53 protein-coding genes (2 of these 53 cut by a window edge) are annotated in these 55830 nt (G+C 63.9%); 28 read left to right on the top strand and 25 right to left on the bottom strand.

Annotated elements, in window-relative coordinates; all coding sequences use genetic code 11:
• The 3 genes from BSG08_RS07690 to BSG08_RS07680 all read right to left on the bottom strand — a co-directional run.
• A protein-coding gene (locus BSG08_RS07690) for an aminotransferase class V-fold PLP-dependent enzyme (protein WP_093034632.1) crosses the window boundary here: on the bottom strand, positions 1–899 show its 5' portion. 229 nt of this gene lie to the left of the window's left edge; the window shows 899 of its 1128 coding nt (coding positions 1–899); its start codon is at positions 897–899; the stop codon falls past the left edge of the window.
• A 65-nt stretch (positions 900–964) separates the two neighbouring features.
• Positions 965–1423, bottom strand: coding sequence for an Lrp/AsnC family transcriptional regulator (locus BSG08_RS07685; RefSeq protein ID WP_093034629.1), 459 nt, complete (start codon positions 1421–1423; stop codon positions 965–967).
• Positions 1420–1875 (bottom strand): Lrp/AsnC family transcriptional regulator, encoded by a 456-nt coding sequence (locus tag BSG08_RS07680; protein WP_093034628.1) that lies wholly within the window; start codon positions 1873–1875, stop codon positions 1420–1422. The genes BSG08_RS07685 and BSG08_RS07680 overlap by 4 nt, the downstream gene beginning before the upstream one ends.
• A gap of 127 nt (positions 1876–2002) precedes the next feature.
• Here BSG08_RS07680 and ilvC point away from each other — a divergent pair, with 127 nt between their 5' ends.
• Positions 2003–3025 carry a ketol-acid reductoisomerase gene (gene ilvC, locus BSG08_RS07675; RefSeq protein ID WP_093034625.1) on the top strand — a complete coding sequence of 341 codons (1023 nt, stop codon included), beginning with the start codon at positions 2003–2005 and terminating at the stop codon, positions 3023–3025.
• Positions 3026–3342: 317 nt separating this feature from the next.
• Here ilvC and folP read toward each other — a convergent pair whose 3' ends face one another.
• From folP to BSG08_RS07660, 3 genes are all read right to left on the bottom strand, one after another.
• Complete coding sequence (folP, locus tag BSG08_RS07670; protein WP_093034622.1) at positions 3343–4353, bottom strand: dihydropteroate synthase; 1011 nt, start codon at positions 4351–4353, stop codon at positions 3343–3345.
• Positions 4354–4710: 357 nt separating this feature from the next.
• Positions 4711–5640, bottom strand: coding sequence for a dihydroneopterin aldolase (locus tag BSG08_RS07665; protein WP_093034619.1), 930 nt, complete (start codon positions 5638–5640; stop codon positions 4711–4713).
• Between the two features lie 120 nt (positions 5641–5760).
• Complete coding sequence (locus BSG08_RS07660; RefSeq protein ID WP_093034616.1) at positions 5761–8235, bottom strand: GcvT family protein; 2475 nt, start codon at positions 8233–8235, stop codon at positions 5761–5763.
• Positions 8236–8422: 187 nt separating this feature from the next.
• Between BSG08_RS07660 and BSG08_RS07655 the strand changes: the two genes are divergently transcribed.
• Positions 8423–9202, top strand: a complete 780-nt coding sequence (locus tag BSG08_RS07655; protein WP_093034614.1) for a methyltransferase domain-containing protein — start codon at positions 8423–8425, stop codon at positions 9200–9202.
• A complete protein-coding gene (locus tag BSG08_RS07650; RefSeq protein WP_175544723.1) occupies positions 9199–9813 on the top strand; it encodes a GNAT family N-acetyltransferase in 615 nt (204 codons plus the stop codon). Before BSG08_RS07655 ends, BSG08_RS07650 begins: the two co-directional genes overlap by 4 nt.
• Here BSG08_RS07650 and BSG08_RS07645 read toward each other — a convergent pair.
• On the bottom strand, positions 9782–11161 hold the full coding sequence (locus BSG08_RS07645) for an aminotransferase (RefSeq protein ID WP_093034608.1): 1380 nt from the start codon (positions 11159–11161) through the stop codon (positions 9782–9784). The two genes, BSG08_RS07650 and BSG08_RS07645, sit on opposite strands and share 32 nt — an antisense overlap.
• 147 nt (positions 11162–11308) lie before the next feature.
• Here BSG08_RS07645 and BSG08_RS07640 point away from each other — a divergent pair, with 147 nt between their 5' ends.
• The 10 genes from BSG08_RS07640 (at position 11309) to BSG08_RS07595 (ending at position 21439) form a co-directional block, all read left to right on the top strand.
• The gene (locus tag BSG08_RS07640; RefSeq protein ID WP_093034605.1) at positions 11309–11965 is read left to right on the top strand and encodes a TetR family transcriptional regulator C-terminal domain-containing protein; all 657 of its coding nucleotides are present in this window, start codon (positions 11309–11311) and stop codon (positions 11963–11965) included.
• Positions 11966–12136: 171 nt separating this feature from the next.
• On the top strand, positions 12137–13261 hold the full coding sequence (locus BSG08_RS07635) for an ABC transporter substrate-binding protein (protein WP_093034602.1): 1125 nt from the start codon (positions 12137–12139) through the stop codon (positions 13259–13261).
• Between the two features lie 66 nt (positions 13262–13327).
• Positions 13328–14263 (top strand): ABC transporter permease, encoded by a 936-nt coding sequence (locus BSG08_RS07630; RefSeq protein WP_093034599.1) that lies wholly within the window; start codon positions 13328–13330, stop codon positions 14261–14263.
• Positions 14260–15084: an ABC transporter permease gene (locus tag BSG08_RS07625; RefSeq protein ID WP_093034596.1), complete on the top strand. Its 825-nt coding sequence runs from the start codon at positions 14260–14262 to the stop codon at positions 15082–15084. Before BSG08_RS07630 ends, BSG08_RS07625 begins: the two co-directional genes overlap by 4 nt.
• Positions 15081–16184, top strand: a complete 1104-nt coding sequence (locus tag BSG08_RS07620) for an ABC transporter ATP-binding protein (RefSeq protein ID WP_093034593.1) — start codon at positions 15081–15083, stop codon at positions 16182–16184. Before BSG08_RS07625 ends, BSG08_RS07620 begins: the two co-directional genes overlap by 4 nt.
• A 49-nt stretch (positions 16185–16233) precedes the next feature.
• On the top strand, positions 16234–16893 hold the full coding sequence (locus BSG08_RS07615) for a TetR/AcrR family transcriptional regulator (RefSeq protein ID WP_093034590.1): 660 nt from the start codon (positions 16234–16236) through the stop codon (positions 16891–16893).
• Between the two features lie 42 nt (positions 16894–16935).
• Positions 16936–19035, top strand: coding sequence for an oxidoreductase (locus BSG08_RS07610; RefSeq protein WP_093034587.1), 2100 nt, complete (start codon positions 16936–16938; stop codon positions 19033–19035).
• Positions 19032–19517, top strand: a complete 486-nt coding sequence (locus tag BSG08_RS07605) for a hypothetical protein (protein ID WP_093034584.1) — start codon at positions 19032–19034, stop codon at positions 19515–19517. Before BSG08_RS07610 ends, BSG08_RS07605 begins: the two co-directional genes overlap by 4 nt.
• The gene (locus tag BSG08_RS07600; RefSeq protein ID WP_093034581.1) at positions 19514–19777 is read left to right on the top strand and encodes a hypothetical protein; all 264 of its coding nucleotides are present in this window, start codon (positions 19514–19516) and stop codon (positions 19775–19777) included. Before BSG08_RS07605 ends, BSG08_RS07600 begins: the two co-directional genes overlap by 4 nt.
• 105 nt (positions 19778–19882) lie before the next feature.
• On the top strand, positions 19883–21439 hold the full coding sequence (locus BSG08_RS07595) for a trimethylamine methyltransferase family protein (protein ID WP_093034578.1): 1557 nt from the start codon (positions 19883–19885) through the stop codon (positions 21437–21439).
• Between the two features lie 471 nt (positions 21440–21910).
• Here BSG08_RS07595 and BSG08_RS07590 read toward each other — a convergent pair whose 3' ends face one another.
• From BSG08_RS07590 to BSG08_RS07575, 4 genes are read right to left on the bottom strand one after another with little or no spacing between them, the layout of a single operon-like run.
• Positions 21911–23251 (bottom strand): NAD(P)/FAD-dependent oxidoreductase, encoded by a 1341-nt coding sequence (locus tag BSG08_RS07590; protein ID WP_093034575.1) that lies wholly within the window; start codon positions 23249–23251, stop codon positions 21911–21913.
• Entirely contained in the window at positions 23248–24744 is a 1497-nt protein-coding gene (locus BSG08_RS07585) for an aldehyde dehydrogenase (RefSeq protein ID WP_093034572.1), read from the bottom strand. Before BSG08_RS07585 ends, BSG08_RS07590 begins: the two co-directional genes overlap by 4 nt.
• 2 nt (positions 24745–24746) lie before the next feature.
• The gene (locus BSG08_RS07580; protein ID WP_093034569.1) at positions 24747–25664 is read right to left on the bottom strand and encodes a dihydrodipicolinate synthase family protein; all 918 of its coding nucleotides are present in this window, start codon (positions 25662–25664) and stop codon (positions 24747–24749) included.
• An 8-nt stretch (positions 25665–25672) separates the two neighbouring features.
• On the bottom strand, positions 25673–26377 hold the full coding sequence (locus BSG08_RS07575; RefSeq protein WP_093034566.1) for a GntR family transcriptional regulator: 705 nt from the start codon (positions 26375–26377) through the stop codon (positions 25673–25675).
• A gap of 130 nt (positions 26378–26507) precedes the next feature.
• On the opposite strand from BSG08_RS07575, the gene BSG08_RS07570 reads away from it, so the two are divergent.
• The 5 genes from BSG08_RS07570 (at position 26508) to BSG08_RS07550 (ending at position 31009) form a co-directional block, all read left to right on the top strand.
• Positions 26508–27458, top strand: a complete 951-nt coding sequence (locus BSG08_RS07570) for a GlxA family transcriptional regulator (protein WP_093034563.1) — start codon at positions 26508–26510, stop codon at positions 27456–27458.
• 97 nt (positions 27459–27555) lie between these two features.
• Positions 27556–28338 (top strand): molybdate ABC transporter substrate-binding protein, encoded by a 783-nt coding sequence (modA, locus tag BSG08_RS07565; protein WP_093035154.1) that lies wholly within the window; start codon positions 27556–27558, stop codon positions 28336–28338.
• Between the two features lie 9 nt (positions 28339–28347).
• A complete protein-coding gene (modB, locus tag BSG08_RS07560; RefSeq protein ID WP_093035151.1) occupies positions 28348–29040 on the top strand; it encodes a molybdate ABC transporter permease subunit in 693 nt (230 codons plus the stop codon).
• Positions 29040–30149: a molybdenum ABC transporter ATP-binding protein gene (modC, locus tag BSG08_RS07555; protein ID WP_093034560.1), complete on the top strand. Its 1110-nt coding sequence runs from the start codon at positions 29040–29042 to the stop codon at positions 30147–30149. Before modB ends, modC begins: the two co-directional genes overlap by 1 nt.
• Positions 30146–31009 (top strand): sulfite exporter TauE/SafE family protein, encoded by an 864-nt coding sequence (locus tag BSG08_RS07550; RefSeq protein WP_093034558.1) that lies wholly within the window; start codon positions 30146–30148, stop codon positions 31007–31009. Before modC ends, BSG08_RS07550 begins: the two co-directional genes overlap by 4 nt.
• Here BSG08_RS07550 and BSG08_RS07545 read toward each other — a convergent pair.
• A complete protein-coding gene (locus BSG08_RS07545; RefSeq protein ID WP_093034555.1) occupies positions 30997–32631 on the bottom strand; it encodes a GMC family oxidoreductase in 1635 nt (544 codons plus the stop codon). The genes BSG08_RS07550 and BSG08_RS07545 overlap by 13 nt on opposite strands.
• A 116-nt stretch (positions 32632–32747) precedes the next feature.
• Here BSG08_RS07545 and BSG08_RS07540 point away from each other — a divergent pair, with 116 nt between their 5' ends.
• The 4 genes from BSG08_RS07540 (at position 32748) to BSG08_RS07525 (ending at position 36903) form a co-directional block, all read left to right on the top strand.
• Positions 32748–33983: a TRAP transporter substrate-binding protein gene (locus tag BSG08_RS07540; RefSeq protein WP_093034552.1), complete on the top strand. Its 1236-nt coding sequence runs from the start codon at positions 32748–32750 to the stop codon at positions 33981–33983.
• Between the two features lie 98 nt (positions 33984–34081).
• The gene (locus tag BSG08_RS07535) at positions 34082–34750 is read left to right on the top strand and encodes a TRAP transporter small permease (protein ID WP_093034549.1); all 669 of its coding nucleotides are present in this window, start codon (positions 34082–34084) and stop codon (positions 34748–34750) included.
• 1 nt (position 34751) lies between these two features.
• Positions 34752–36110, top strand: a complete 1359-nt coding sequence (locus BSG08_RS07530; protein ID WP_093034546.1) for a TRAP transporter large permease — start codon at positions 34752–34754, stop codon at positions 36108–36110.
• Positions 36111–36123: 13 nt separating this feature from the next.
• On the top strand, positions 36124–36903 hold the full coding sequence (locus BSG08_RS07525) for an IclR family transcriptional regulator (protein WP_093034542.1): 780 nt from the start codon (positions 36124–36126) through the stop codon (positions 36901–36903).
• Positions 36904–36905: 2 nt separating this feature from the next.
• On the opposite strand, the gene BSG08_RS07520 is transcribed toward BSG08_RS07525, so the two are convergent.
• From BSG08_RS07520 to pcaH, 5 genes are read right to left on the bottom strand one after another with little or no spacing between them, the layout of a single operon-like run.
• Positions 36906–37967 (bottom strand): 3-carboxy-cis,cis-muconate cycloisomerase, encoded by a 1062-nt coding sequence (locus tag BSG08_RS07520; protein WP_093034525.1) that lies wholly within the window; start codon positions 37965–37967, stop codon positions 36906–36908.
• On the bottom strand, positions 37964–38749 hold the full coding sequence (pcaD, locus tag BSG08_RS07515; protein ID WP_093034522.1) for a 3-oxoadipate enol-lactonase: 786 nt from the start codon (positions 38747–38749) through the stop codon (positions 37964–37966). Before pcaD ends, BSG08_RS07520 begins: the two co-directional genes overlap by 4 nt.
• 22 nt (positions 38750–38771) lie before the next feature.
• Complete coding sequence (locus BSG08_RS07510) at positions 38772–39620, bottom strand: 3-oxoadipate:acetyl-CoA acetyltransferase (protein WP_093034519.1); 849 nt, start codon at positions 39618–39620, stop codon at positions 38772–38774.
• Positions 39613–40227 carry a protocatechuate 3,4-dioxygenase subunit alpha gene (gene pcaG / locus BSG08_RS07505; protein ID WP_093034516.1) on the bottom strand — a complete coding sequence of 205 codons (615 nt, stop codon included), beginning with the start codon at positions 40225–40227 and terminating at the stop codon, positions 39613–39615. The genes BSG08_RS07510 and pcaG overlap by 8 nt, the downstream gene beginning before the upstream one ends.
• 2 nt (positions 40228–40229) lie before the next feature.
• A complete protein-coding gene (gene pcaH, locus BSG08_RS07500; protein WP_175544722.1) occupies positions 40230–40967 on the bottom strand; it encodes a protocatechuate 3,4-dioxygenase subunit beta in 738 nt (245 codons plus the stop codon).
• Positions 40968–41087: 120 nt separating this feature from the next.
• On the opposite strand from pcaH, the gene pcaQ reads away from it, so the two are divergent.
• The 6 genes from pcaQ (at position 41088) to BSG08_RS07470 (ending at position 46773) form a co-directional block, all read left to right on the top strand.
• Positions 41088–42035: a pca operon transcription factor PcaQ gene (gene pcaQ, locus BSG08_RS07495; protein WP_093034510.1), complete on the top strand. Its 948-nt coding sequence runs from the start codon at positions 41088–41090 to the stop codon at positions 42033–42035.
• Between the two features lie 230 nt (positions 42036–42265).
• On the top strand, positions 42266–42646 hold the full coding sequence (gene pcaC / locus BSG08_RS07490) for a 4-carboxymuconolactone decarboxylase (RefSeq protein WP_093034507.1): 381 nt from the start codon (positions 42266–42268) through the stop codon (positions 42644–42646).
• A gap of 37 nt (positions 42647–42683) precedes the next feature.
• A complete protein-coding gene (gene pobA / locus BSG08_RS07485; RefSeq protein WP_093034504.1) occupies positions 42684–43856 on the top strand; it encodes a 4-hydroxybenzoate 3-monooxygenase in 1173 nt (390 codons plus the stop codon).
• A 35-nt stretch (positions 43857–43891) separates the two neighbouring features.
• Positions 43892–44920 (top strand): TRAP transporter substrate-binding protein, encoded by a 1029-nt coding sequence (locus BSG08_RS07480; protein WP_093034500.1) that lies wholly within the window; start codon positions 43892–43894, stop codon positions 44918–44920.
• A 30-nt stretch (positions 44921–44950) separates the two neighbouring features.
• The gene (locus BSG08_RS07475) at positions 44951–45418 is read left to right on the top strand and encodes a TRAP transporter small permease (protein ID WP_093034497.1); all 468 of its coding nucleotides are present in this window, start codon (positions 44951–44953) and stop codon (positions 45416–45418) included.
• A complete protein-coding gene (locus BSG08_RS07470; protein WP_217649881.1) occupies positions 45418–46773 on the top strand; it encodes a TRAP transporter large permease in 1356 nt (451 codons plus the stop codon). The genes BSG08_RS07475 and BSG08_RS07470 overlap by 1 nt, the downstream gene beginning before the upstream one ends.
• A gap of 17 nt (positions 46774–46790) precedes the next feature.
• Here the strand turns inward: BSG08_RS07470 and BSG08_RS07465 are convergent, their stop codons facing one another.
• The 8 genes from BSG08_RS07465 to BSG08_RS07430 form a co-directional block, all read right to left on the bottom strand.
• Complete coding sequence (locus tag BSG08_RS07465) at positions 46791–47756, bottom strand: ABC transporter ATP-binding protein (RefSeq protein ID WP_093034494.1); 966 nt, start codon at positions 47754–47756, stop codon at positions 46791–46793.
• Positions 47753–48748, bottom strand: coding sequence for an ABC transporter ATP-binding protein (locus BSG08_RS07460; protein ID WP_093034491.1), 996 nt, complete (start codon positions 48746–48748; stop codon positions 47753–47755). The genes BSG08_RS07465 and BSG08_RS07460 overlap by 4 nt, the downstream gene beginning before the upstream one ends.
• Positions 48745–49686 (bottom strand): ABC transporter permease, encoded by a 942-nt coding sequence (locus BSG08_RS07455; protein WP_093034488.1) that lies wholly within the window; start codon positions 49684–49686, stop codon positions 48745–48747. The genes BSG08_RS07460 and BSG08_RS07455 overlap by 4 nt, the downstream gene beginning before the upstream one ends.
• A gap of 1 nt (position 49687) precedes the next feature.
• A complete protein-coding gene (locus tag BSG08_RS07450) occupies positions 49688–50671 on the bottom strand; it encodes an ABC transporter permease (RefSeq protein WP_093034485.1) in 984 nt (327 codons plus the stop codon).
• 62 nt (positions 50672–50733) lie between these two features.
• Complete coding sequence (locus tag BSG08_RS07445) at positions 50734–52308, bottom strand: ABC transporter substrate-binding protein (RefSeq protein WP_093034482.1); 1575 nt, start codon at positions 52306–52308, stop codon at positions 50734–50736.
• A gap of 159 nt (positions 52309–52467) precedes the next feature.
• Positions 52468–52986, bottom strand: coding sequence for a DUF2478 domain-containing protein (locus tag BSG08_RS07440; RefSeq protein WP_093034479.1), 519 nt, complete (start codon positions 52984–52986; stop codon positions 52468–52470).
• Positions 52987–53045: 59 nt separating this feature from the next.
• Positions 53046–55712, bottom strand: coding sequence for an arsenate reductase (azurin) large subunit (locus BSG08_RS07435; protein ID WP_093034476.1), 2667 nt, complete (start codon positions 55710–55712; stop codon positions 53046–53048).
• Positions 55713–55728: 16 nt separating this feature from the next.
• A protein-coding gene (locus BSG08_RS07430; protein WP_175544721.1) for a Rieske 2Fe-2S domain-containing protein crosses the window boundary here: on the bottom strand, positions 55729–55830 show its 3' end. 378 nt of this gene lie beyond the right edge of the window; 102 of the gene's 480 nt are visible here — the last part of the coding sequence; the start codon falls outside the window, past its right edge; its stop codon occupies positions 55729–55731.

Here is a 55830-nt window from a genome sequence, read left to right as displayed (position 1 = left end):
TCTGCGGCAACCGAGGTGACGCCGCTCGCGGCCAGCATCGCACGTACACCGTTGCCCAGTTCCCATTGCGCCTGTCGCAACTTCTCGAACCCGTAATCGCGCGTCTCGATCATCGTATCGCGAAACGCCCGCAGTGCATCGGTGGGCATGGTGGCATGATAGGCATGTCCGCCATCCTCATAGGTCTGCATGATCGCGCGCCACTTTCTGAGATCGAGTGCAAAGCTGTCCGACGTCGTTTCGTCAAGGCGCGTCATGGCTCGCTCTGACAGCATTACCAGCCCGGCAGAGGGTGAGGCTGACCAGCCCTTCTGCGGGGCGGAAATCAGCACATCGACCCCGGTGGCCTTCATGTCCACCCAGACGCAGCCTGACGCGATGCAATCGAGCACCATCAGTGCGCCGACCTCATGGGCTGCGTTGGCCAGCGCTGTCACATAGTCGTCGGGCAGGATGAGGCCTGCCGAGGTTTCGACATGCGGGGCAAAGACCACATCGGGCCTTGTCTCGCGGATTCTGGCAGTGACCTCTTCGATAGGGGCGGGGGCGAAAGGGGCCACCGCAGCGTTGCCGGTCTGACGGGCGATGCAGACGGTGGTGTCAGAAGAGAACTGTCCTGCTTCGAAAATCTGCGTCCAGCGAAAGGAGAACCAGCCGTTGCGCACGATCAGCGCATGAGCCCCGCGTCCGAACTGTCGCGCCACGGACTCCATCGCGTAAGAGCCACCACCGGGGACGAGCGCCACGGCGTCGGCGTTGTAAACCTCTTTCAGCATGGATGAGATATCCCGCATAACATGTTGAAAGGATAATGACATGTGATTTAGTGAGCGATCCGTGAAGACGACCGAGTATTCCAAGAGGCCGTCGGGGTCGATATTGTCGAGAAGGGCGGTCATGGTGCAACTCCTGCTGGTTGGCGGCAAGATGCCAAGCCTCCGGGCATAAGTCCATAGCCCGCCGTCTAGCCAATCGGGCCGGGACGGCGTTCCTCGCTCAACAGCACGTTTGCCTCCACATCCCCCACTCCAGGCAGCGTCATGATGCGCCGCCGCAATACCCGTTCGAAGTCGGAAATGTCACGAGCCACGACCCGCAGGCGATAGTCATAGAGGCCCAGGATATGCTCGACCGTCTGCACCTCGGGGATGGCCGAGACGGCGCGTTCGAAATCGTCCAGGCTGACGCGCCCCTTGGTGGCCAGCTTGACGCCAAGGAACACCGTCACGCCGAACCCAAGTCTTTCATGGTCGAGGTCGAGCCTCTGGCCCTTGATGGCCCCGCTGTCATAGAGCCTGCGAATTCGTCGCCATGCGGCGGGCTGCGACAGGCCCAGTTTGCGCCCGATTGTGCTGGCGGGCTGGGTTGCGTCGCGGACGAGTTCCCGCAGGATCAGCCGGTCGGTGGTATCGAGCGCGATCATACCGGCAGCACCTCGTCGGATTTGATCCGCGCCACATGCATCAACGCCTCGATATCGGCAATGTGGGGCAGGTCCAGGATAGCGCTGCGGTAGAGCTGCTGATAATGCGCCATGTCGCGGGCAATGACCGAAAGACGCAAGTCTACACGGCCAAGAAATGTCTGTATCTCAATGACTTCTGGAACGTTTCTTGCGGTGGCTATGAATTCGTCAAAGGCACGCGGCTGAGTTTTGTCGAGGGTGATGCGCAGGCTCACTTCAACCTCATAGCCGAGCGCGCGCCAGTCAATCACGGCGCGGTTGGCGCGAATGATCCCTGCCGCCTGCATCCGGTCGAGCCTGCGGGCGCAGGTGGCAGGGGTAATTCCGGCCCGGTCGGCCAGATCGGCGGGCCCCAGCATCGGATCGTGCTGATAGTGGCGCAGGATGCGACGATCAGTATCGGTCAGCATGAAATTTTACCAAATCATTTTTAAATGAATGATTATCACCAAATTTTCAGATATTAAATCAGTATTGTTCAGAAAGTAGATTTGGAATCCCTATCCTGCAGTCAGTCAAAGCAAAGAGGAGAACACCATGCGCGTCTATTATGATCGTGACTGCGACATCAACCTGATCAAGGACAAGAAAGTCGCCATTCTGGGCTACGGCAGCCAGGGCCATGCCCATGCGCTGAACCTGCGAGATTCGGGCGCGAAAAACCTGGTCGTTGCACTGCGCGAGGGGTCGAAGTCGGCCCGCAAGGCCGCGGCCGAGGGGCTCAAGGTCATGGGCATCGCAGAGGCGGCGGCCTGGTGTGATCTGATGATGTTCACCATGCCCGACGAATTGCAGGGCGAAACCTATCGCAAATATGTACATGACAACATCCGTCCCGGCGCGGCGATTGCCTTTGCACATGGTCTGAACATCCATTTCGGTCTGATCGAGCCGAAAGAGGGCGTTGATGTCATCATGATGGCCCCCAAGGGCCCCGGCCACACCGTGCGCGGCGAGTATGTCAAGGGCGGCGGCGTGCCCTGCCTGGTGGCGGTGAACAATGACGCATCCGGTAAGGCATTGGAAATTGGCCTCTCTTACTGTTCGGCTATCGGTGGTGGGCGCTCGGGGATCATCGAGACCAACTTCCGCGAGGAATGCGAAACCGACTTGTTCGGCGAGCAGGCCGTGCTCTGCGGTGGTCTGGTGGAACTTATCCGCATGGGGTTCGAGACGCTGGTGGAGGCGGGGTATGCCCCTGAAATGGCTTACTTTGAATGCCTGCACGAAGTGAAGCTGATCGTCGACCTGATCTACGAGGGTGGCATTGCCAATATGAACTATTCGATCTCGAACACGGCCGAATATGGCGAGTATGTCAGCGGTCCGCGGGTGCTGCCCTATGAGCAGACCAAGAAGGAGATGAAGGCCATTCTGCGCGACATTCAGACCGGCAGGTTTGTTCGTGATTTCATGCAGGAGAACGCCGTCGGGCAGCCGTTCTTCAAGGGCACCCGCCGGATGAATGATGCGCATCAGATCGAAGAGGTGGGCAAGAAGTTGCGCGCCATGATGCCGTGGATCAGCGCCGGCAAGCTGGTGGATCAGGAAAAGAACTGAACCAATTGAAATATAAATGTAAAGGGCACCCGTCGTGGGTGCCCTTCTGCTTTGGATGAGCGCGATATACAGGATATCCCTCCGATCAGTCGACCACGGTGCTGCCGCCGCGTTGGCCGCGCGCCGTGGCGTTCGTGCTGACCGGCGTGAGGACGAGCCGATGGGGCGCGTCGCGTCGCGTTTTCGGACGCGGATGGCGAATACGAACCGTGCGGTTCAGGGCTAAAACAGTAGGTGTGTGCGGCTTGGTAAGATTATAAAAATCAATTTCACACAATCCTTGGATAAACCTGTGCCAGAGATCGCAATCCGGCAAGTCAAGGGGTAGAGGCAAAGGTGACGGCGCGCCAGAGGTCAAGTGCCGCGCGGGTTTCGGGCACGTCATGCACGCGCAGTATATGCGCGCCCTGTGCGACTGCGCACAGCGCCACGGCGAGCGAGCCGGGAATCCGGTCTGCAGCCACCGGCGTGTTGCTGATGTCGCCGATAAAACGCTTGCGCGAGGCGCCGAGCAGGACCGGGCAGCCGAGGCCATGAAAGAGTGACAGGTTCTGCAGGAGGGCGAGGTTGTGTGCCTGCGTCTTGCCAAAGCCGATGCCGGGATCGGTCACGATGCACGCGCGGGGGATGCCCAGGGCAATGAGGGCCTCGATTCGCCGGGCGAGCCAGTCGTAGATGTCGAGCAGGACGTTATCGTAGAGCGGATCCTGCTGCATCGTCTCGGGCGTGCCCTGGGCGTGCATCACGCAGACCGGCAGGGCGTGACGCGAGGCGAAGGGCGCGAGATCGGGGTCATGGGTGAAACCGGCCACGTCATTGATCAGATTGGCCCCGGCGTGATGCGCGGCGCGGGCAACGGCGGTTTTGCGGGTGTCGATCGAGATCGGTGTGGCCGTCTGGGCGCGGATTGCGGCGATGACAGGCGCGGTGCGGGCAATCTCTTCGTCGATGGCGACGGGGGCAGAGCCGGGGCGGGTGGATTCGCCGCCGATATCGAGGATCGCGGCGCCTGCTGTTGCCATGGCGCGGGCATGGGCGATTGCGACCCCGGGATCGAAATGCTGGCCTCCGTCGGAAAAGCTGTCGGGTGTGACGTTGAGAATGCCCATGATCTGTGGCTGCCCCATGTCGAGCGTCGCGATGGGCGCACGGGGGGCGGTCAGGCGATCCGCCATGTCGGTGGGCAAGTCGGCGGCGGACATGAGATGCGCAGGGGTGGCGCGGTCGAGCACCTCGACGGTGTCGAACCAGCACCAGCCGCCGGCGAGCGGCAGGGCGCCTGCGGGGCGGGCGCGGTCGGTGCGGGGGATCGGGCGATAATAGGGCATGGAGTGTCCGTTCGGTCTGGCACGTGCCGCGATGCGGGGGTGGGTAAGGGCGTGTGGGGCCAGGGTCAAGGCCGGAGTTCGAGGGGCAAGGATGGCGGTTGAAACATTTCATATATGACATGTCTTCAGGTGTGTATGATATCGACAGGGGAGTGACGCGGAGCGGGTTCTTGTTCGGATTTGCCGCCCAGGTGGTCGGGTAGAGCGCGCGCGCTATTGACGGGCGGTTCGATCACGGCTTTCGCACGGCGGGGTTCCGCCTCGCCTCGCCATGCCATGCGGGCCAGGCTGAAGCCCGGCCTATATATGCCTCTGCGTTCAGGCGCCTCACCCCGTCGGGTCACCCCGGCGCGGCGCTTACAATCCCGATTGCGCGATGTCCTGGATCAGGACCGGCACCCGGCAGGATTTCGGCGGGGCCTCGCCGATCAGCAGCAGGTCGGAAGCCTCGATATGGCCGGCGAACCATGCCGCAAGTGCGACGGGATCGTCCGTGGCCCGGCCCGGCCCGTCCACCGCGTCGAGCACGATCTTGGAGGGTGCCCAGACACTGATCTGGCCGTTCTTCATCGCCCAGTCAAGCTCGGTGCGGGTGGCGACGACGACGCAGCGGTCGTCGCGCCCCGCGAGCACCCAGGCGTTCTGTTCCATCGCCAGCAGATCGACGCGCCGCTGGGTCATGCGCCGTCCGGTCTGTGGTGCATCGACATCGGCGCGACCGACGCAGAGGATCACCGGTTCGGCCCGTGCCTCGAGCTGGTCGAGCCATTGGCCAAGATTGGGAGAGCGGATTGCGGCATTGGTCAGGAACACCACATGCGGATGCGGGGTGGTGTCATGGTGGGGAGCGACCGGCTTGGTCTTGAGGTCATCGACCGAGCGGACGATCTCGACACCCAGGGCGCCGGGACCGCGGTCGAGTTTCTCGATCCGCACGAAGGTGCGCACCGCCTGCGGTTCGAACAGGATCCGCTCGGCGATGCGTTCCGCCAGCGTTTCCAGCAGGTTGAGGCGCTCTGCAGCCAGTTCCGTGGCGATTGCCTCGGTCACCTTGTCGTAGCTCAGGATGCGGTCCACGTCATCGTCGAGCGGATTGGTAGCGGGGCGCACCTCGACCACCACGTTGAAGGAGACGCGCTGTGTCGTGCCGCGTTCGGACTGGAATGCGCCGATCTCGACCTCGACCACGTGGTCGCGCACCGAGATGCGATCCAGCGGGCCATCGGGCGATGTGGCGCGCGCGCGGGCGGCGGGATGCTCGAAGGCGAGGCGGATTTCATGGCTCATGGCGCGGTCTTTCGGTAATCTGACCATGACTGGCTTAGCATGGTGGGGGTCCGCCGTGAATGGGGGAATGCGACGCCGGGGGCCGCGGTTGCGTCAGGCTGTTGGGGGCAACGCGACCGCTCAGGCCCTGATCTTTGCCATTTGCGGGTCGTAGAGCGGTCTGAGCGAGGCCGTGGCGGCAAAGCGTTTGCCCGCGATCTCGAGCGTCCAGTCACCGTTTTCGACGATCTCTTCGGTCAGGGGGCGATCCAGCCCGGCAAAGCCGAGGCCGACCGCGCCGCCCAGAGTGTGACCATAGCCGCCAACCTGAATATAGCCGACCTGCGCCTCGCCCAGATAGATCAGTTCGTTGCCGTGCAGCAGTGGTTCGGGGTCGTGCAGCAGGAATTGCAGCATCCGGTTGTGTGGCGTACCGCGTGCCTTGATCGCGGTCAGGGCGTCGCGGCCGATGAAACCGCCGGGCTTGTCGAGTTTGACGGCAAAGCCGAGGCCTGCCTCGATCGGGTTGTCGGTATTGTCCACGTCGATACCGAAATCGCGATAGGCCTTTTCGAGCCGCAGGGAATTGAGCGTCTGCATGCCCGCATTGCGCAGGCCGAGATCCTGACCGGCCTGCATCAGCAGGTCATAGGTCTGCACCGCTTGCGTGGCGGGAACGTGCAGTTCCCAGCCCAATTCGCCGATGAAGGTGACGCGCATCGCCAGCACCACGGCATAGCCCACGTCGATCTCGCGCGCGGTCATGAAGGGGAAGGCGTCGTTCGAGAGGTCCGAGCCGGACACACGCGACAGCAGGTCGCGCGCTCTGGGCCCGTGAATGTTGATCTGCGTGCGACCCGCGGTGACATCGGTGACGGTGACGAATTCGTCTGCGCCGATATGGCGGCGCAGGCGCATTTCGGTGTGGCCGTGGGAATTTTCGCCGACCACGACCATGAATTTGTCGCGTTCCAGCCGGGTGACGGTCAGGTCCGCCTCGAACCCGCCGCGTTCGTTGGTCCAGGCGGTGTAGACGACGCGACCGGGCGCGACATCCACGTCGTTGCACGACAGGCGCGACAGCAGCGCGCAGGCATCGCGGCCCTGCACCAGAAAGCAGGACATCGAGGACATGTCCATCAGCATCACATCCTTGCGCGCGGCGCGGTGTTCGGCGGCGTGCCAGTCAAACCAGTTCTGGCGGAACCAGCTGTAGGTGTCGATCCGGGCCTCTTCGGGCGAGGGGGCGAACCAGTCGGGCTGTTCCCAGCCATTGCCTTCGGTGAAATAGGCACCTGCCGACTTCAGCCGGTCATAGAGGACCGAGCGTTTCACATCCCGCGCGGTTTTCGGGCTTTCGTTGTGGAAATGCTGACCAAAGAGTTTGCCCAGCAATTCCGGTGTGCGGTCACGGCGAAAGGCCGGGGTGCTGTGGGATTTCGAGAAGCGGCCGACGTTGATTGCGGTGACATCGACGGGCGGCAACCCGTCCACGATCCAGTGGGCCAGCACCATGCCGGTGCCCGCGCCGTTGAGGATGCCGAGCGAGTTCATGCCGCAGGCGACCCAGCAATTGCGCAATTCGGGGGTGGGGCCGACCAGCGGGGCAAGGTCCGGGGTAAAGCTTTCGGGGCCGCAGAAGAGTTTTTTCACGCCGTAGTTCAGGGTTTTGGGCACGCGGGAATAGGCGAGTTCCAGAAAGGGGCCGACGCGGTCCCAGTCCGGGTCGATCTCGCCGAACTGGAAGGTGTCGGGGATGCCACCGAGGTTCCACGCTGCGCCCTGAGGCTCGAAAAGGCCCAGCATCATGCCGCCCACCTCTTCGCGGTAGTAGGTATAGGTCGAGGGATCCTCGAGCACCGGCAGGTCGCGGGGCAGGTCGGGGATTGTTTCGGTGATGAGGTAATAGTGTTCGGCGGCCTGAAGCGGCAGGTTGAGACCCGCGCGCGCGCCCAGTTGCCGGGACCACATGCCGCCGCAGATGACCACGTTTTCGGCGGTGATCGTCTGTCCGTCGGCGGTGCGCACCCCGGTGGCGGTGCCGTTGCGGGTCAGGATATCGGTCACGCGCACGCCTTCGACGATGTGCGCGCCGCCGTTGCGCGCGCCGCCGTTGCGCGCGCCGCGGGCCAGCGACATGGTGACGTCGACCGGATTGGCGCGGCCGTCCTCGGGGATGTAGAAGGCGGCCTTGACGTCGCTCAGGTCGCCGATGGGAAACAACTTCTGCGCCTCGCGGGGTGAAATCTCGTGGCAGTTGATGCCGAAGCGGCGCATGAAGGGGGCGACGCGGCGCATTTCGTGCACGCGCTCGTCATTGCCGGCGATCTGCAGGTAACCCACATCGCGAAAGCCAGTTGAAATGCCGGTTTCCGCCTCAAGCCGGGCATAGAGATCGCGCCCGTGGGTGTAGATTTCGCATTCGGCCTCGGATTTCAGCAGGCCCGCCACGATCAGGCCGGCGGCATGCCATGTGGTGCCCGAGGTGAGTTGACCCTGGTCCAGAACGATCACGTCGCCATGGTCCAGTCTGGTCAGATGATAGGCGGTGTTGATCCCGATGGAACCGCCGCCGATGATGACGGTCCGGGTGTGGGTGGGCAGGGGCTGGGTCATGGCGTATTCCGGTCCGGTGCGGCTGTGTCATAGCGTTACCAATCCTTGTGGTCGATGGCAATTGATTGAATGAACATTCAGTGGAATGATGAGGTGCGATGCCTCTGGCGGTTGAGGCAATGACTTGTTTGCAGGGTGTTTTCACGGGATACTGGTCGGCGGGAAGAGTTTATCTGGGGGATGGGTCATGTCCGGTGAAGACCTTTACGATGACAGCCATATTGCCTTTCTCGAGGATCTGTGGGGCGAGGGGTTCCTGTCTCCGGGCGGGCCGGAGGAGGTGGCGCGGGTCCTTGATGGCGTGGACTTGCGAGGCAAGTATGTTCTGGATATCGGCTGCGGGTCGGGGGCGATCGCGGTTCTGCTGGTCCGCGAGCATGGCGCGGCTCATGTGACGGGAATTGATGTTGAGGATCCGGTCTGCGCGGCGGCACGGGCGCGGGTGGCGGCGGCGGGGCTGAGCGACAGAATCACGGTCGAGAAGGTTGTTCCGGGGCCGTTTCCGTTTCGGGATCAGAGCTTTGACGTTGTGTTTTCCAAGGATTCTATCATCCACATTCCCGACAAGGAGGCGCTGGCGGCCGAGGCGTTCCGGGTGCTCAAACCCGGCGGGCGGTTTGCCGCGTCGGACTGGCTGCGGTCGCATGACGGCGCGCCCTCGGCGGAGATGGCGCATTACATCCGGCTGGAAGCGCTGGATTTCGCCATGGCCTCGCCGGAACGTTACCGCGCGGCCATGGATGGGGCCGGGTTCAGGGATGTCGAACTGGTCAACCGCAGCCCGTGGTATGCCGGGGAGGCAGCGGCGGAGTTGCAGGAACTGTCCGGGCCGAACCGCGCAGACTGGGAGGCGCGGCATGATGCGGCGTTTATCGCGCATCAGATCGAGACATGGCAGGCGATGGTGCCGGTGCTGCGGACGGGCGAGCACTGTCCGCACCATATCCGGGGCCGCAAGCCCGCATGATCGCGCCGCTTGATCCGCAGGCGCTGGTGCTGCGGACGCCGCGGCTGACCCTGCGACCGTTAGCGCCGCAGGACGAGGATATCCAGCGCGCGTTGCTGACCGACCCGGAGGTCGTGCGCTATGTCACCGACCCGCTGACCCCCGCGCAGGTCGCGCGGCGCATGGTGCAGGCGGTACGGCGTGGTGCGGGCGGGCGGATAGGAGCGTGGACCGTCACCGTCACGGCGACCGGGGAGAGGATTGGAGACGGGGTGCTGACCCCGGTTCCGTTCGACGAAAAGGACACGCCGTGGCATCAGGTGCGCCCCGACGTCTGGCCCGAGAACCCGGTCGAGGTGGGTTACATGCTGCTGCCACACGTCTGGGGGCAGGGCTATGCCACCGAGATATGCGAGTGCCTGCTGCGTTTTGCATTCGAGCAGACCGATCTGGGACAGGTGGTGGCCTGCACCGATCCTGATAACGCCGCCTCGCGGCGGGTGTTGCATAAATGCGGGATGCGCGATTGCGGCCCGGTCTGGGCCTATTGCGAGATGGTGGCCTGGTTCGAGATGTGGCGCGCGGACTGGAAGATGCGCGTCAGGCGGCATACTCCGCGCTCAGCCGGGTAAGACCCGCCTCCATGATGTCGAACATCTCGTCGATCTGCGCCCCGGTGATGATGAGCGGCGGCGAGAATACCGCCATGTTGCCGAAGGGGCGCAGCAGGAGGCCCATGTCCTCGCAGGCGGCATCGAGTTCCGCGCCGAATTTCTGTTGCCGGGCATAGCTGTTGTTGCCCGGGTCGAGGCGGCATTCGAGACAGCCCAGAAGACCCATGCCGCGGGCATCGCCGACGATATCGAAGGTCTCGCCGATATGGCGCAGGCGATCCTGAAAATGCGGGGTCACGCGGCGGACATGGCCAAGGATATCCTCGCATTCCATGATCTCGATGTTCTTCAGGGCGGCGGCGCAACTGACCGGGTGACCGCAATAGGTATAGCCGTTGTAGAACACGTCGTTCTCATCCGGCCCGGCGATCCGTTCCATGACCGCGTCCGAGATGATGCAGGCCCCGAGCGGCAGATAGCCCGAGGTGAGGCCCTTGGCGCAGGTGATGATGTCTGGGGTGATGCCGAACACCTCTTGCGAGGCGAACCAGTGGCCGAGGCGGCCAAAGCCGGTGACGACCTCGTCCGATATGTAAAGAATGTCGTGGCGCGCGCAGATTTCGCGGGTGCGGCGGTGATAGCCGGGGGGCGGGACGACGACGCCGCCTGAGCACAGGATCGGTTCGGCGATGAAGGCGCCGATCCGGTCCGCCCCTACCTGGGCGATCAGGGTTTCCAGATCGGCGATCTTTTCGTCGCACCAGGCCTCGATGCTCATGGCCTGGGGGCGATGGTAGGGGTTCACGTCGGGCAGGAAGCGGACCAGATCGTCAGCCTTGTCGAACCGGGTCTTGAACCGTTCCTTGCCGGTGACGGTCGCGGCCAGATAGGTCGAGCCGTGATAGGCGCGTTCGCGCGAGATCACGATCTTTTTCTCGGGCCGCCCGAGGCGGTTGTTGAGGAACTGCATCACCCTTATCGCGGTGTCCACGGCGGTCGAGCCGCCGGTGGTGAAATGCACGGTGTTGAGGTCGCCCGGCGTCATGTCGGCCAGTTTGCGCGCCAGCATGGCGGCGGGTTCGGTGGTGAAGGACCATGGTGACGCATAGGGCATGGTCATGGTCTGCGCGGCAATGGCATCGGCCATTTCCTGTCGCCCATAACCGATCTGGACGCACCACATGCCGCCCGGCCCGTCGATAAACCGCTTGCCCGCGTGGTCCCAGATGTGGATGCCCTCGGCGGTGTTGACGCGCATGTAGTCATCCCTGCGCCAGCCATGGATACCAGCCCAGGGATGCAGGTTATGGGTGCGGTCCCAGTCGGTCAGATCCCTGTCGGTGGGTGTATTGGCGAGCGCGGGCATCGTTCACTCCGTATCCGGTTACTTGCGTCAGGGTAGAAGAGAGCGCTGCCGGGGTAAAGTTTTTTTGAGCGCTCAAATAAAAAATTTTGCTGACGTGTCCGGGTTGCTGTGGCAAGGATGGGGAAGTCAGCAGGCGAGGGAGCGCGGATGTCCGAAGCCGTGGTGAAAAAGCCGAGGAAGGAACGCAAGCAGAATGCCGAGCGCAGGCGGCGGCAGTTGCTGGACGCGGCGCGGCGGTCGATTCTGGCGCATGGTCTGGCGCGCACGACGCTGGCGACGGTGGCGGATGAGGCGGGGCTGTCGCAGGGGGTGGCGGTGTTCTATTTCACTTCGAAGGGCGGATTGCTGACCGAGACGCTGCGGGATCTCTACGAGGGGTACGAGGCGCTCTGGACATCCGCTCTGAACGCCGCGGGGCCGGATCCGCAAAAGCGGCTGATGGCGCTGCTGGAGGCGGATTTCCGGGCCGAGGCCTGTGGATGCGACGTGCTGCCGCTCTGGTTTGCGTTCTGGGGCGAGTTGCGGTTCACCGCGCAATATGCCGAGGTCGCCGAGGCGTTCGATGCGCGCCGCCGTGAGGCGCTGGTTGGGATATGGGCAGAACTTTTGCCGGAGGGTGGCATCGCCGGGGCCAGGCAGATGGCGGAATGGATGGAAACACTGACCGACGGTTACTGGCAGCGTCTGCATCTTGCCCCGGCGGACTTCGACCGGGCGGGGGCGCTCGAATCCTGCCGGGTTTGTCTGGGACGGCTGGCGTCCGGTCGGCTGCACGTTCGGGAGGGCAGTCTGCAAAAACCTTGACTCGATGCAAGATGTCCTGAAATCATTGAATGATCATTCAGTGGCGTGAGGGCAAGGCGACGGGAATAAGATATGTCGTTCGAAGCTCAGCACAGAACGTGAACGGAATGATCACGCGACGGGATCCGTCGAGAAACGCCGGACCCGCACCAACAGGGGAGATGAACTGTTATGGACGTTCTCGATCAGTTAGGCGCGGTGCGCGAAAGAAAGCTCAGCCGCCGCAGGTTTGCCAAGGGACTGCTCGCCGCCGGTGTGGCGATGACAACCATGCCGTTGCCCGCGCGCCGAGCGATGGCGGCAGAGGGCGATCAGGCCACTTATTTTACCTGGGGCGGCTATGATATCCCGGAACTGTTCAAGCCGTATCAGGCCAAGAATGGCGCCCTGCCGAATTTTGCGATCTTCGGCGGTTCGGAGGAGGCGCTGACCAAGATGCGCGGCGGATTTGTCGTCGATGTGTCGCATCCCTGCAACCAGAGCATGCCGCGCTGGGTGCAGACGGGTCTGTTTCAGCCGATTGACACCTCGCGCGTGTCCAACTGGGGTGATGTGATCCCCGAGCTGGTGGATCTGCCCGGCAATGACGCGGAGGGCGGCAAGGTCTGGATGGCACCGTTCGACTGGGGGCAGACCTCGGTAACCTACCGCACGGATCTGTTCGAGCTGGAGGGCGAGGAAACCTGGGACATGCTGTGGGATGCGCGCTATGCCGGGCAGCTTGGCTCGCTGGCGTCGGGCGGTGACGCATGGTGGTGCGGCGCTATCAAGGCGGGTGTCGATTTCGACGATATCGATAGCGAGGAAGCGTTCGAGAAGATCGCCGCCGTTATGCGCGAACAGCGCCCGCTGATCCGGGTCTATACCGATGACACCACGACGCTGGAACAGGCGCTTGCGGCCGGTGAAATGGTGGCGTCGATGACCTGGAACAGTTCTGCCGTGCTGTTGCAGGCCGAAGGTGTCCCGGTCAAGTTCGCCAAGCCGAAAGAGGGCGCGCTGACCTGGGTGTGCGGTGTGATGATCCACAAGGATGCGCCCAATCTGGACCGCGCCTACGACGTGATCGATTCGCTTCTGAGCGTCGAGACGGGGCACTTCATGATCAACGACTGGGGCTACGGCCATTCCAACCGCAAGTCGTTTGACGCCTTCGACGAGGAGACGCTGGCGGGTCTGGGGCTGAGCACGCAGCCGGTCGAGATACTGCAGGCCGGTCATTTCCAGCAACCGCAGACGCAGGAGTGGGAAACCCGGATGAACGAGCTCTTTGAGCAGATCAAGGCCGGATTCTGATCCAGTCGGCATCGCTCGCCGGTCTGGTCGGCGGACGGTTCGGTCGCAAGTCGAAGAGTGGGGCGGATGGCTGAAACATCCCTGTCGAAATCCCGGACGGCGCGCGGCGCCCCGCGCGCTTTCGGTGCGCGTCTGACCCGGTACCTGCGGCGCAGCGAGACGGCGCGCGGCTATCTGCTGATGTCGCCCACGCTGCTGATCATGACCATCGGGATCGTGGTCCCCTTCATCATCCTGCTGGTCATAAGTATGTGGACGCGGCAGGGATTCAGTTTCGACACGACGCTGACGCTGGCCAATTATGCGCGGGCCTGGAACGAGCCGATCTATGGCGCGCTTCTGGCGCGATCGTTCTGGATCTCGGGCGTGGCGACCGTTGCCACTGTGGCGCTGTGTTATCCGATGGCCTATTACGTTGCCTTTCACGTGCATCGCAACAAGATGATGTGGCTGATCCTGATGACATTGCCGTTCTGGACAAGTTACCTGTTGCGGGTGTTCGCGTGGAAGGTGATCCTGGGCTATGAGGGGGTGATCAATTCCGGATTGAGCGCGGTGGGTCTGATCGATGCGCCGCTGGCCTTCTTGCTCTACAGCCCGTCAGCGGTGATCATCACGCTGGCGCATGCCTGGGCGGCGTTCGCGATCCTGCCGCTTTACGTCTCGCTGGAGAAGATCGACAAGTCGCTTCTGGAAGCGGCAACCGATCTGGGTGACGGGCCGGTGGCGCGGTTCCTGCGGATCACGTTGCCGCTGTCGATGCCGGGGATCATCGCTGCCTCGTTCCTGATCTTCATTCCCACCACCGGCGATTACATCACGCCTGCGCTCTTGGGCGGGCCGGATGGCGCGATGATCGGCAATCTCATCCAGGTGCAGTTCGGCGCGGTCAACAACTGGCCGATGGGGGCCACTCTGTCGATTGTCCTGATGCTGTGGATCGCGGCACTGGCGCTGGCGTTCCTGCTCGTCACCTGCAAGGTGCAGGAGCGGATCGCATGAGCGCGGGCACTTATATCAGGCGGCCCAACAGGGCCTTGCAGGTCTATGCGGTGATTTTCCTGATCGTCCTTTATGTGCCGGTGCTGTTCATTCCGCTTTTCAGCTTCAACGACGCGGTGCATGTGCGCTTTCCGCTCAAGGGGTTCACGTTGCAGTGGTATACCGAACTGTGGTCGCGTCAGGCGCTCTGGAATTCGCTCTGGAACAGCGTCAGGGTGGGGCTTGTCGTTTCGGTGCTCTCGACCGTTCTGGGGGTCATGGCGGCGCGGTCGATCACCCGTTACCGGATGCGGGGCAAGGGCCCGCTGGTGGGATTCATCATGATGCCGCTGGTGATTCCCGGCATAATCTTTGGTGTCGCTCTCCTGGTGCTGCTCAGCCGGATGGGTGTTCCGCTCTCGCTCTATACTGTGGGGTTGGGGCATCTGATCATCTGCATGCCGTTTGCGGTGGCGACGCTCTTGCCGCGGTTCGAGGGGTTCGATCCGGCGATGGAGGAAGCCTCGGCCGATCTGGGCGAAAACGGCTGGTGGACGTTCTGGCGCGTGACCTTTCCGATGGTCATGCCGGGCATCGTTGCCAGCCTGTTGCTGACCTTTACCATCTCGTTCGACGAGTTCATCATGGCGTTCTTTCTGACCGGTACCGATCCGACGTTGCCGATGTATATCTGGGGGCAGTTGCGGTTTCCCAAGGAGTTTCCCTCGGTGCTGGCGATGGCCTCGCTGATCCTGTTTATCTCGTTTGTTCTGGTCTTCATCGCGCAGTGGGTCGGGCGCATGGGGCTGGACACCGAAGATCTGGGAGTGCCCGACACATGACCACATCGGACGCATTCATATCCATTCGCAGCGTGAGCAAGTTCTTTGGCGGATTTCGGGCGATCGACGACGTGTCGCTGGACATTGGGCAAGGAGAGTTCTTTTCGCTGCTGGGCGCGTCAGGCTGTGGCAAGACCACGCTGTTGCGGATGCTGGCGGGGTTCGAATCCACCTCGTCGGGCGAAATATTCATCGACGGCCAGCCGATGTCGGAGGTGCCGCCGCATCGCCGCCCGGTGAACATGGTGTTCCAGAGCTATGCGATCTTTCCGCATCTCAATGTGCAGGACAACATCGCCTATGGGCTGCGCAAGCAGAAGTTGCCCGTTGCCCGGCGGCTGGAGATGGTCGAGGAGATGCTCGATCTGATCAAGCTGTCAGGCTATGGCAGTCGCAAGGCCAATGAGCTGTCGGGGGGGCAGCGGCAGCGGATCGCCTTGGCGCGCGCACTGATCCTGCGGCCCAAGGTGCTGTTGCTGGACGAGCCATTGGGTGCGCTCGACAAGCAGTTGCGCGAGCAGATGCAGCTGGAACTACGCGCCTTGCAGCGGCAGGTGGGCATCACCTTTGTCTTTGTCACGCATGATCAGGAAGAGGCGCTGACGCTGTCGGATCGCATTGCGGTCATGTCGGGGGGGCGGGTATTGCAGGTGGATACGCCTGCGGGGCTCTATGAGATGCCCAAGACCCGCGAAGTCGCGAGTTTCATCGGTAACATGAATTTCTTTCGCGGCACCGTGCGGCGAAACGGGTCTGCCATGGCCGCCGTCGAGACCGAGGGGCTTGGCACTATCCCGATTCCGGTGGAGCAGATCACCAAGCCGGATGGCGCGCCGGTTCAGGTTGCGCTGAGGCCCGAGAAATTCGCCCTGTCGGCCACCCGGCCGGACGGGACGCTCGCGGTCGAGGGCCGGTTGCGCACGGCGGCCTATCTGGGCGAGCGCAGCCATTTTTATGTCAGTATCGAGGGCAAGGCAGAGCCGGTCGCGGTATCCACCCCGAATATCAGTCGCGGGCTGGACAGGGCGGACAGTCAGAGCGGGCAGGCGCTGTGGTTGTCGTGGTCGCCGGATGCGATTGTCATTCTGGACACGGATTAGTCAAAGGAGAGGCGGTTGCGTTCGGTGCGGATGTGACGCTGAATTCAGTATGAACGAGACGGTAACGAGACCAGAACCCGAATCCGGGAAATCCCGCCGCACGGAATCCAGAGAAGTCCGGCGCGGGCAATTGATCGCGGCCACGATCGATTCAATCGCCAGATACGGGATTGGCGGAACCACCATGTCGACGGTGACCGAAGCTGCCGGTCTGTCGATCGGGTTGGTGAATTTCCATTTCAAGAGCAAGCAGAACCTGCTGGAGGAAACGCTGACCTTTCTGGCGCGCGAGCATCACGAGCAATGGCGTCGCGCCTATGAGGATGCCGGGCTGAGTGCGCCGGAAAAGCTGTTGGCAATCGTCGCGTCGCATTTCCATCCTAGGATTTGCACGCGCAGAAAGCTGGCGGTCTGGTATGCGTTTTTCGGAGAGGGCAAGCGGCGCGCCGTCTACCGGGCGCTGGTGGATGACCTCGACCGTGAGCGGTATGACCTCTCGACCCAGCTCTGCGCCGAGATCGAGGAAGAGGGCGGATATGGCGGGCTGCCGCCGCATGTGATCGCGCGCACGCTGGAGGCGCTTTATGACGGGATATGGCTGAACATCCTGATCTATCCCGACCGGTACAAGCGCGATCAGGCCCACAGGCAGGTGCGTGCCTATCTGGCGTCGGTCTATCCAAGGCATTTCGAAATGCCGGGCGTCTGACATGGCGTCGGGGGGGAGTGGTTTGCAACGGAGCAGTACAGAATGAGCAGAGATCCCCGTCATGACATCCTGTTCGAGCCGGTCCGGATCGGGCCGGTGACCGCGCCCAACCGGTTCTATCAGGTGCCGCATTGCACCGGCATGGGGTGGCTCAGGCCCCGCACGCTGGCCGCGATGCGCGGGGTCAAGGCCGAGGGCGGCTGGGGTGTGGTCTGCACCGAATACACCTCGATCCACCCGTCGTCCGATGATCTGCCGCATCCCTCGGCCTCGCTCTGGGATGACAGCGATGTGCGCGCGCATGCCCTGATGACCGATGCGGTGCATGAGCATGGGGCGCTGGCCGGGGTGGAACTGTGGTACGGGGGCGCGCGCACCGCCAACATGATGACCCGCCTGCCGTCGATGGATGTGCAGTCGGCGCCCAATCTGGCGGGGCATCCCTATCAGACCCGCGCCATGGACAAGGCCGATATCCGCACCTTTCGCCACTGGCACCGGCGCGCGGCGCTGCGCGCGCGCGAGGCCGGATTCGACATCGTCTATGTCTATGCGACGCATGGGTATCTGGTCTCGAACTTCCTCAATCCGCGGATCAACACACGGGGTGACGAATACGGCGGAAGTCTGGAAAACCGGGTGCGGCTGGTGCGGGAACTGATCGAAGAGACGAAGGAGGCGGTGGGCGACCGCTGCGCCGTCGCGGTGCGGTTCTCGGCGGATGAGGTGGCGGGCGAGGACGGCACGCCGATCTGGGGCGAGCGCCGCGAGATGTTTGCGATGCTGGCCGATCTGCCCGATCTGTGGGACATCAACATCGCGGATTATTCGCTGGAAATGGGTGTCTCGCGCTTTGTAAAAGAGGCGGCGCTGGAGCCTTACATGGCATGGGTGAAATCGGTAACCTCAAAGCCGGTGGTCACGGTGGGCCGCTTTACCTCGCCCGACACGATGGTCGGTCAGATCAGGCGCGGGATCACCGATTTCATCGGCGCGGCACGGCCCTCGATCGCCGATCCGTTCCTGCCGAGGAAGATCGAGGAGGGGCGTCTTTCGGCGATCCGCGAATGTATCGGCTGCAATATCTGCTATTCCGGCGACAGCCTGGGTGTGCCGATCCGCTGCACGCAGAATCCGACGATGGGCGAGGAATGGCGGCGTGGCTGGCACCCCGAAGTTATCCCCGCCAGGACCAGCGAGGCCCGCGTGCTGATCGTGGGGGCGGGTCCGGCGGGGCTGGAGGCGGCGCGGGCGCTGGGTGCGCGCGGCTATGAGGTGATGCTGGCCGAGGCGACGCGGGATCTGGGTGGGCGTGTGACGCGCGAGGCGGCGCTGCCGGGGATGCGCGAATATATCCGCGTGCGCGATTACCGCGAGCAGCAGCTCATCGACATGCCCAATGTCGGGATCTTCCGTGAGAGCCGCCTGACTGTGCAGGACGTGCAGGACGTGGGTGCTGATCATGTGGCGATCGCCACGGGCGCGCGCTGGCGTCCCGAGCGGTTCGACGAACAGGTTTATCTGCCCATCGCCACCGGCGAGGCGGTGGCGCGGGTGCTGACGCCGGATGACATCATGGAGGGCCGTCTGCCTGAGGGGCCGACGCTGGTGTTCGATGGCGACGGCTATTACATGGGCGGCGTGATCGCCGAGCGCCTGCGGGCCGAGGGGCTGGAGGTAACGCTCTGCACGCCTGACGACAGCGTGTCGCGCTGGACAGTCAATACCGCCGAGCGCTGGCGGGTGCGCAACCACCTGATGCGGTTGGGTGTCGGCATCGAAACCGCGCAGAGTCTTGCCGGGTTTGACGGGCGCGAGGCGCGGCTGGAATGTGTTTACAGCGGCAGGGAAAAGATCATCCCCGCTGTGAATGTCGTCATGGTGACCGCGCGCAGGCCCGAGGATGCGCTTTATCAGGCGCTGCTGGCAGAGGCGGGGGCGGACGGGCTGCCCTTTACGCTGGCCCGTATCGGTGATTGCGAGGCTCCGGCGATCATTGCTGCCGCGGTGCATGCGGGCCATCGCTATGCGCGGGAACTGGATGCGGTGTTGGATATCGACCTGCCCCTGCGGCATGACAGGATTGATGTGGGCGCGGAGGCGACCGCGCCAGGACTCTGGACAAGGGGGGCAGCAGAATGAGCCGTGCCGATCAGGACTATCTCGAAAAGCTCTTGCTCTATTACGAAGAGGAGATCGAGGGCGAGGCGTATTTTCAGGAATTGGCGCGTATGTTCGATGCGCCCGCGCACAAGAGCCGTCTTGCTCTTCTGGCGGAGGTCGAGCGGCATGCGGCAGCGGCGGTCGCGCCGCTGATCGAGAAATATGGCCTGAGGCCCCGCAGCACCGCAGAACTGACCCGCTCGGGACAGGCGCAGGCGCGGCGGGGTCCGACGGAATGGCCGGGATTGATGGCGGAAATGAACAGGACCTATCCCGGTTATCTCGCCGCCTTTCAGCGGCTCGAGGCCATGGGTCCGACAGAGGACCGACCGCGCCTTGCGTTTCTGACCGGGCACGAAGTGGCGGCGATGGAATTCCTGAGCCTTGAGGGGCAGGGGGAGCCGGGCAGCGAGGCGCCGCTGCGGGGCTATCTTGCCGCGACGCCGGCATCGGCGGGATGATCCGCCTGCTTGTCCTTGGCGTTTGTCTGGGGCTGTCCGGGTCGCTGCTGGCGGGTGAACCTGCGCCGGGCACCGCCGCCGAATGCGATACCTGTCAGGCGCGGCATCGGGGTCTGCAGTCGCTGCAGGCGGCGCGCAATGCGCGGAGCGATACGGAGTGCCGGCAAGAGGCCGGGACCGGGCAGGATTGTGCCGGGGTTACGGAGGATCGCGACGAACCGCCGCCAGCAGAGGCCCCGGAGACGCCACCGTCGGACTGAGTATTCAGCAAGCGCCGCCGTGTCGCTTTCTGCAACAGGGTTTCGCAAATCTGCAGGTAATCCGCGCGCGGATCGCCGACGATCCTGTGCAGAAGGAGAACGCCGATGATCACTGACACTGCACCCTCCCGCGCCCGTGCTGGCGGACGCTCCGCAAGGCGGGCCATTCGTACCGCGCCCAAGTTTGACATGCTGCCCGGACTGACCCGCGCCCTGCCGGTCTGTGAGGTCATGGACGGGGCGCAGGTCGAGCGCATCGACGCGGCCTCGATGGATATTCTGGAAAATGTCGGCGTTCAGTTCCGAGACCCCATCGCACTTGAGGACTGGAAACGCGCAGGCGCCAGGGTTGCCGGCGAGATGGTCTATCTCGATCGTGGCCTTGTGCGCGAGTTGATCGCGACGATACCCGAGACCTTTACCTATCATGCGCGCGACCCGCAAAAGAACGTGCGGCTGGGCGGGCGGCACTCGGTCTTTGTGCCGATGACCGGCGCGCCATATCTGCGTGATCTGGATGATATGCGCCGCAATCCGACACTTGCCGATCTGGAGATGTTCCACAAGCTGAGCCACATGATGCCAGCCTTGCATTCCTCGGCGCATCACATCGTGGAGCCCTATGATCACCCGATCAGCCAGCGGCATCTGCGCATCACCTATTCCTCGATGAAGCATTCCGACAAGATGTTCATGGGCATGACCACCAGCCCGAAGAACGCCGAGGACGTGATGGAGATGTGCGCGATCCTCTTTGGCGCGGATTTCCTGGAGGAACATCCTGTCACCACCGGCAACTGCAACGGCAATTCGCCGCTGGTCTGGGACGAGACGATGCTGGGCGCGATGCGGGCGTTCTGCCGTCGCAACCAGCCGGTGCTGTGCTCGCCGTTTGTGCTGGGCGGGGCCAATACGCCCGCCTCGGTGCCCGCCACCGTGGCGCAGCTCAACGCCGAGGCGTTGAGCGCGCTGGCCTATACCCAGGTGATACGCCGCGGCTGCCCGGCGATCTACGGCCATTACCTCTCGACCGTGTCGATGAAATCCGGCGCGCCGATGGCGGGCACGCCGGAGATTTCGCTCATGAATTTCATGATCGGTCAGATGGCGCGGTTTTACTGCGTGCCGTGGCGGACATCGAACACGCTGGGCGGGGCCAAGACATTCGACGCGCAGGCGGGTTATGAGAGTGCGACGACGCTGTCGGCGGTGATCCATGCCGGGGCGAATTACATCTGGCATTCGGCGGGCTGGAATGAGGCGGGAATGCACTGTTCAGTCGCCAAGTTCGTGGTGGATGCCGAGCAATGCGCGATGGCGCATCGCATGGCTTCCGGCCCGCAATGGGATGATTTCGATGAGGCGCTCGCGGCGATCCCCGATGTCGGGCCGGGCGGGCATTACCTGGGTCATCCGCATACGCAGGAGAATTTCCAGACCGCGTTTTTCATGCCCGAGCTTTTCGACAACAATTCGATCGAGCAATGGGTGGCCGATGGATCCAGAGAGATCACCGAACGCGCGCTGATCCATGCGCGCAGATTGCTTGATGCCTATGAAGAGTCCAGGTTGGATCCGGGCGTGAACGAGGCGCTGCTGGATTATATCGCCCGGCGCGAGCGCGAGATTCCGGCGGCGGATGCGCTGAATCAGGAGTACTGAACCTCCCGGCCCGATGCGGTGCTGCTGGTTTTGCTCGGGGTAAATACCCCGGAGGGTCGGGGGCGCGGTCTTCGGACTCATGACATGTCATATTTGACATGTCATGGAAGGCGGGTAGCAAGGAGCGGGGCAAGAGGTCCGGGTAGCATGCCCTGGGCATTTTCGAGCCCCAGAGGGGGCAGGCAGGACTCGGGCGGCGGGTTTGTGGCGCCGCGGCTCCTGCCGGGAATGGCGGGGTTGTGACCGCTCCCGGATGACATGTCATGGCAGGCAGGTGACAAGGAGCGGGGCCGGAAGGTCCGGACAAGAGTTGTTGACCGTCTGGAGGCCGAGAGGGCCTGGGCAGGACACAAACGGCGAACGTCCGACGCCCCGGCCCCTTGCCGGGAGAAGCAGGGGTTTGGCGGCAATCTGCGGGGGGCTCCCCGTTGCAAGGTCATGCGTGGCCCAGCCCCTTCGCCTGACGTGACGCTATTCGTCGCGCGCGCGCCATTCCCTGTATCGCAGCACGGCGTTGGCCCCGATTTCTCGAAAGGGTTGCGGCGGCAGGCGCTTGGGGGTGTCCTGTGCGGTGAAATAGCGGGTGATGGCGCTGGTCGTGCCCGCTGCCAGTTCCGCCGCGCCGATGCCGGTCAGCGTGCCCCTTGCGGTGCCAAGGCCGTTCTGCACGCAGCCTGCGTAAAGCCCCTGTTCGATCTCTCGCATCACCGAGACGCCGTTGAGGCTAAGGCACAAATGCCCGGCCCATGTATATTCCATCCGCATGCCCGCAAGTTGCGGAAATCGCCGATCAAACTTGCGCTGCATGACGCGGGCGGCGCGGGCAAGATCCGCGTCGGTCGCGCGCATGCCGGGGCGCAGGGCGGCGCAGGTGCGGGTGACGATCCGGTTGCCGCCCTGCGGTCCGTCGATCCGGCGCATGGTGGTGCCCATCGGATCGGAGGGGGTGATGCCCCAGCGATTCCGGCCACCGAGGCGGGCGAGCGCGTCGGCGTCGAGATCCGGCGTCATGGTGGCGAAGAGGAATATCTGCATCAGCCGCCCGCGTGCGATTCCGAAGCTTTCCAGATGGCCGTTGACGGTGAGGATCACCTTGTCCGCGCCGAGTCGCCCCTGTGGTGTGGTGATCCGCCAGCCGTCGCCCTGCCGGTCAAGGCCCGTGACCGGGCTTTGCTCGTGGATCGTAACGCCCGCGCGCGTCAGCCCCGCCGCCAGCCCCCGGACATAGCCTGCGGGTTGCAGCATCACCGTGCCGGGGGTGTAGAGACCAGAGCGGTAATGCGGACTGCCGGTCAGGTCGCGCATCGCCTGCGCGTCGAGCATTTCCGAGGTCTCGCCAAGGTCCGCGAGGTGGCGCGCGTAGTTTTCGTTATGGGCGTGGGCGGTTTCGCTGGCAGCGCCGTTGATCTTGCCCGCGAGGTCGAAGAAGGCGGGAGAAATGCCATATTCCTCGACCGCCGCGCGGCCAAAGGCCTGCGCCGTGCGGTTCAGGGCGATCGTTGCGCGATCATCCCCGTTGCCAGCGTAATCCTGGCTGGTCAGTTCATGCGGCAGGTCGATCATGAAACCCGAGTTGCGCCCCGCCGCCCCTTCGGCGACGCGGCCTGCGTCGAGCACCGCGATGCGCGCGCCCGGCATGAGTTGCGTCAGCCTGCGCGCCGCCGACAGCCCGGCAAAGCCCGCACCGACCACCGCCACATCGGCGGTGGCATCCCCCTCCAGCCGCCGGGGGGCATCCTGCGGCGGCAGGATCGCGTTCCAGGCGGCGGGACCCAGATGGGCGGGCAGGGTGCGGGCGGTATAGCGCGTCAATCCACGGCCTCGTCCGCATCGTCGGCCAGATCTAACCAGATGGTTTTCAACTGTGTATACTGGTCATGCGCGTGCAGACCGTTGTCGCGCCCGCCAAAGCCGGATTGCTTGTGCCCTCCAAAGGGCGTGGTAATGTCGCCCTCGCCAAAGCTGTTCACGGTCACGGTGCCCGCCCGTAGCATCCGCGCGCCGCGGATGGCGCGTTTGGCATTGGCGGTGAAGAGGGCTGCGCAGAGGCCGTAGTCGGTGTCATTGGCGGTGGCAATGGCCTCGTCGAAACTGCCGACTTCGATCACGCTCAGGACCGGGCCAAAGATTTCCTCGCGCGCCAGCGGGTGATCGTTGTCGGGCAGGGCAACAATGGTCGGCTCGACAAAGCCGTTTTCGGCCTTGCCGCCCAGCAGGATATTGTCGGCCTGATCGAGATAGCCGCAGACCTTGGTATAATGCCCCTCGCTGACCAGTGCCCCCACGCGGGTTTCGGGGGCGAGCGGATCGCCCACCACCCATTCGCGGGCATGGGCGGTGATGCGGGCCATCAGATCGTCCCTGACCGCGCGATGCACGATGAGGCGTGAGGTGGCGGAACAGTTTTCGCCCATGTTCCAGAAGGCGCCGTTGACGATATGGGCGGCCACGCGGTCGAGGTTTTCGGCGTCGTCCATGACGATTGCGGGGTTCTTGCCGCCCATTTCCAGCACGACCTCCTTGGCGTTGCTGTCCGCCGCGTAGCGCAGGAACCGCTTGCCGGTCTCGGTCGAGCCGGTAAAGCTGATCATGTCCACATCCATGTGTCGCCCCAGCGGTTCGCCCACATCCGGCCCGCTGCCGGGCAGGACGGCCAGCACGCCGCGCGGCAGCCCCGCCTCGTGCGCCAGTTCGGCGATGCGCAGCGCGGTCAGGGATGTCTCTTCGGCGGGTTTGAGCACCACGGAGCAGCCAGCCGCCAGGGCCGGGCCGAGTTTCCACGCAAGCATCAGCAGGGGAAAGTTCCACGGCAGCACGAGGCCCACCACGCCGATCGGTTCGCGCAGGATCATCGCGATATGATCGTCGGAGGCGGGGGAGACCTGATCGTAGATCTTGTCGGCCGTTTCGGCGTGCCATTTGAGACAGTTGATCGCTTCGGGCACATCGACGGTTTCGCAGTCATAGATGGTCTTGCCCGAATCGAGGCTCTCCATAACCGCCAGTTCGCGCGCGTTGCGGGTCATCAGTTTGGTCAGGCGGATCAGCACCGCCTTGCGTTCCGAGGGGTGCATGCGTGACCAGCGGCCATCGTCGAAGGCCTCGCGCGCCTTGAGGACGGCGAAGTCCACATCCTCGGCAGAGCAGGCGGCAATCTGCGCCAGTGTCTCGCCGGTGGCGGGGTTGAGCGTCGGGAACGTCTTGCCCGAGATCGCCGGGCGATAGCCGCCGTCGATGAAGGCCCCGGTGGGAAAGTTGAGCGTGGCGGCGATGGCCGCATATTCCGCGCGTGTCAGCAAAGCCATGATCAGCCCTCCGCCGTGATGGTTGCAATGGTGGTTTTCAGAACGCGCACCACCTGTTCGAGGGCGCGTTTGTCGTCCTTGTTGAGACCCTTGAGCGGCGCGCGCACTTCGCCTGCGTCGATGCCGGTCATGGTGACGCCGTGTTTGATGGTCTGGATGAACTTGCCACCCTGTTCGAATACGCGCATCAGTGGCAGCATGGCCGACATGATCCGCCGTCCCCTGGCGAAGTCACCGTCGCGGACGCAGGCGTTGTAGAGCGCGAGATGTTCATGCGGCAGGAAGTTGGAGCCGCCGCAGACCCAGAAAGGCGCGCCCCATGCGAAGAATTCGAGGGCCTGGTCGTCCATGCCGCAACCCATCTGGATATGCGGATAGTCGCGGGCCAGAAGGTGAACACGGTTGATGTCCCCCGAGCTTTCCTTGATGCCGCAGAAATTGCGGCTACGGCCCACGCGGTCGAGAAATTCCTCGCCCATCATCGTGCCGGTGCGACCGGGGTAGTTGTAGAGCATCACCGGCAGGTTCGCGGCGCGGTCGATGGTCAGTGCATTGAGCGCGTTCTCGCGGTCTGTGGGCACCGAATAGGGCGGGCTGGCCAGAAGGATGGCATCGGCACCCATGTCGCGGGCAGCCTCGGCCAGGGCGACGGAATCGCCGGTCAGCATTGCGCCGGTGCCCACGACCAGCGGCACGCGCCCCTTGATCCGCTCGTGGGTGAAGCGGGCGAGGTCGACGCGCTCCTGCATCGTCTGGGCATAGTTCTCGCCGGTGGAGCCGCCGGTAATGATGCCATGCACCCCCACCGCGATCAGGTGTTCGATCACGTCCGAGAGCGCATCATGGTTCACCGATCCGTCGGGATGATAGGGGGTGATGACGGGGGTATAGATCCCGTCGAAGCGGAATATGGGCGTCATTGCGGACCTCATGCGGGGTTGGGGCGGGCGAGGGCGCCCATCGGCACGTCGAGCGCCGAGGGCATCACGAACCGTTCGATCTGGTGGCGGGAGAGGTTCCAGTGATCCTCGGCCAGTTGGGCCGCCGCCGCCTCGTCGCGCGCTGCGATGGCGTCGATGATGGCGTCATGCTGGCGGCTGGCCTCGGACACGCTCTGGGTCATGGCGGGGGTTTCGGGGCGGTAGAAGGTCATGGAAATCCGGGCATGGTCGATGAGCAGGCGGTGGAACGAGGGCAGCAGGTAGATATTACCCGCCATCTCGCCGGTGATTTCGTGAAAGCGGTTGTTGGCCAGCGTCCGCTCGATAGTCGAGCCGGTGCGCAGCGCCGCACGAAATGCCTCTTGCGCGGCGCGCAGCGCGGCGGTCTGCAACTCGGTGGCGTTGCGTGCGGCCAGCCGCAGGATCGCGCCATAGATCATCGGCGCCGCCAGAAAGAAATCGCGCAGCGTGGTGTGCGACAGATCCGTGACTCGGGGTCCGCGATTGTCGCGCAGGTCGATATAGCCCAACCCCGCGAGTTCGCGGAACACCTCGCGCACCGGGGTGCGCGAGAGGCCGAATTCGGCGCAGAGCGCAACCTCGTCCAGATCGTCGCCGGGGCGCAGCGCAGTGGTGAGGATGGCGCGTCTGAGATGAGCGGTGAGGGCGGATTTGCGGTCGCGTGCGGCCATGGCGCTGCCTCCTTTTCGAGTCGGTGTCCTGAGACTGATATAAAATACAAAAAGAATACACAATAAATTTTTCTTGTGTGCGAAGAAAATTCATTGCATGGATGTGCATCATTTTCGATGGATATCCGCGATGATCAAAACGCAGCACTTCGCCTTTATTCTGGTCGAGGAATTTTCGCATCTGGCCTTCGCCTGCGCGGTCGAGCCGCTGCGCATCGCCAATCTGATCAGCGAGGAGCCCCTCTATCGCTGGTCGTTCCTGTCTGAGAACGGAGCAACCGCGACCTGCTCGAACGGGTCCGTGACGCTGGTGCATCACGGGTTCGACGATCCGCCAGAATGTGACCGGTTGTTTGTCCTGTCGGGCATCCACATGCGGCGGCATGTGACAAGACCCCTGCAAGCCCTGCTGCGGCGCGAGCTGCGCCATGGCACGCCGATCGGCGCGTTATGTTCCGGGGCCTGGATTCTGGCGGAAATCGGACTTCTGGACGGGATGAAGGCGGCGATTCACTGGGAATACCATGACGGGTTCATGGAGGAGTTTCCGGAGGTGAACCTTGTCCGCAATGTCTTTGTCGCGGATGAAAGGCATGTCACGGCCTCGGGCGGGACGGCGACGGCGGATCTGATGCTGCATCTGATCGAGCGCGACCATGGCTATGACCTGTCGGTCGCCGTGGCCGATCAGATGGTCTACAGTTCCGTGCGAGAGGCAACTGCCGCGCAGCGTGTCTCGCTTCAGTCGCGCAACGGAGTGCGCAACATCCATCTGACCAGAGCCATCCAGATGATGCGCGACAAGATCGAGACACCGCCCAGCCCCTCGACGATTGCCGCGCATATCGGGATTTCGGCGCGCCAGCTTGAGCGGCTCTTTGGCAAGTTTCTCAATACCTCGCCGAAGAAATACCTCATGGATCTGCGTCTGGAGCGGGCGCGGCATCTGCTGGTTCAGACCGAAGCCTCGGTGATCGAGATCGCTCTGGCCTGCGGTTTTGAAAGCGCGGGACATTTCTCGCGCGTCTACCGCGCCGCCTATGGTGTCGCGCCGATGCAGCAGCGCAGTCGCCTGAGCTGATCGGCCGGGATATGTCCAATGGAAAATATCGCTTGATCAATCCTGTGCGGGTTGCGATATGTTTCCAAGGCCATATCTGGCGCCGGGAGACAGTGCGATGCGGACCATCAGATCCATCCGTCAGGCGTTGGGGGCCGCGTTTTGCGCGCTTGCGATGTTCGCGCCGGTCAGGGCCAGTGCCGAGGAGATCACCGTTTTTGCCGCCGCCAGCCTGGCCACCGCCCTGAGCGACATCGCGGCGCAGTTCGAGGCGGCGACTGATCACCGGCTCAGCCTGTCGTTTGCCGGATCGTCCGCGCTGGCCCGCCAGATTCAGCAGGGCGCTCCTGCGGATATTCTTGTGTCGGCCAGCCCGGACTGGATGGATGTGCTGGAGCAGGACGGCCTGATCGAAAGCGGAACACGGGTCGATCTGCTGGGCAATTCAATCGTGCTTATCGCCCACGGGGCGGGCGCAGAACCGATCAGGATCGGGCCGGGCACCGATCTGACGGGTCTTCTGGGCGGGGGCAGGCTGGCCATGGCGCTGGTCGATGCGGTTCCCGCAGGTATCTATGGCAAGGCCGCGCTGGAAAACCTCGGGCTATGGACTTCGGTCAGCGGACAGGTGGCGCAGACCGACAACGTGCGCGCGGCGCTGGCGCTGGTGGCCATTGGCGAGGCACCGTATGGCATCGTCTATGCAACCGACGCGGTTGCCGAGGACCGTGTCACGGTGGTTGCGACCTTTCCGGCCGAGAGCTATCCGCCTGTCATCTATCCGCTGGCGGATCTGGCGAATCGTGATGTGCCGGCGGAAGCGGAATTCGTCGATTTCCTGCGCGGCCCGCAGGCGCGTGCGACGTTCGAGCGCCAGGGCTTTGTGGTTCTGGCGGAGTAGGGCGGCATGATGGATTGGCTTGGTCCCGAGGAATGGCGCGCGGTCGCGCTCTCTTTCAGGGTTTCGCTGTGGGCGACGCTGGTCAGCCTGCCGCTTGGCGTGCTGACCGCCTATGCGCTGGCGCGCTGGTCCTTTCCGGGTAAGCAGGTGCTGAACGGTCTCGTGCATATGCCGCTGATCCTGCCGCCGGTGGTCACCGGCTATCTGTTGCTGCTGACCTTTGGCACGCGCGGGCCGGTGGGCAGTTTTCTTGCCGATTTCGGCATTGTGTTCGCGTTCCGCTGGACCGGCGCGGCGCTGGCGGCGGGGGTGATGGCCTTTCCGCTGATGGTGCGGGCGATCCGGCTGTCGCTGGAGGCGGTCGATCCGAAGCTGGAACAGGCCGGCGCCACGCTTGGCGCCTCGCCGGTATGGGTGTTCGTTAGCGTCACCCTGCCGATGACGCTACCGGGTATCCTGGCCGGGGCGATCCTGGCCTTTGCCAAGGCGATGGGCGAGTTCGGCGCCACGATCACATTCGTGTCGAACATTCCCGGCCAGACGCGCACCGTGCCCTCGGCGATCTATGCGTTTCTGCAGGTGCCGGGGGGGGAGGATTCCGCCATGCGGCTGGTTCTGGTTTCTGTCGTTGTGGCGATGGGCGCGCTGATCATGTCCGAACTGGTCGCCCGGCGTGTGGCCGCCCGCGTGGGGGGCAGGTGATGCTGGAAATCGCGCTGCGCCATGCGTTCGAGGGGTTCATGCTGGAGGCGGAGTTCAGGGCGCCGCCGGGTATCACCGTGCTCTTTGGCCGTTCCGGTTCGGGCAAAACGACGATCGCGAATGCGGTTGCGGGGCTGCTGACTCCGGACCGGGGCCGGATCGCGGCGGGGGATTGGGTGTTGCTGGATACCGTGCAGGGGATCGGCTTGCCGCCGCACCGTCGCAGGTTGGGCTATATCTTTCAGGAGGGGCGGCTGTTCCCGCATCTCTCGGTGCGGCAGAACCTGCGCTACGGGGCGTGGTTCGCGCCGAAGGGCACGCCGCGCGAGGACATGGGGCGGGTGGTCGAGATGCTGGGGCTTGGTACTCTGCTCGACCGTCGCCCCGGCGCGCTGTCGGGGGGGGAAAAGCAGCGCGTCGCCATCGGGCGGGCGCTGCTGTCCGCGCCGCGCCTCATTCTCGCAGATGAGCCGCTGGCGTCGCTGGACGAGGCGCGCAAGGCCGAGATCCTGCCCTATTTCGAGCGGTTGCGCGACGAGATCGACATTCCCGTCCTTTATGTCAGCCATTCCGCGTCAGAGGTTGCGCGTCTGGCGACCACCGTTGTTGCGCTGGATGCCGGGCGCGTGACGGCGCAGGGATCGGCCGCGGCGGTGCTGGGTGACCCGGAGGTCACGCCGCTGGGCGCGCGTGAGGCGGGGGCGCTTCTGGCGGCGCGGGTGGTGGCGCATCATTCCGACGGGCTGACCGAGCTGGACGCAGGCGGGCATCCGTTGTTTCTGCCGCGTCTGGGTCGCCCGGTGGGGGCATTGGTGCGGGTGCGGATCGCCGCGCATGACGTGATCCTGTCGCGTGTGGCGCCGGCTGGCCTGTCGGCGCTCAACATTCTGCCGGGAACCGTGCATTCGGTGCGTCTGGGGGCGGGGCCGGGGGTCATGGTGGCGCTGGACACGGCGGCGGGCCGCGTTCTGGCGCGGGTGACGCGGCGCGCCGCGACCAGGCTGGAGCTGGTGCCCGGTGCGAGCGCGCATGCGGTCGTCAAATCCGTGTCCATCGCGCAGGCCGATGTTGGTATCGGCGGCGATCAGCCGGGCGAGATGCTGGTATGACGCCGCTGAGGCATCGCCTGTATTCGTTTTCCATTGGGGCCGTGGTCGGCGTACTGGGCGGTCTGATCGGGCTGGGCGGGGCCGAGTTTCGCCTGCCTGCGCTGGTGGGTATCCTGCGTTTCACGGCGCGCGAGGCTGTGGCGATCAACCTGATGTCGTCTTTCGTGGTGCTGGCCGCGGCACTGCCGTTCCGGGCTGGCACGGTGCCGCTGGGCGAGGTGGCTGCGCATTGGCCCGTCGTGCTGGGGATGCTGGCGGGATCGCTCACCGCTGCGTGGATCGGTGCGGGGGTGTTGTCGCGGCTTGGCGACCGGATGCTGGGTCTGGCGATCCTGGTGCTGCTGGTCGCGCTCGGCGTGGTGCTGATCGCCGAGAGCCTGCTGGTGGTAGCGCCTCTCACGCTGTTGCCCGAGTCGGTGCCGATCGCCGTGGCAGCGGCTGTTGTTGCAGGGATCGTGATCGGTGCTGTCTCGTCGCTTCTGGGGGTGGCGGGCGGAGAGCTGATCATCCCGGTTCTCGTGCTGGTCTTTGGCGTTGAGGTAAAGCTGGCGGGATCCATCGCGATGCTGGTGGGATTGCCGACGATTGCCATCGGGCTGATGCGGCATTTTGGTCCCGGCATGGTGTTGCGGCGGCGCGCGGTGTGGCGTGGCACTCTGTTACCGCTGGTCGCGGGGTCAGTGCCGGGGGCGATCCTGGGGGCGCTGGCCCTTGGTCTCGTGTCTGGCACGGTGCTCAAACTGGGGCTGGGCCTGCTGCTGATCTGGTCGGCCTGGGCGGTGTTTCGCCACTTGCCGGGAGAGAGGGCAGAGGCAGCGCAGAAGCCTGCGCCGCGCCGCGATCCGGGTCAGGGCGTCTGAGGTGCGCGTGTGGAGGTTTTGCGGTCTTCGAGGATCATGTCGGAGGCCTTTTCGCCGATCATGATCGCGGGGGCGTTGGTATTGCCCGAGACGATCTCGGGCATGATCGAGCAATCGGCCACGCGCAGTCCGGTGATGCCGTGGACGCGCAGGCGCGCATCGACCACGGCATCACCGCCGGACCCCATCCGGCAGGTGCCGGTCGGGTGGTAGATCGTCGTGGAATTGTTGCGCGCCCAGTCGAGCGTGCCTTCGTAATCGTCGAGGTCGAGCGCGCTGTCCGGCCGGAATTCCTGGGCTATCTTGTGTTTCAGGGGTTCGCATCGCGCGATTCGGCGGGCGATCCGTATTCCCTCGACGATTGTCCGGCAGTCGGTTTCGGTCGAGAGGTAATTGGGGTGGATTTTCGGATAGGCGGCGCTGTCTGCCGAGGCGAGGCGGATCGTGCCGCGGCTTTCGGGGCGCAGCTGGCAGACCGACATGGTAAAGGCGGAGAACGGATGCACCCCCTCGCCGGGGCTGTCGGCGGACCAGGGCTGAACGTGGAACTGGATGTCGGGGGTTTCGACATGCGGGCCAGTGCGCATGAAGCCGGTGGCGAGGCTGGCGGCCATCGCCATCGGACCGGCGCGAAAGAGGGCGTATTTCAGCGCGATGCGCGCCTGTCCCGCGAGGCTGCGCACCTCGTCGTTCAGGGTCGGCTCGACGCATTTGAACACCAGCCGAGCCTGTAGATGGTCCTGCATGTTGCGACCCACGCCGGGCAGGTCGCGGCGGACCTCTATTCCGTGTTCCTGAAGATGCGCGGCCTCGCCGATGCCTGACAGCATCAGCAGTTGCGGCGACCCGATTGCGCCCGAAGACAGGATTACCTCTGCCCCGGCCCGAGCCACATGTTCGCGTCCCGCGCGATCGCGGTAGGCGATCCCGGTGGCGCGGTGACCGTCGAAGAGGACGCGGCTGGCCTGTGCATGGGTGACGATGGTCAGGTTTTCCCGCCCCCACGCGGGTTTGAGAAAGGCCACTGCGGCAGAGCAGCGGCGCCCGTTGCGTGTGGTCAACTGGAAATATCCCACCCCTTCCTGCCGCGCGCCGTTGTAATCGGGGTTGAAGGGATAGCCCGCCTCTTGCGCTGCCGCGACCCAGGCATCGCAGATGGGGCGCTGAAGGCGCATGTTGGATACCCAGAGCGTTCCCTGATCCCCGTGATAGTCATCCGCGCCGCGTTCCTGGCGCTCGGAGCGTTTGAAGAGCGGCAGCACATCGTCCCAGCCCCAGCCCGGATTGCCCATCTGTGCCCAGCGGTCGTAATCCTGCGGCTGGCCGCGCACGTAAAGCAACCCGTTGAGCGAGGAGGAGCCGCCCAGTACCTTGCCGCGCGGCCAGTCGAGCGCCCGCCCGTTCAGGCCCGGATCGGGTTCGGTGCGATAGCACCAGTCCACGGACGGATTGTGCATCGTCTTGAAATAACCCACCGGGATATGAATCCACGGGTTCCAGTCACGCCCGCCCGCCTCGAGCAGCACGACGCTGATCCGGGGGTCGGCAGAGAGGCGATTCGCCAGAACGCAGCCTGCAGAGCCCGCCCCGACGATCACGTAATCCGCTGAAATCTCCGACATTTCTGACTGACCTTTTCAGTTTTTCGGGGGCAGAAAGTTTTTTCTTGCCAGAATGAGCATAATTCGATCAATATTGAGACCACAAGTATCAAAATTTAAAAATATGGGAGGAAGCCATGAAAGTATCAAAAGCCCTCAGCGGAATTTCCCGCCGGGATCTGTTCCGTCTGTCAGGTCAGTTCGGCCTGTCATCCGTGGTGCTGGGCGCCGGGGCACTGACCGGGACGGTCACGCTGTCGTCGCTGGCGCGAGCCGCCGAGAGCACCTATGACAAGCGTTTTGCCAAGGAAGCCAAGCACACGCTGAAACTGGGCGCGTCGGGTTTCAACGCGCGTAACCTGTTGATCGAGCGCGCCGGCGTTCTGGAATTCGCCCGCGACCTGGAGGAGCGGACCGAGGGTGAGATCAGGGTGGAATTCATCGGTGACAATCAGATCTGCGGTCAGCTCAACTGTGTGGAAAAGACTCAGTTGGGCGTGGTCGATATGTATGCGGCCTCAACCCAGAACTCGGCCGGCGGCGCGCCTTATCTCAACGTGCTGGATTATGCCTATATGTTCCCCAGTAGGGCGGCGCAGTATCATTTCCTCTACAGCCCCGCCTCGCAGCGTATCCTGCGTGACCCGCTGGAAAAGCGGCACGGGCTGAAGTTCCTGTTCAGCCATTGCGAATTGCGCGGTCTTCAGATGGGACAGTCCTTTGCGGGCAAGCCCACGGTGACCAAGCTGGAAGAGTTGTTCGGCACCAAGAACCGGGTGACCGGCACGCAACTGGGCCGGATCGCCATGCAACTGCTGAACCTCAACCCGGTGCCGGTCGCATGGGAAGAGACACTTGACGGCCTCAAGCAGGGTCTCATTGACGGGGCGGAAACATGGGCTTCGGCCGTGGCCTATGCAAACATGTCGCCAGTGGTCAGCCAGTCGGTTGATCTGAAGTTCTTCTGCGGTACCGAGCACACCTCGATGTCGGCCAAGGTGTTCGACGCGATGGAGCCGCATCTGCAGGATGCGATCATGGAATCGGCCTATCTGGCGCAGGTCCATGTGCAGGCCGCGAACGAGGCGGCGCTGATCAAGACCGTGGGCTTCTCCGATCCGCAACTGCCCGGCACGATCTTTGCCGAGAACAACGTGCGCCCGGCGTTTCTGCCTGACGATCAGGTGAAAATGGCAGAGGAGATGTGTTCGCCCGAGTTCAACCCCGAGCCCTGGGCGCAATGGCGTGAGCGGCTTAATGGCTGGGCAGACGGCATCGACACCTATCAGGAAATCTATGACGTGGCGCGCGAGATCCCGGTGGATATGCTGCCCGAGAATGTCGAGCCGCGCCGCTGGTGGCGTTCGGCCTGAGCGGATAACGTGAGAGCGGGCCGCCCTGCGGCGGCGGCCCGCTCTGCACCGACGCGCGCGGCGTGTCAGAAGACGGCAACCCAGAGGGAGGAATGGGCATGACTGGCTGGTTTCAGGGCATGGGAGAGATCCTGAGCGCCCTATCTGCAGGCGATTCCTGGATGCTGAGCGAGGCATTGCGCCAGCCTGCGGTCTGGCCGCTGGGGCTGATCGCGATGCTGGTCACGGCGGTTGCGATACTTGTTGTCTACCGTGTCAGCCCCTGGGCCGAGCGCAGTCTGGAGTCGACGCTCATGGTGGTCTCATACCTGGCGATCGGCGGCATCATCTTTGTCGAGGTGTTCCGCCGGTTCGTGCTGTCGCAGCAGGTGCCGTGGTCCACCACCCTGCCGCCGTTCCTGTTTCTCATCATGACGTGGTTTGGGTGCAGCTATAACGTCAAGCTGCGCACGCATCTGGCCTTTGCCGAGTTTCGCACCGCCATGCCGCGCGCGGGGCAGATGGCCTGTCTGATGCTGGATGCGGTACTCTGGGTCGGGTTTTCGTGGGTTGTGGTGGTGACCTCGCTGCGGGTGGTCGCGAATTCCGCCTCGAATTTTCAGATCATGCTGGGCACTGACCATGTGATGCAGTGGTGGTTCATGATCTCGGTGCCGCTGGCCTTTACCACGCTGGTCGCGCGGGTGCTGGAGAACGCGCTGACCGATATCGGCAATTTCCGGTCGGGCGATACGCTTGTAACGCAGGCCGTGATCGGGGGCGAATGAGATGGGCGATTCCACGATCATCACGCTGATCTCGATCGGCGTTACCTTTCTCTTCATGCTGGGCGTGCCGGTGTTTCTGGTCATCGGCTACTGGATTATTGGCGTATCCTTTCTGATCGGCATGCCGCTGGACAACATCGGGGCAGCGCTGATGCATGTATTCACCAACGGTTTCGCGCTGCTGGCGATGCCGCTCTTCATCCTGACCGGCGATCTTATCAACCGCTCTGGCATCGCCCGGCGGCTGAGCGATTTCGCCTATGCCTGTCTGGGCTGGATCCGGGGCGGGCTGGCGATGGCCTCGCTCGGGGCGTGCGGGCTGTTTGCAGCGATTTCCGGCTCAAACTCGGCCACCACGGCGACCATCGGCTCGATGTTGCATCCCGAGATGGTCAAGGGCGGCTATGACGAGCGATTCTCGGCGGCCACCGCCGCGGCGGGCGGCACGGTGGGGATCATCATCCCGCCGTCGATCATCTTTATCGTCTACGGGTTCCTGCTGAATCTGCCGATCTCGGATCTGTTCGTGGCCGGGATCATTCCGGGCATGATGATGGTGGGCGCAATGATGATCGCCTGCTTTCTGATCTGCTGGCGCAACGGCTGGGGTTTTCTCATCGCGCTGAGCCCGTTGCGGGTGATCAAGACCGCGATCGGGGCGTGGCTGGGATTTTTCGCCATCGGTCTCGTGCTGTGGGGTATCTACACGGGCAAGTTTTCACCGACCGAGGCGGCGGGCGTCACGGTGGGATTTTGCGTGATCGTGGGCTTTCTCAGCCTGCCGCTCCATCGGTTGATGGGCGGGGCCAAGGGGCGCGACGTGTCGGAAAAGCGGATCTCGGAAATGCTGGTGGTCGAAGGGTTCAGTCCGCTGGAACTGCCGTCGATCACCATGCGTTCGGCGCAGATCACGGGCATTCTGGCACCGCTTATCGCTGTCTCTGTCGTGATGCAGCAGATGCTGTCCGCGCTTGGCGCACAGGAGGTGATCGGTGGTTTCGTGACCTCGATGGGCGGCTATCACGCGGTTCTGTTCACCTCGATGGCGATTGTCTTTGTCTGCGGCATGGTTCTGGAAAGCCTGCCGGTGACGATCATCCTTGCGCCGATCCTGGCGCCGATCGCGCATTCGGTTGGGATAGAGCCGGTGCAGTTCGCGGTGATCTTTCTTGTCGGGGCCTCGATCGGATTCATCACGCCGCCCTATGGGCTGAACCTCTATGTGGCCTCGGGTGTGACGGGCGTTCCCTATTTCCGGCTTTTGCGCTACACGGTCCCCTATCTTGTGGCTCTGATCGCGGTCTGGGTGATCGTCGCGCTGGTTCCCGGCCTGTCGACGGCGCTGCTGCCGCAACGCTAGGAATGAATTACGGATGGACGGCGACGGCTCGGCAACGATACCAACCAACCTGCGTTTGCTCATGGTGATTGAACATATCGCAAGGGTAGGTGTCCCGGTGACGCCGACGGATGTGAATGCAGAGCTTGGCCTGCCCAAGCCGACCATCCACCGTCTCTTCGCCACGCTGGAAGAAGAGGGGTTCCTGCAGCGCGACATGGACGGGCGGACCTATTCACCCGGACCGCGCCTGCGCACTCTGGCGGGTGGCATCCTGTCGTCGCTGCGGATCAGGACCGCCCGACAGGCGATCCTGCAACGTGTCAGCCGCGAGATTGGCGAGACCTGCAACATCGCGCTGCCGGACCGGGATGCCATGATCTATCTTGAACGGGTGGAGACCCAATGGCCGCTGCGTATCCAGTTGCCGATCGGCACGCGCGTGCCGTTCTATTGCACGGCCAGCGGCAAGATGTATCTCAGTTCTCTGGCGCGCGCGCATCTTTTGAAATATCTCTCGGCCGCCGAACTTGTGGTGCGCACGCCCAATACGCTGACCGACCGTGACGCGCTGCTCGAGGAAATCCGCGAGATCCGTCGCCAGGGCTATGCGCTGGACCGCGAGGAATTCATGGCAGACATGATAGCGCTGGCGGTGCCGATCCTCGACGCCAACCGGAGGTTGATGGCCACGCTTGCGTTTCATGCGCCGACGCAGCGGTTCGATGTCGAAAAAGCGCTTGGCTTTCTTGCCGCGATGCGCAAGGCGGCGGAGGATCTGTCGCGGCTCGTCGCTGAGGGCGACGACCGGTAGCGTCAGGTAACGGGTGCTCCGATCCGGTCGATACGCTCGCAGAGCGTCGTGGCGGCAGAGAGGGCGCGCGCGCAGGTCATTGTCATCTGTGGCAGGATCATCCATTCCAGCGCCCATGCGGCGCCCGAGCGTTCCTGTTCGTGCACCATTGTCTGATGCAACCCCGCAACCTGCGTGGCGTTGAACCGCGCCAGCGTGACCAGCAGTTCGGCGAGGATCGGGTTGGACTTGTGCGGCATCGCGGAGGATCCGCCGCCCTGGGCGAGCGCGATCTCGTTCACGCCTTGCTGGGCCATCAGGCAGATATCCTGTCCCATCTTGCCTAGGCTGCCGGTGATCAGCGACAGGCAGTTACCATAATCCGTTAGCCCGCTGCGGTCCGTGTGCCAGGGCTGTGCCGGGTTATGGAGGCCAAGCGCATCGGCCATGATCGCGGCCATCGCAGCGCCCTTGCCGTCGAGACCGTCGCGGGTGCCAACCGCGCCGCCAAGCTGGAGTCGCTCCGCCATGGGCCGCAGGCGGGTGAGGCGCGCGGCGTGATCGTCGAGCGGCGCCGCCCATGCGGCAACGCGGTGACCTGCAGGGATGGGCAGCGCCGCCTGCATCCGGGTGCGGCCCATCATCGTGTTGTCGCCGAACCGGGCGACCAGGGTGCTGAGCGCGCTCTGCAACCGGGCAAGGCGGGTCAGCAGGAGATCATCGAGCGCCCTGAGGGTCAGCGACAGGCCGGTGTCCATCACATCCTGCGAGGTGGCACCGCGATGCACCGCGTCCGCATCCTCTGCTGCCGCTTCCCTGAGTTGCCGCACGAGGCCGGGAACGGGCAGCCCATCGCGAGCGGTATCGGCATGCAGGCGAGCCATGTCAGGGGCAAAGCGTTCGATGACTTTCGCGGCGCGTTCCGCGCTGTCCGGCGCGGCCAGTCCGACCCGCCCCAGGGCACGGGACCAGGCGGCCTCGAATGCCAGATATTGCCCCATCTGCGTCTCCGCTGACCAGAGCGCGCCCGCCTCGGCGTCGGCGAAGAGGCTCTGCATCCAGCCGCCGTCGAATACCGAGATCATGGCAGGCGTCCGTAGAGGTCAAGCAGCAGATCGGCCAGCGTGGCGGGCACCTCTATGCAGGGCAGGTGGCCGACATCGGTCAGGCAGTGCAGGGTTGCGCCCTCGATCAGCTCTGCCATGCCTTGCACCAGCGCGGGCGGGGTGGCCTGATCGGCGCTGCCGGCGATGCAGGTGACCGGCAGGCGCAGGGCGCGGGTCGTCGCGGTGAAATCGGTATCGCGGATCGCGGCGCAGGTGGCGATATAGCCCGGTGCGGGGGTGCGCAGCAGCATGTTGCGGTAGCCCGCCCAGTCGGCGGGATGGGCTGCGCGAAAGCCGGGTGAGAACCAGCGTTCCATGATCTCGTCGGCCATGCCCTCCAGCCCCTCGGCCTGAACGCGTGCGATGCGGGCGTTCCAGCCGTCGGCGTCGCCGATGCGCTGGGCAGTGTTGCTGAGCACCAGCCCCGCCACCAGATCGGGGCGGGTGGCGGCCAGCCCCTGTGCGATCAGCCCGCCCACCGAGACGCCGCAGATCAGCGCATCGCGCAGGCCGAGGTGATCCATCAGATCGGCGCAGTCGCGGATATGGGTGGCCATGTCCACAGGTGTCACATCCGACAGCCCGTGCCCGCGCTTGTCATGCGTCAGCACGGGGATGTCTGCGGGCAGGCGGGCGATCACGCCGTCCCAGATGCGCAGATCGGTGCCGAGCGAATTGGCAAGGACGATGGCGCGGCGCGCCGGATCGCCGGGGCGGCAGGCGTAATGGAGCACCGCGTCGCGCGGTCTGAGAAAAGGCATGGCGCGGTCTCCTGTTCCCGGTTCAGGCCGCTGCGGCGCGCAGCCCGAGGATCGCGCGCGCCTGTGCTGCCGTGGCCACCGGGCGCGCGTATTTCTCGCACAGTTCGACCGCGCGGCGCACCAGCGCGGCGTTGGAGGGGGCCAGCCGGTCACGGTCGAGACGCACGTTATCCTCAAGCCCGGTGCGGGTATGTCCGCCCGCCGCGATGGCCCATTCGTTGACGACAATCTGGTTGGGTCCGATCCCGGCGGCGCACCAGTTGGCGTCAGGCGCGCGATCGCGCATGATCTGAACGTAGAAATCAAACACAGCGCGGTCGGCGGGCATGGCGTTTTTCACGCCCATCACGAATTGCACGTAGAGCTTGCCGTAGAGCTCGCCCTTGTTGTGCATGTCGACGGCGCGCAGGATATGGCTGAGGTCGAAGGCCTCGATTTCCGGCGTGACCTCGTATTTGCGCATCTCGGAGGCCAGCCAGGCCACCAGATCGGGCGGGTTCTCGTAGACGCGGGTAGGGAAGTTGTTGGAGCCCACCGAGAGCGAGGCCATGTCGGGGCGCAGCGGCAGCATCCCGCCGCGCGCCTGCCCCGCGCCGGATCGCCCGCCGGTCGAGAACTGCAGGATCATGCCGGGGCAGTGTTTTTCCAGCCCCTCCTTGAGCCGTGCAAAGCGTTCGGGGTCGGAGGTGGGCGTGCCGTCCTCGAGCCGCACATGGCAATGCGCGATGGAGGCCCCGGCCTCGAACGCCTCGTGGGTGGAGTCGACCTGCTCGGCGATGGTGATCGGCACCGCCGGATTATTGGCCTTGGTCGGCAGCGATCCGGTGATCGCCACGCAGAGAATGCAGGGTTTGCCAGTATGATCAGACATCGAAGAATACCGTTTCCTTGTCGCCCTGAAGATGAATGTCGAAACGATACCCGCCCGCGGTCTTGCGCGCCAGCAGGGTATCGCGGCGCTGCGCCTGTTCGATCAGGCTCAGGACCGGATCGGCAGCGTTGGCCTCGGTCTCGTCCTCGAAGTAGGCGCGCGTCTGCAGGCCGATGTTGATGCCGCGCGCCACGATCCAGAGATTGAGATGCGGGGCCTGCATAGTTTCCTTCGGCCCCGGGATCGCGCCTGGCTTGACCGTTTCAAAGGTGAATTCGCCTGTTTCGAAATCTGAAATTACCCGTCCCCAGCCGCGAAAGCCCTTCTCGACCTCATTTGCGCGAGGGTCTTCGGGATGCGGATAGATGCCTGCGGCATTGGCCTGCCAGACCTCGATCAGAACATCCTTGAGCGGTGCGCCGGTGCCGTCGAACACACAGCCGGCGACGCGGATGCGTTCGCCCTGCGCCTCGGGCCCGGCGATGTCCCCGCCGATGCGGTTGTGGAAAATCTCGAACCCGGCGGCACCGGGGGCGAGGCCGATATGGACGTAGGGACCGGCGGTCTGCGAGGCGGTTTCGCGGAGATAGTCAAGCGGTTGCGGCATGGCTAGTTCCCTTCCGGGCGGTTGTCGAACATGGTCGAACGGCGACCGCGCAGCACGATGTCGAACTTGTAGGCAAGGCTGTCGAGCGGTATCGCCGCGTTCATGTCCAGTGGGGCGATCAGCCGGTCGATGGCGTCCGCGTCGGGTACGGTCTGCACGATGGGGCATCTGGCGATCAGCGGATCGCCTTCGAAATACATCTGCGTGATCAGCCGCTGGGCAAAGCCCGAGCCAAAGACCGAGACGTGAATATGCGCGGGCCGCCAGTTGTTGACCCAGTTGCGCCACGGGTATGCGCCGGGCTTGACCGTGCGGAAGAAGTAATAGCCGTCCGCATCCGTCAGACACCGCCCGCAGCCGCCGAAATTGGGGTCGATGGGGGCAAGATAGCTGTCCTTCTTGTGGCGGTAGCGGCCACCGGCGTTGGCCTGCCAGATTTCGACCAGCGTGTGCGGCACCGGGCGGGCGTTTTCGTCCAGAACCCGGCCATGCACGATGATGCGTTCGCCGATGGGGTCGCCATCCTGCGCATAGTTGCGAAGGAGGTCATTGTCGAGCGGGCCCAGATCGGCATGGCCGAAACGCGGGCCGGTGATCTCGGAGATCGTGTTTTCCAGCGAGATCATCGGCAGGCGCGGAGAGCGCGCGACCGAGGTCTTGTAGGCGGGCGTCAGCGCCGGTGGCTGCAGCCTGCGGTCACGCTGATAGAAGGGGCCCGGTGGCAGGGCGGTATCGGTCATGGTGGTCCTCCCAGTCTCGCGCATAGCATGAAGGCGATGGCGATGTCCTCTGCGTGAATAAAAACATAAGAAATAGATTATTTAAATTTCTATTTTTGATATTTTAATTACATTAAGATTATGAATTGGGAAACCGGCATACGTCTGCGGCATCTGCGCTGCTTTCTGGAGATTGCGCGCGCCGAGAGCGTTTCGGCGGCTGCCGAGCGGCTGAACATCACGCAGCCCGCGGTATCGCGTGCGCTCAAGGAGTTGGAGGATATGCTGGGCGCGCGGCTGTTTGACCGGGTGGGGCGCGGGCTGCGGCTGAATGCACATGGGCGAATCTTTCAGAATCACGCCTCGGCCTCGTTGCTGGAGTTGATGCGCGCCCGCGACCGGGTGCAGGGCAGTGCACGCGCTGCGGCGCGGATTTCCGTGGGCGCGCTGCCGACCGCCGCCACCGATCTGGTGCCGCTGGCCGCTCTTGGTTTTCGGCAGGACAATCCGGCGGCGCAGCTGCATGTGCTCTCGGGGCCGAACTGGCTGCTTTACAATCAGTTGCGCGAGGGGCGTCTTGATCTGGTCGTGGGGCGGATGCCCGAGGCCACCGATCTGGCTGGTCTGAGCTTTGAACAGCTTTATTCCGAGGATGTGGTGCTGGTTGTCCGGCCCGGTCATCCGCTGTTGTCCGTGCCCGACCCGACGGCGGAGATCGACACCTATGACCTGATCCTGCCGCCAAGGGGCGCGGTCATCGCGCTCACGGTCGAGCGTTATCTGTCGAGCCTTGGCCTTGTCGGACGGCGAGGCGCGTTCGAGACGGTTTCGCTGCCCTTTGGTCGACGTGTGGTGCAGCATTCAGACATGCTGTGGTTCATCTCGCGCGGGGTGGTGGCCGAGGAACTGGCGCGCGGCACATTGGCGTCGCTGACGCTTGGCTCGGCGCTGCTGGCGGGGCCGGTCGGTATCAGCCTGCCCGAGGCGGCGACGATCAGCATCGAGCGGACCAGTTTCATCGAACACCTGCGCCGGGTGGTGCGGATGCGCGACCACGGCGGCGTGGTCAATGAAACGCTCGACCAATGACCGTCGCCCTGCGCTGCTACGCAGATCAAAGGAAAGGGTCGATATGGCGCAAGATGATGTGGCTTTATATAGCCAATTGGTTATGAGTTATGTCACGATTTCTATTATTAGAGATGATGGAGTTATGCCAGACTAAGGCGTGGGGACTTGCATGCGTAACACGATAGAAGAAATGGGACAGGGAGCTGGGGTATTTGCCACCGCTGCACAGTTTGATTTCGGAGGCGAGGATGACGGACATCCATGACCGGGGCATGCAGACCCGGAGACGGATTCTGGGGGATGAGCATGTGGACCGGGCGGCCCGCGAGACCGACGCGCTGGACCGGGCGTTTCAGACGCTGATCACCGAGGCGGCCTGGGGGCGGGTCTGGTCGTCGGATGCGATCGCGGATCGCGAGCGTTCAATGCTGACCATCGCGCTGTTGGCCGCGCTGGGGAATTTCGACGAACTGCCGATGCATATCCGCGCCACCGCCCGCACCGGCGCAAGCCGGACCGACGTGGCGGAAGCGTTGCAGCATGTGGCGATCTATGCCGGTGTGCCGCGCGCCAATCATGCGCTCAAGATCGCCAGGGCGGTGTTCGCGGAAATGGACGCTGAGGCGTGACCGGGATGCGCGGACCGTGCATGCAGGAGCGACGGAGATGAGAACGCAGGTGGCGATCATCGGCGGCGGTCCGGCGGGTCTGCTGTTGTCGCAGTTGCTGGATCTGAGCGGCATCGACAGCGTGGTGCTGGAACGGCAGAGCCGCGATTACGTGCTGGGCCGGATCAGGGCCGGGGTGCTGGAGGCGGGGGCAGTCGGCGTTCTGGAAGAGGCGGGCGTGGCAGAGAGGTTGCATGCCGAAGGGCAGAGGCATGAGGGCGTCGAGCTGAGTTGGCACGACGCGCGGGTGCGGATTGATCTGGCGGGGCTGACCGGTCGGTCGGTCACGGTCTATGGTCAGACCGAGGTGACGCGCGATCTCTATGCCGCCCGCGACGCGCGCGGCGGTCAGGTGATCCACGGGGCCGAGGTGCTGCGCATCGAGGAGGGGCAGAGCGATGCACCGGTGGTGGTTTATGCCAGGGACGGTGTAGAGCACCGTCTGGAGGCGCGGTTTGTCGCGGGTTGTGACGGGTTCCACGGACCGGCGCGCCGGGCGATTCCGGATGCGGTACGGCAGGAGTATGTTCGCGAATATCCGTTCGGCTGGCTGGGCCTGTTGTCGCGCACCCCGCCTGCGGCACCCGAGCTGATCTATGCCGCGCATCAGCGGGGTTTCGCGCTGTGTTCGATGCGCTCGGCAAGCCTGAGCCGCTATTATGTGCAGGTACCCCTGGTTGACCGGCTGGAGGATTGGCCGACCACGCGGTTCTGGGACGAGCTTTGCAAGCGGATCCCTGGTGATGTGGCGGCCCGGCTGGTCACCGAGGGCGAGGTGCTGGAGATGTCGATCGCGCCGCTGCGGTCGTTCGTCTGCGAGCCGATGCGTCATGGCGCGCTGTTCCTGGCGGGCGATGCGGCGCATATCGTGCCGCCGACCGGGGCCAAGGGGCTCAATCTGGCGGTGGGCGATGTGCATTATCTGCACAGGGCGCTTGACCTGTGGTTCAATCACGGCAGGTCTGCGGGCATTGACGGCTATTCCGGCACGGCGCTGGCGCGGGTCTGGAAGGCCGAGCGGTTTTCGTGGTCGCTGACCTCGATGCTGCATGATTTTCCGGGGCTTGGGGCGTTCGAGCGGCGGATGCAACAGGCCGAGTTCGAGTATCTGGCCCATTCGGAGGCCGCGCAGAAGAGTTTTGCGGAGAACTATGTCGGGCTGACTTACTGAACGGGGCCAATCATCAAAATGTCAGGGAGGAAGACATGAAACTGTTGAACATCATGAGTACCGCGGCGCTGGGGATCGTTCTGGCCCTGCCAGCGGGGGCGCAGGATTACAAGCTCAAGCTGCACCATTTCCTGAGCGAGCGCGCTCCGGCGCACAGCAAGATGCTGGTGCCCTGGGCCGAGCGGGTTGAGGAGTTGTCCGGCGGGGCGGTGGATATCGAGGTCTATCCGGCGATGACGCTGGGCGGGCGCCCGCCCGAATTGGTGCAGCAGGCGCGCGACGGGGTGGTCGATCTGGTCTGGACGCTGAACGGTTATACCTCGGGCCTGTTCCCGCGCAGCGAGGTTTTCGAGCTGGCAAACGTCTATGTCAATGATCCGGTTGCCACCAACCTTGCGATGCGCGAGATGTTCGAAGCCGAACTGGCGCAGGAGTATGAAGGGCTTGAGGTGATGTTCCTGCATGTGCATGCAGGCAACGGATTCCAGATGGTGGACAAGGAGGTGCGCGCGCCCGCCGATCTGGCCGGGCTGAGGCTGCGCACCCCGTCACGCACCGGGGCCTGGGTGATCGAGGCGCTGGGGGCCACGCCGGTGGCCATGCCGGTGCCGGACCTGCCGCAGGCGCTGGCCAAGGGTGTGATCGACGGCGCACTGATCCCGTGGGAGATCATTCCGCCGCTGCGGCTGCAGGAGCAGACCGATTTTCAGATCGAGGGTGCCGCCAAGGAGCGGATGGGCACGTCGGTGTTTCAGGTGTCGATGACCAAGGCCACATGGGACAGCCTGCCCGAGACCGTGCAGGCGGCGTTCCGCGAGGCGTCGAACGAGGATTGGCTGCGCGAGGTGGGCGAATTGTGGCGCGGCACGGATGAGTTCGGCATCAACATGGCGGTCGAGGCGGGCAACACCCATGTGGTGCTGACCGAGGCCGAGACCGCCGTGATGCTGGAGGCCACGACGGGTGTCGTGGATCGCTGGATCGAGGAGGTCAGCGCCAAGGGCATCGACGGGGCGGGGCTGGTCGAGGCCGCGCGGGCGGCCATCGCCAGACACGCGCAATAGGCCTGGTAACGGGCCGGAAGGACGCAGCTGATGGGTTTTCTGAGAGGTCTCATCCTGTGGTGGGCGCTTCTGGGCGGCGGGCTGCTGTCGGTGCTGGTACTGGTCAATGTCTGGACCGTTCTGGGCGGGCTGATCGGCCTGCCCTTTACCGGCGATTTCGATCTGACGCAGATGCTGGTGGCGGCGGCCGTGTTCATGTTCCTGCCCTATTGCCAGCTTTACCGGCATAATGTGACCGCTGACATCTTTACCATGGGCCTGTCCGGGCGCGGTCGTCGGCGGCTGGACATGCTGGCCTCGGTCGTGGCGTTCGCGGTGGCGGCGCTGCTCATGTGGCGGATGTGGCTGGGGCTGCTGGATCAGAGGGCGTATCAGCTGGCCAGCACCATCCTGCAACTGCCGATCTGGTGGGCCTATGTGCCGATCGTGATCTCGCTGGCGCTGCTGGTGCTGGCGGCGGCGATCACCCTGATCGAAGATATCCGGGGGCGAACCTGATGGAGCCGATGACGCTGGGGCTGGCGGGATTGGTTCTGCTGATCGCGCTGATCGCCATTCGGATGCCGATTGCCTATGCGATGATCCTTGTGGGCGGCATCGGCACCACGCTGATCAACGGGCCGGCGATCCTGATGTCGCAACTCAAGACGCTGGGATACGGGCAATTCTCGATCTATGACCTGTCGGTGGTGCCAATGTTCATCCTGATGGGGGCGCTGGCCACCAAGACGGGCCTGTCGCGCGATCTGTTCCGCGCCGCGAATGCCTGGGTCGGGCGGTTTCGGGGCGGCACGGCGATGGCGGCGATCGCGGCCTGCGCCGGGTTTGGCGCGGTGAGCGGCTCGTCGTTGGCCACCGCGTCGACCATGGGCAAGGTCGCGCTGCCCGAGTTGAAACGCTACAACTACGCGCCGGCGCTGGCCACCGGGTCGGTGGCGGCGGGCGGGGTTCTGGGGATTCTGATCCCGCCCTCGGTGGTGCTGGTGATCTATGCGATCATCGTCGAGGCCAATGTGGTCACCATGTTCATGGCAGCCCTCATTCCCGGCCTGCTGGCGGTGGCGTTGTTCATGCTGACCATCGCGGTCTATGTGCGGCTGGTGCCGGGGTCAGGCCCGGCGCAGGGGGCTGCCAACCGGGCCGAATTCTGGGCCGCCACGCGTGGCGTGATCCCGGTCGTCGTGGTCTTTGGCATCGTGATCGGGGGCATCTACGCGGGATTCTACAACCCCACGCCCGCTGCCGCGATCGGGGTTTTCGCGGTTTTCGCCTATGGGGTCGTCACCGGGCAACTGAGCCGCGCGGATATCCGCGATGCGATGCTGGAGACGGCTGGCACGAGCGGCATGATCTATCTGATCCTGCTGGGGGCGGAACTGCTCAAGATATTCATGTCGCGGGCCGGTGTGCCGCAGGTCGCCGCCGAACTTGCCGTCAACTCCGGCCTTGCGCCGATGACGGTGCTGATCCTGCTTCTGGTGACGCTCATCCTGTTGGGCTGTCTGATGGATTCGCTGTCGATGATCCTGCTGGTGCTGCCGTTCTTCTGGCCGGTGATGGTGGCGATGAATGGCGGCGATTACCAGATGGCGGCGGGGGCGGGATTTGGCATGTCCACCGAGGATCTCAAGATATGGTTCGGGATACTGGCGCTGGTGGTGGTGGAACTGGGGCTGATCACGCCGCCGGTGGGGATGAACGTGTTTGTCATATCGGCGTTGGCGCGCGATGTGCCGATGATGACCACCTTTCGCGGGGTGGCGCCGTTCTTTTTCTCGGAACTGTTCCGCGTCACGCTGCTGATCCTGTTCCCGGTGGTGAGTCTTGGTCTGCCGCTGGTGTTGCGCGGGTAGGGGTGGCTCTCGGTGCGTCACTCTGCCAGGTGGCAGGCGACGCGCGTCTGGCCGAGTTGCCGCATTTCCGGGCGCTCGCGGCTGCACCGCGCCACCGCCAGCGGGCAGCGCGGATGAAAGGCGCAGCCTGAGGGAGGGTTGATCGCGTCGGGGATTTCGCCCCTGGGCGGCTCTATATCACGCCCGAAGGCATCCATACGCGGCGCCGCATCGAACAACATCCTTGTATAGGGGTGTTTGGGATCGCCGAAGAGCGCGTCGCGCGGGGCTTCTTCGACCAGGCGGCCAAGGTAGAGCACCCCGACCTTGTCGGCCATATGGCGCACCACTGTCAGGTCGTGGCTGATGAAAAGATAGGTTAAGCCGAATTCCTCGCGCAGATCGGACATGAGGTTGAGAACCTGGCTCTGCACCGACACGTCGAGGGCCGATGTGGGCTCGTCGCAGACGATGATCTTTGGCTCCGACGACAGGGCCCGGGCGATGCAGATGCGTTGTCGCTGACCCCCCGAGAATTCATGCGGATATTTGCCCGCGTCGGCGGCTGACAGACCGACCTGTTCCAGAAGGCGCTCGGCCAGACCCTCGGTATTGCCGCCGCGCGCCGCCACCGGTTCGGCGATGATGTTGCGCACGCGCCAGCGCGGATTGAGCGAGGCGTAGGGATCCTGAAAGATCATCTGGATGTCGGCGCGCACGCTGTCGATTCTGCCGGGATCCTTCTCGCTGGCAAGGTCGACCCCCTCGATCTCGACCTTGCCGCCGGAGGGCGACACTAGTCCGACGATGATCTTGCCGATGGTGGATTTGCCGGAGCCGCTTTCACCGACTAGAGCATAGACCGAGTTTTCCTCGACCTCGAAGCTGACCTCTGACACAGCGGTCAGCAGCGCCCTGGGCAGGCGTTCGATCACGCGGTTGAGCCAGGGTTTGGAGACGTCGAAGATGCGCGTCAGACGATCGACCTTGATGATCGCGCTCATGCCCTGACCTCCTGTTTGGTGTCCGTGACCAGAGGGAACCAGCAGGCGGCGCGCCCGCCGCATGCCGAAAGGGTGGGCCCCGGATCCTGCCTGCAACGGTCCTGCGCATATTCGCAGCGCGGGGAAAAGGCGCAACCGGCGGGCAGGGCATCGAGGCCGGGCATGGCACCGGGGATCTGGCGCAGGCGCATTCGGCCCTGGCTGGCGAGCGGGGTGGAGGCCATAAGGCCCGCTGTATAGGGGTGGCGGGCCTGCGTGATCACCTCGCGCACGGGGCCAAGCTCGGCCAGCCGCCCGGCATACATCACCGCCACACGATCCGCTGCCTCGGCGATCACGCCCATGTCATGTGTGACCAGCATCACGGCCACGCCACGATCCCGGCAGAGCCGTTTCAGCAGCGCGATGATCTGTGCCTGCACCGAAACGTCGAGCGCTGTCGTCGGTTCGTCGGCGATGATGAGATCGGGCTCGGCGCAGAGGGCGAGGGCGATCACCACGCGCTGCCGCATGCCGCCGGAGAATTCGTGCGGATAGCTGCCGATGCGCTGTGCGGCGGCGGGGATGCCCACCTCTTCGAGGGCGGCTATGGCGCGTCGGCGGGCCTCGGACGGTGCCACGTCGAGATGTTCGAGAATTGTTTCGGCCAGCTGATCGCCGATGGTCAGGAGCGGGTTGAGAGAGGTCAGGGGATCCTGAAAGATCATGCCCATCCGCTTGCCGCGCAGGCGGCGCAGCGTTTCGCCATTGAGGGCGTGAATCGGTTGACCCGAGAGCAGCACCGCGCCCGAGGCAATGCGCGCGGGCGGATCGAGCAGGCCGATTACCGCGTTGCCGGTCATGGATTTGCCAGCACCGGATTCGCCCACCACGCCGAGGATTTCGCCGGCATGGATATCGTAGCTGACACCGTCCACGGGCCGCAGGATGCCGTGGCGGGTGGGAATTTCCACGACGAGATCGCGAACGGAGAGGACGGGTGATTCAGTCATCTGAGCCTCGGGTTCAGCGCGTCGCGCAGCCAGTCGCCCAGCAGGTTGATAGACAGGGCCAGCGCCAGCAGGGTCATGGCGGGAAAGAAGAGAATCCACCATTCGCCCGAGAACATGAATTCCTGGCCGATGCGGATAAGCGTACCGAGCGAGGGTTTCGTGGGGGGCGCGCCGACGCCCAGAAAGCTGAGCGTCGCCTCGGCGATGATGGCGAGCGCAAGGCTGATGGTTGCGATCACCAGCACCGGGTTCAGCACGTTGGGCAGGATGTGGCGCAGCATGATGGTATAGCGTTTACGCCCGATGAGGCGCGCTGCCTGCACGTATTCCTTGTTCTTCTCGACCAGTGTCGCGCCGCGCACCACGCGGGCGAATTGCACCCAGTCCGAAAGGCCGATGGCAAGGATCAGCACCCAGATCGCCATTTCATTGCGGTACTCGGGCGGGGTGATGCCCTTGGCGATGCCAAAGATCAGCATGGCAACGAGGATCGCGGGAAAGGTCAGTTGCACATCGGCGATGCGCATGATGATCGTTTCGGTCCAGCCGCCGACATAGCCCGCCATCAGTCCCAGCGTCACCCCCAGAACCATCGCCAACAGGACCGCCGACAGCCCGACGAAGAGCGAGATGCGCATTCCATAGAGGATGGTCGAGAACACGTCGCGCCCCTGATCGTCGGTGCCGAGCAGGAAGGACTCGCCGGTGAACTGATTGGCCTGTCCGGGTGGGGTAAAGCCGTTCATCAGGTTCAGCGTTGCGGGGTTGAACGGGTTGTGCGGCGCGATCAGGGGTGCGAAGAGCGCGCCCAGCATCATCAGCAGCACGATGAAGAAGGACACGACCGCCACCGGCGAATGGCGGAAAGACCAGATGAAATCGCTGTTCCAGGCCTGGCGCAGGCGCGACGGGGAGGCCTCGGTGCTCAGTTCGGCCATGTCAGTGTCCCCCGGTGGTTCGGTCGGCGCGCAGCCGCGGATCAATCGCGAAATAGAGCATGTCGACGATAAGGTTGATGCCGACGAACATTACCGAGATCAGCATGAGATAGGCCGCCATCACCGGGATATCGACAAACTGGACCGCGTTGATGAAGAGCAGCCCCACGCCGGGCCACTGGAACACCGTTTCGGTGATGATCGCAAAGGCGATGATCGAACCCAGTTGCAGGCCGGTGATGGTGATGACCGGCACCAGCGTGTTCTTGAGTGCGTGGCGGAAGTTGATGGATTTCTCGCGGACGCCGCGTGCGCGGGCGAAGCGGATATAGTCCATGCGCAGCACTTCGAGCATCTCGGTACGCACCAGCCGCATGATCAGCGTCATCTGGTAGAGCCCCAGGGTGATGGAGGGCAGGATCAGGGCCTTGAGGCCGCTTTCGGTAAGAAAGCCGGTTGTCCAGCCGCCGACTCGTGTCACCTCGCCCCGCCCGAAGCTGGGCAGCCAGCCGAGTTCGACGGAAAACAGATAGATCAGCATGATGCCGATCAGGAAGGTAGGCAGCGAGACTCCGATGAGCGAGGCTGTCATGATAACGTTGGCGGAGATGCCACGTCTTCGGATCGCGGTGAATATGCCCAGAACGATACCGCCGATCAGCGCCATCAGTCCCGAGACGAAGGCCAGTTCCAGTGTGGCGGGCAGGCGTTCCATAAGGATATCGGAGACCGGGCGGCCCTGACGGTAGCTGAGCCCGAAATTGCCCTGTGCCGCCTGTTCGAGAAAGCGCCAGTATTGCACCACGAAGGGCCGGTCGAGGCCAAGCACCACGCGCAGCCGCTCGATATCCGCCTGTGTGCGTTCCTGTCCGAGCATCGCGTCGATCGGATCGCCGACAAAGCGGAACATGGCGAACGCCACGAGTCCGACGACCAGCAGCACCAGGACCGACTGTCCGACACGTCTAATGATATAGGCCAGCATGGGGCGATCCGTTCCGGGTCAGAAACCTGGGGCGGCGAGTCTGGGCCGCCGCCCCGTGATGTTTACTTCATGGTGAAGTATTTCATCTTCGGATCGTCTTCGGGGCTGACTTCGATGCCCACGTTCTGTTTCATCCCCCAGTTCAGCACCTGGTGGTGAATGGGCAGATAGAGTACCTCGTCCTGCACCACCTGCCAGATTTCGGCGATGGTGGCGTTGCGCTCGTCCAGATCGGTTTCCGACGAGAGGCTCACGATCTTGGCGTCAAGTTCGGGATTGCTGTAGCCGGTGCCGTTCCAGCTGCCGCGCTCTTCGCCGCGCGTATGCACGAGAAAGTTGAAGATATACTCGCTGTCATAGGTCGGAACACCCCAGCCCAGCATGTAGAAATCGGTGCCGCCCGAGGAAATCAGTGGAAAGTGCTGTGCCTTGGGTTTGGCATCCAGATTGACCGTGATGCCGATCTGGCCGAACATGCCAACCGCAGCCTGACAGATCGCCTCGTCGTTGATATAGCGGTCGTTCGGGCAATCGAGCTGGATCGAGAAACCGTCGGCATAGCCCGCCTCTTCCATCAGGGCCTTGGCCTTTTCGGTATTGGTTTCGACCTGATCCATCGCTTCGGTCCAGCCATTGACAAAGGGCGGCGCGATCATGCCAGCGGGCTGGCTCTGACCACGCATCACGACCTGTCGGATGGCGTCTCGGTTGATCGCAAGGTTCATCGCCTCGCGCACGCGTACATCCGAGAGCGGATTCTTTCCCTCGACATTGTCGTTTTCGATATCATCGGGGCCGAGATGCATCCCGAAGAAGATGGTGCGGTTCTGCGGCGCCGTCTTGACCACGAGGCCCGCGCTGTCCGTCACCCGTTGCAGATCCTGCACCGGCACGTCCTGGATGAAATCCACCTCGCCCGACAGAAGGGCGGCGACCCGTGTTGCGGCGTTCTGAATCGGGGTGTAGACGATTTCGGACACTTCCATGGGGAACTGATCCATCCCCCAATAGTCGTCATTGCGCGTCAGCACGGTCTTCACGTCGGGCTCGCGGCTGACCAGCTTGAACGCGCCGGTGCCGTTGGCATTGGTGGTGGCGAAAGTCGTCTCGCCGCCATCCACGTCCTGCACCTTGACCACGCCATTGGCCTCGGCCCAGCCGCTGTCCATCATGAAGAGGTTGGTCAGGTTGGCGGGCAGGATCGGGTTTGGCCCGTCGGTCACGAATTCCACGGTGTGATCGTCCACCGCCCGCACCTCGACCACGGAGGATAGCAGTTCCTTCATCCGGGATTGTTCGGATTTCGCGCGGTTGATCGAGAACACCACATCCTCGGCGGTGAAGTCCGCGCCGTCATGGTATTTCACCCCCTGCCGCAGGTTGAAGACCCACACGTTCGGATCGTCCGCCTTGGGTGTCCAATCCGTTGCCAGCGCCGCTTCGAAGGCGCCGGTCGTGTCGCGGATGATCAGCGGTTCGTAGATCTGATGCGCCAGCGTGTGAGTTGGCCCCTCGTTCTGCGCATGCGGATCGAGTGTGAGCGAATCCCCCGCCCGTGCCCAGCGAAGGGTTTCGGCAGAAGCGCCGATCGTTGTGCTGGCCAGGAGGGCAGCAGTCAGAATTGCTGTCGTTTTCATGATTGTCTCCCTGTCGTTGGCTCCGGACGCAGGCCCGAAGCAATGGGAGCACGATAAACAACTTTATCGCTAGTTCAACTGAGACGCCCACATTTTAAGACGCACCCTGTCTGTATGAACCATGTCATGATGTAACCGGCGGCGGTCATCGCCCGACGTTCAGGCCGCGCGCCGCCGCAAGAGCGGCAGAAGCCAGTCGCAGACAGCGAAGGGGGCGTCGGGGAGTTCCGTCGCGAGTCCGTCGGCGAAGATTTCGAAAGCCGGGCGGTTAAGGTCGTTGACGCCCAGAAGAACGGGCATGCCGCGTTCCAGGGCGGTCACGATCACCGGGTGAAAGCCGTGGCCCGTTGCCTCCTGTTTGCCGAAGCGGTTGAGGATCAGCAGGTCGGCGGGTGCGGTGGCGAGTCCGCCGGCCACCGCCATTGCCGCCATCTCGATCGCCGCGCCGTCCAGACGGCAGCCGGTCGAGCCGCGCCCGAGACGCTGTGCAATCGGCAGGCAGGCGCCGGAGGCGAGGTCGATGAGGTCCATGTCGCAGGCATGGCGGTCGGGGTCGGTGCAAGGCACGGGCAGGACACCGGCAAGGCGGTGGCCCCGCGCCCGCAGCATGTCGGTAACGGTCCGCAGTGTATCGTCGACCGCGCCGCGCGCGGTGGCATGGACAAAGGCGATCTGCATGGTGTCGATCCTTGTGTGATGGTCCTGCCACCGGACGCGCTCCGGCGGCAGGTGATCGCTCAGGCTATGGGACGCGGCTTGAGCGACATTTCGAGGAAGTTATGCTTGTAGGCGCTCTCGCCCACCTTGCGCAGCACGCCACGCCCCAGCTTGAAGCGGTAGTTGCCGGTGACCGGATCGGGCACCGCATGGCAGACAGAGTTCGCCATCGAACCGGGATAGTTGAAGGCCGCCTTGGCGACGCCGGGGCGGATTTCGTCCGAGACGATGGCGACGGCCACGAACTGACCCGTGGTGGTCTTGATATGGCCATGCTCCATCAGTTTGGTAAAGCTCAGGTCATCCTCCTTGACGCCGATGGGTTCGCCGGTCTGCACATAGACGGTATCGTTGAACCCCTCGACCAGATCGCCGGATTCGATGCCATGCGGGGCCGCGTCATCCGGGTGGATCACGATATGCGGCCACGGCCAGCGTTTCGCCAGATAGGGCTTGCGCAGATCGTCGAAGCCCGATTGCCAGACCTCGTTGACGCGGCCATTGGTGATCCAGATCTCGCCCTTTTCGGGGCGCGGCCTGATCGCCTCGTAAAAATCCGTCCAGCTGTCATTCTGCCACGGTGTCTTGAGGATATTGGCCTTGCCGGTATGGCTGCTGAAGGAATGCAGCCATTTCTGATCGAGCGTGTCGCCCTCGACCTCGCCCCAGTCGTTGCCGGGATCGTGCAGGCGCGAGGTGCCGACCATTTCGCCGTTAACCAGGCGGATTGGCGTCTGGATGCCCGTAGTACCCAGTTCGCGCAGCTTTTCGTGACCCTTCTTGCCCTCTTTCTGCGCCTGTTTCACCAGCACGTTGTAGCTGAGCACGCCGGTGCGCGAGAACCGGGCGGCCTCTTCGAAGATGTCATTCGACTCCTGCCAGGAAAAGCCCTCGAAGCCCATCTTCTGCGCAAACTGTCCGATCGCCCACCAGTCGGGCTTGGCTTCGCCCGGTGCATCGTTGAACCTGGCATAGAGCCGCAGGCGACGTTCGGCGTTGCAGCGGGTAAAATCCACCTCGCCCCAGCAGGCGGCGGGCAGCACGATGTCGGCGTATTGGGTGTTGAGTGGCTCCACGGGATAGATGTTGCTGTCCACCAGCATCATGCCGCCACTGTCCACGCGGGCCTTGAACACCTCGACCAGATGGTCGCGCTCTACCGAGCGCGGCTGATTGGGGTTGCGCATGGTCAGGTCTGCAACGCGGCTTGCCAGTTCCTGACTGGCCAGCATCGCGGGGAACCATGTGATGCCCATGGTCCACATGAAGCGCACCTTGCCGTCGATCACCCAGCGGTCGACGTTGAGCGGTTTCTTGCGCCGTCCGGGGTATTTTTCCGGGCTGAGCCAGCCCTTGCCGGGACCGGCTCCCATACCGCCCCGCTGGTGCCCGCCGCCGCGGCTGATCACCTGTCCGGGCCGGTTGCCCGCGCCGCAGATCAGGCCCAGCGAGGACAGCGAGGCGGTGTTCATGTAGTTGTTGGACCAGTAGTTGCCCTTTTCCAGCATGAACGAGGTCTTGGGGCGGCTGCCGTCCTCGCGGGGGCGCGCGATCATCTCGGCGCAGCGCAGGATGTCCTCGGCGGGCAGGCCGGTGATGCGCGCGGCCTCGTCAAGCTGTGCGGCCGGTTCATTGGCGATGAATGTCTGGAAATCCTGCCAGTCCGATTGCCAGCGGCCCCAGGTGGTGCGCCATTGCCAGCCGGTGTTGCGCGTGCCGCGGCCATAGCCGCTCTCGATTTCCCACTTGTTGTTGACCCAGGTGTCGATGAATTCCTGGTCCTGCCAGCCGTTGTCGATGATGATCCTGGCCAGTGCCAGATGCAGAACCGTGTCGGTGCCGGGAATGAGCGGTAGCCACAGACCGCCGTTCCTGATCCCGTATTCCACGCCCATCGTGCGGTGCGGGGTGACGAAGATCATCTGCTTGCCCGGATTGTCGCCGCCCATCATCCACTCGGTGAAGAGCACCGTCTTGGTCTCGTAGGGATCGACGCCCGACAGGAACGCGACGTCGCATTTGCCCCAATCCTCGTAAGAGGCGGCAAAGGAGTTGATGCCGGCATCGTCGAGGCCGGTGGCATCCGGGCCGCGCATCGGCTTGTCATGCCAGGCATGCACGGGCGTGCCGATGGCGCGGTCCACCAGCTTGCGAATGGCATAGGTGTTCTCGAAATATTCGTAGGAAAACGTCTTCATTCCCCATGCGTGCTCGCCATAGGTGTCGAGCACGTGCTGAGAGAGTTCGGCCATCACATCCGTGGCCAGATCCCAGCTGACCGGGGTCAGGATGCCACCGATGCGGATCATCGGGTATTTCAGACGATCTTTCGTGGGGGTATCTGGATTGTAAATCTTCTGTGCCAGCGTGCCGCCGCGCAAGCTGTAGTTGCCGCCCGGGTTGACCGCATCGGCCTCGGCATCGGCGATGATGACGAAATGATGCGGACGTCCCTCATGCATCCCGATATTGTGCTGGCTGCGGGCGATCCAGGGCGCGCCGTAGGTCGGAAAATCCACGCCAAAGGCGTTCTGATCGGCCTGCGTGCCGCCCTCGCTGCCCACCGGCCAGCGGTAGACCTTGTAGGAGCAGGCCACGATGCAATAGCTGCATGCGGTGGTCAGAATATCCGCGTCTGGCGGCGGAAGAGGCACGAATTCACGGTTTTGAACGACGGTCTTTGCCATCTCGTTGGATCCTTTCTCAAGCGCCGGTCGGATTGTGGCTGTAGCCGTAGAACAGCCCCATCACGCCCGTTGCGACGATATCGTCGCCGTCAATTTCCAGAACGATCTGCGGCAGACT

The organism is Roseovarius azorensis (assembly GCF_900109455.1).
In the GTDB taxonomy this organism is placed as follows: Bacteria; Pseudomonadota; Alphaproteobacteria; order Rhodobacterales; family Rhodobacteraceae; genus Roseovarius; species Roseovarius azorensis.
This window is presented reverse-complemented; position numbering and strand designations above follow the sequence as displayed.

Bases quoted from the DNA above. Each gene is read 5' to 3' on its own strand.
- pobA (WP_093034504.1), top strand. From the start codon at position 42,684: ATGAGAACGCAGGTGGCGATCATCGGCGGCGGTCCGGCGGGTCTGCTG.
- BSG08_RS07470 (WP_217649881.1), top strand. From the start codon at position 45,418: ATGGAGCCGATGACGCTGGGGCTGGCGGGATTGGTTCTGCTGATCGCG.
- BSG08_RS07680 (WP_093034628.1), bottom strand. From the start codon at position 1,875: ATGCTGACCGATACTGATCGTCGCATCCTGCGCCACTATCAGCACGAT.
- BSG08_RS07650 (WP_175544723.1), top strand. From the start codon at position 9,199: ATGATCGCGCCGCTTGATCCGCAGGCGCTGGTGCTGCGGACGCCGCGG.
- BSG08_RS07455 (WP_093034488.1), bottom strand. From the start codon at position 49,686: ATGGCCGAACTGAGCACCGAGGCCTCCCCGTCGCGCCTGCGCCAGGCC.
- pcaD (WP_093034522.1), bottom strand. From the start codon at position 38,749: ATGCCTTTTCTCAGACCGCGCGACGCGGTGCTCCATTACGCCTGCCGC.
- BSG08_RS07600 (WP_093034581.1), top strand. From the start codon at position 19,514: ATGATCCGCCTGCTTGTCCTTGGCGTTTGTCTGGGGCTGTCCGGGTCG.
- BSG08_RS07610 (WP_093034587.1), top strand. From the start codon at position 16,936: ATGAGCAGAGATCCCCGTCATGACATCCTGTTCGAGCCGGTCCGGATC.
- pcaG (WP_093034516.1), bottom strand. From the start codon at position 40,227: ATGCCGCAACCGCTTGACTATCTCCGCGAAACCGCCTCGCAGACCGCC.
- BSG08_RS07530 (WP_093034546.1), top strand. From the start codon at position 34,752: ATGGGCGATTCCACGATCATCACGCTGATCTCGATCGGCGTTACCTTT.
- BSG08_RS07595 (WP_093034578.1), top strand. From the start codon at position 19,883: ATGATCACTGACACTGCACCCTCCCGCGCCCGTGCTGGCGGACGCTCC.
- BSG08_RS07545 (WP_093034555.1), bottom strand. From the start codon at position 32,631: ATGTCGGAGATTTCAGCGGATTACGTGATCGTCGGGGCGGGCTCTGCA.
- BSG08_RS07605 (WP_093034584.1), top strand. From the start codon at position 19,032: ATGAGCCGTGCCGATCAGGACTATCTCGAAAAGCTCTTGCTCTATTAC.
- BSG08_RS07575 (WP_093034566.1), bottom strand. From the start codon at position 26,377: ATGGCCGCACGCGACCGCAAATCCGCCCTCACCGCTCATCTCAGACGC.
- pcaH (WP_175544722.1), bottom strand. From the start codon at position 40,967: ATGACCGATACCGCCCTGCCACCGGGCCCCTTCTATCAGCGTGACCGC.
- BSG08_RS07570 (WP_093034563.1), top strand. From the start codon at position 26,508: ATGATCAAAACGCAGCACTTCGCCTTTATTCTGGTCGAGGAATTTTCG.
- BSG08_RS07440 (WP_093034479.1), bottom strand. From the start codon at position 52,986: ATGCAGATCGCCTTTGTCCATGCCACCGCGCGCGGCGCGGTCGACGAT.
- BSG08_RS07450 (WP_093034485.1), bottom strand. From the start codon at position 50,671: ATGCTGGCCTATATCATTAGACGTGTCGGACAGTCGGTCCTGGTGCTG.
- BSG08_RS07685 (WP_093034629.1), bottom strand. From the start codon at position 1,423: ATGATCGCGCTCGATACCACCGACCGGCTGATCCTGCGGGAACTCGTC.
- BSG08_RS07520 (WP_093034525.1), bottom strand. From the start codon at position 37,967: ATGATCTCGGTATTCGACGGCGGCTGGATGCAGAGCCTCTTCGCCGAC.
- BSG08_RS07550 (WP_093034558.1), top strand. From the start codon at position 30,146: ATGACGCCGCTGAGGCATCGCCTGTATTCGTTTTCCATTGGGGCCGTG.
- BSG08_RS07615 (WP_093034590.1), top strand. From the start codon at position 16,234: ATGAACGAGACGGTAACGAGACCAGAACCCGAATCCGGGAAATCCCGC.
- BSG08_RS07585 (WP_093034572.1), bottom strand. From the start codon at position 24,744: ATGGCTTTGCTGACACGCGCGGAATATGCGGCCATCGCCGCCACGCTC.
- BSG08_RS07640 (WP_093034605.1), top strand. From the start codon at position 11,309: ATGTCCGAAGCCGTGGTGAAAAAGCCGAGGAAGGAACGCAAGCAGAAT.
- BSG08_RS07460 (WP_093034491.1), bottom strand. From the start codon at position 48,748: ATGACTGAATCACCCGTCCTCTCCGTTCGCGATCTCGTCGTGGAAATT.
- BSG08_RS07665 (WP_093034619.1), bottom strand. From the start codon at position 5,640: ATGAGCCATGAAATCCGCCTCGCCTTCGAGCATCCCGCCGCCCGCGCG.
- BSG08_RS07625 (WP_093034596.1), top strand. From the start codon at position 14,260: ATGAGCGCGGGCACTTATATCAGGCGGCCCAACAGGGCCTTGCAGGTC.
- ilvC (WP_093034625.1), top strand. From the start codon at position 2,003: ATGCGCGTCTATTATGATCGTGACTGCGACATCAACCTGATCAAGGAC.
- BSG08_RS07435 (WP_093034476.1), bottom strand. From the start codon at position 55,712: ATGGCAAAGACCGTCGTTCAAAACCGTGAATTCGTGCCTCTTCCGCCG.
- BSG08_RS07660 (WP_093034616.1), bottom strand. From the start codon at position 8,235: ATGACCCAGCCCCTGCCCACCCACACCCGGACCGTCATCATCGGCGGC.
- modB (WP_093035151.1), top strand. From the start codon at position 28,348: ATGGATTGGCTTGGTCCCGAGGAATGGCGCGCGGTCGCGCTCTCTTTC.
- BSG08_RS07510 (WP_093034519.1), bottom strand. From the start codon at position 39,620: ATGTCTGATCATACTGGCAAACCCTGCATTCTCTGCGTGGCGATCACC.
- folP (WP_093034622.1), bottom strand. From the start codon at position 4,353: ATGCCCTATTATCGCCCGATCCCCCGCACCGACCGCGCCCGCCCCGCA.
- BSG08_RS07465 (WP_093034494.1), bottom strand. From the start codon at position 47,756: ATGAGCGCGATCATCAAGGTCGATCGTCTGACGCGCATCTTCGACGTC.
- pcaQ (WP_093034510.1), top strand. From the start codon at position 41,088: ATGAATTGGGAAACCGGCATACGTCTGCGGCATCTGCGCTGCTTTCTG.
- BSG08_RS07535 (WP_093034549.1), top strand. From the start codon at position 34,082: ATGACTGGCTGGTTTCAGGGCATGGGAGAGATCCTGAGCGCCCTATCT.
- BSG08_RS07525 (WP_093034542.1), top strand. From the start codon at position 36,124: ATGGACGGCGACGGCTCGGCAACGATACCAACCAACCTGCGTTTGCTC.
- BSG08_RS07480 (WP_093034500.1), top strand. From the start codon at position 43,892: ATGAAACTGTTGAACATCATGAGTACCGCGGCGCTGGGGATCGTTCTG.
- BSG08_RS07540 (WP_093034552.1), top strand. From the start codon at position 32,748: ATGAAAGTATCAAAAGCCCTCAGCGGAATTTCCCGCCGGGATCTGTTC.
- BSG08_RS07635 (WP_093034602.1), top strand. From the start codon at position 12,137: ATGGACGTTCTCGATCAGTTAGGCGCGGTGCGCGAAAGAAAGCTCAGC.
- modA (WP_093035154.1), top strand. From the start codon at position 27,556: ATGCGGACCATCAGATCCATCCGTCAGGCGTTGGGGGCCGCGTTTTGC.
- BSG08_RS07645 (WP_093034608.1), bottom strand. From the start codon at position 11,161: ATGCCCGCGCTCGCCAATACACCCACCGACAGGGATCTGACCGACTGG.
- BSG08_RS07475 (WP_093034497.1), top strand. From the start codon at position 44,951: ATGGGTTTTCTGAGAGGTCTCATCCTGTGGTGGGCGCTTCTGGGCGGC.
- BSG08_RS07630 (WP_093034599.1), top strand. From the start codon at position 13,328: ATGGCTGAAACATCCCTGTCGAAATCCCGGACGGCGCGCGGCGCCCCG.
- modC (WP_093034560.1), top strand. From the start codon at position 29,040: ATGCTGGAAATCGCGCTGCGCCATGCGTTCGAGGGGTTCATGCTGGAG.
- BSG08_RS07620 (WP_093034593.1), top strand. From the start codon at position 15,081: ATGACCACATCGGACGCATTCATATCCATTCGCAGCGTGAGCAAGTTC.
- pcaC (WP_093034507.1), top strand. From the start codon at position 42,266: ATGACGGACATCCATGACCGGGGCATGCAGACCCGGAGACGGATTCTG.
- BSG08_RS07445 (WP_093034482.1), bottom strand. From the start codon at position 52,308: ATGAAAACGACAGCAATTCTGACTGCTGCCCTCCTGGCCAGCACAACG.
- BSG08_RS07580 (WP_093034569.1), bottom strand. From the start codon at position 25,664: ATGACGCCCATATTCCGCTTCGACGGGATCTATACCCCCGTCATCACC.
- BSG08_RS07655 (WP_093034614.1), top strand. From the start codon at position 8,423: ATGTCCGGTGAAGACCTTTACGATGACAGCCATATTGCCTTTCTCGAG.